This window comes from Amycolatopsis sp. La24 (assembly GCF_029087445.1).
GTDB lineage: Bacteria > Actinomycetota > Actinomycetes > Mycobacteriales > Pseudonocardiaceae > Amycolatopsis > Amycolatopsis nivea.
Genome location: NZ_JARACH010000045.1, coordinates 1 through 56,452 on the forward strand (window position 1 = coordinate 1; position 56,452 = coordinate 56,452).

The following is a 56,452-nucleotide window of genomic DNA, read 5'->3' on the forward strand; positions in this document are numbered from 1 at the left end:
GATGAGCAGCCTCGACCTTGTACTCAGCCGTGTACGACCGGCGCTTGCGAGGAGGCATGAGGACATCCTTTCAGCAGGACGACTGATCCTGCTAACTCGGTGTCCACTACCCGGGGTGAACCTCACAAACCGCTGCGTGCCACCAGCTACGCAAGCCACGGTTAGGTGCTCGCCTTCCGCTTCAGGTTGGCGATAACCATGTCTGCGACCGTTGCTGCGGCATCACACGGATCCTGCCTGCCGACCCTTGAGGCTCCTAGACCAACCGATACATCGACCGTGTACTTATCGGTGCAACTGCGGTCAAGCTTGCGAACCGCACCTTCGTACGACAGTCTCTCCCCTGCGGACACGGCCTCCCCGACGAGACAGTAGCCAAGTCACGGCAGGTTCGGACACGAAAAGAGCCCCACCACCCGATCCGGGCAGTGGGGCTCTTCGACGGAGTGCCGAGAACTCAGCCCTTCAGCAGGGCCCGCGCCATGACGACCTTTTGGATTTGGTTCGTGCCTTCATAAATCTGCGTGATCTTCGCGTCGCGCATCATCCGTTCCACCGGGAAGTCACGCGTGTAGCCTGCCCCGCCGAACAGCTGCACCGCGTCCGTCGTCACTGACATTGCCACGTCGGATGCGTACGCCTTGGCGGCCGATGCCGTGAAGCCAGCGCGTTTGTCGCCTCGTTCGGAGGAGGCTGCGGAGGCGTACACGAGGTGGCGGGCGGCTTCGATTTTCGTTCCCATGTCGGCCAGCATGAACTGGATTCCTTGGAAATCTGCGATTGCCTTGCCGAACTGCTTGCGTTCCTTGACGTACGCGACGGCGGCGTCCAGGGCTCCTTGGGCGATTCCCAGGGCTTGTGCGCCGATCGTCGGGCGGGTGTGGTCTAGGGTGCGCAGGGCGGTTTTCAGGCCGGTGCCCGGTTCGCCGATGATGCGGTCCGCGGGGATGGTGCAGTTTTCGAAGTAGATTTCGCGGGTCGGCGAGCCCTTGATGCCCAGCTTCTTTTCCTTCGGGCCTACCGAGAATCCCGGGTCGTCCTTGTGCACGACGAAGGCGGAAATGCCGTTGGCCTTCTTTTCCGCGTTCGGGTCGGTTACGGCCATCACCGTGTACCAGGACGATTCGCCGGCGTTGGTGATCCAGCACTTGGTTCCGTTGAGGACCCAGTGGTCGCCGTCCAGGCGGGCGCGGGTGCGCATGGACGCGGTGTCCGAACCGGCCTCGCGTTCGGACAGGGCGTACGACGCGGAGGCTTCACCCGAGGCGATCGACGGCAGGACCAGCTTCTTCAGGTCCTCCGAAGCGGACAGGATGATCGGCTGCGTGCCCAGTTTGTTGACCGCCGGGATCAGGGACGCGGACGCGTCGACGCGCGCGACTTCCTCGATCACGATGCACGCGCCGATGGCGTCGGCGCCCTGGCCGTCATATTCCTCGCCGATGTGGACGGCGTTGAAACCCGCCTTGATGAGCGCTTCGTTGGCCTCGACCGGGTAGCGTTCCTGCTCGTCGACCTCCGCCGCGTAGGGCGCGATCTCCTTTTCGGCTAGAGCCCGGACCGCGGCCCGCAGTTCCTCGTGCTCTTCGGCCAGCTGATACAGGCCCTCGGCCACCTTCAGTCACCTCTTCTGCAGCGAAACGGGAGAAAGTCCCTCGATGTTAGCCCGCGTTCACTCCGAACGCGGCAGCTCGCTTCTTGTGTCCTCGGCCTCACCGTTCGTATGGTCAAGCGATGGCTGCCACTGCGTCGACCCCGCCGCCCGGATTGCCCGCTTCCCTTGACTACCCCGAGGTGCCGATCGGTTCGGTACTCGCCGGCGCCGCGACGCGCTACGGCGATCGGGTCGCGTTCGCCATGGACGGCGACCAGCTCACGTTCGCGCAGACCTGGCAGGCCGCCTGCCAATTCGCGCAAGCGCTGCTCGCCCGCGGCATCGGGCGGGGCGACGTGGTCGCCGTGCATCTGCCGAACTGTCTCGCGTATCCGATCGCCTACCACGGCATCCTGCTGGCCGGGGCGACATTCAGTCCGACGAACCCGCTGCTCCCGCCGGACGACCTTGCCTTCCAGCTCACTGACTGCGGGGCCGCCGCGGTCGTGACGTTCGGGCCGGTCTCGGGCACGCTCGCGGCGGTCGCCGACCGGATTCCGGCACGGCTCACGATCGTCGTCGCGCCGACCGGCGAGCTCGGCGAGGGGAACGTGGAGTTCCGCGAGTTCTTCGCTGATCAGCCCGCAACCAGGCCTGACGTGCCGATCGACGTGGACCACGACCTCGCCCATCTCGCCTACACGGGTGGCACGACCGGGCGGTCCAAGGGCGTTGAGCTCACGCATCGCAACGTCGTCACGAATACGCTGCAGCACACCTGCTGGTCGACCGGATCGGTACCGGCGCTTGACGCGAACGGCGACGTGACGATCGACCAGATCGGCAGCCCGGACGAATGGCCGACCCGGCTTGGCACCGGCACCGGCATCAACCTGACGCCGTGGTTCCACGCGATGGGCGTGATCGCGGGGCTCAACGGGCCGTTAATGGGCGGCGGTACGACGGTGCTGCACGCCCGGTTCGACCCAGCCGCGTACGTCGCTGACGCGGAAAGGCTGCAGGTCACGACGATCGGTGGCGCGCCCGCGCTATTCGCGGCGTTGCTGGCCACGCCTGCGTTCCACACTGCTGACCTGTCGTCGGTGCGCAACATCGGCTCCGGTGCGGCGCCGATGAGCCACGAGATGATCCGCGCGCTGCACCAGCGGTTCCCTGGCGTCGTGATCGCCGAGGGATACGGGCTCACCGAGGTGACGATGGGTGCGGTGATCTCGCCGAGTCACCGGTCCGGCGTGCGCAAGGTGGGGTCGGTCGGCAGGCCGATCTTCGACACCGAGGTCAAGCTCGTCGCGGACGGCAGCGAGGAGCCGTTGCCGCCCGGGCAGGAGGGCGAGGTGTGCTTGCGAGGGCCGCAGGTGATGCGCGGGTACCGGAACCGTCCGGAAGAGACCGCTGCCGCGCTGGTCGACGGCTGGTTGCACACCGGCGACATCGGGGTGCTCGACGAGGACGGCTATCTGTCCATTGTGGACCGCAAGAAGGACATGCTGCTGTACAAGGGATACAACGTCTTTCCGCGCGAGCTCGAGGAACTGCTGAGCGCGTCGCCGGGCGTGCTGTCCGCGGCGGTGGTCGGACGGCCGAGTCCGGAGGTCGGCGAACTGCCGGTGGCATTCGTGGTGCGGAAGCCGGACTCCTCAGTGGACGCCGAGCAGCTGATGGCGGCGGTGAACGAGAAGGTGCTGCCGTACAAACGCCTGCGGGAACTGCACTTCGTCGCGGAGATCCCGGTGTCGGCGGCGGGCAAGGTGCTGAAGCGCGAACTGCGCAAGCAGCTGCCCGACCCGGCCTGAGCCAGCGGGATGCGCGGATGCCGGTTCCGGACCAGCATCCGCGTGCCCGGACTTACTTGCCCGCTTTTTCGCGGAGCTTGGCGTCCTTGTCCAGGACCAGCTGCTCCAGGTCCTCCTGGAACTGCGTCAGCTTCGCCTGCAACTGCAGGTCGGCGGCGGCGAGGATGCGGACCGCGAGGAGACCGGCGTTGCGCGCCCCGCCGACGGACACCGTCGCGACCGGGATGCCGGCGGGCATCTGCACGATCGACAGCAGCGAGTCCATGCCGTCCAGGTACTTCAGCGGAACCGGCACGCCGATCACCGGCAGCACGGTCGCCGACGCGACCATGCCCGGCAGGTGCGCGGCACCGCCCGCACCCGCGATGATCGCGCGGATGCCCCGGTCGGCCGCGGACTTCGCGTAGTCCAGCATCCGCTGCGGGGTGCGGTGCGCCGAGTAGACGCCGACCTCGTACTCGACGCCGAACTCGTCCAGCGCTTGTCCCGCGGCCTCCATCACCGGCCAGTCGGAGTCGCTGCCCATGATCACGCCCACCTGCGGCGCCATTGTGTTCCCCTTCAGTGGATCTCGTAGCCGTCGAGCCAGACGGCGTGGGACAGCCAGTGCGCGGACAGCAGCGCGCGATTGCGCAGGTCGTCCATGCGGTCGCCGATGAAGTTGACGTGCCCGAGCTTGCGGCCCGGCCGGTCCTGCTTGCCGTAGAGGTGGATTTTCACCTCGGGGAAGCGCGCGAACAGGTGGTGTACGCGCTCGTCCGGGCTCATCTGCGGCGAGACGTCCGCGCCGAGCACGTTCGCCATCACGCACGCCGGCGCGATCAGGTCGGTGCGGCCGAGGGGGTAGTCCAAGACGCCGCGCAGATGCTGCTCGAACTGCGACGTGCGCGAACCGTCCATGGTCCAGTGGCCGGAGTTGTGCGGACGCATCGCCAGCTCGTTGACCAGCAGGCCGGTCTCGGTCTCGAACAGCTCGACCGCGAGCAGCCCGGTGACGTCGAGCGTCGACGCGATGCGCAGGGCCAGCTCCTGCGCCTCGTGCACACGCGACTCGGACAGCCCCGGCGCCGGGGCGAGGACCTCGGTGTTGATGCCGTTCGTCTGCACGGTCTCGACGACCGGGTACGCCGCGCCCTGGCCGAACGGGGAACGCGCGACCAGCGCGGACAGCTCGCGCTTCATCGCGACCTTTTCCTCGACCAGCAGCTCAGTGCCGGCCTCGAGGAGTTCGGGAACGGTCTCGCGGGCCTGCTGTGCGGTGTCGAGCATCCAGACGCCCCGGCCGTCGTACCCGCCGCGCGACGCCTTCAGCACCACCGGCCAGCTGTGCTCGCCGCCGAACGCGATCACATCGTCCACAGTGGACACTTCGGCGAAGGCGGGGCCGGGCACGCCCAGGCCGGCCATCATTTCGCGCATCACGAGCTTGTTCTGCGCGAACCCGAGCGCGGTGGGCGCGGGGCGGACGACGAAACCCTCGGTGGCGAGGGTGAGCAGGTGCTCGCCGGGCACATGCTCGTGGTCGAAGGTGACCACGTCGACCTGGCGGGCGAAGTCGACGAGCGCGTCGAGGTCGGTGTGGTGGCCGATGACGACGTCGCTCGCCACGAGGGCCGCCGCGTCGCCCTCGTCGGCCGCCAGCACCTTCAGCGACTGGCCGAGGGAAATCGCCGCCTGCTGCGTCATGCGGGCGAGCTGCCCGCCGCCCACCATGCCGACGATGGGAAGACCGGTTCGTTTGTCCATAACGCAGCCCAGGTTACTGGGCGAGAAGTGGCGGACCACGGGCGACCTGCGGCGGAGGGCTGCGGGTGGGGTGTGGTTGGGCTCGGGGCGGCGGGGTGCGGGTTCGCGGCGGTAACTGGCTGCGGCGGGCGGGCCGAGGCGGCGGTCAGTTGGGCTGGGACGGCGGGAGGTTGCGGGAACCGGCTGTGGCGGGCGGGCCAAGGCTGCGGCAGGTGGGGTGCGGTTGGGCCGAGACGACGAGCGGTGCGGGTTTGTGGCGAGAAGGCAAAGGCAGCAGCAGGCAGGGTGCAGTTAGGCCGGGCCTGCGGGGGCGCGGGCCGGTGGCGCGAACCGGCTGCGGCAAGGAGGTCAAGGCGGCAGAGGGCGGGGTGCAGTTAGGCCGAGACGGCGAGCGATACGGGCTGGTGCGGAAACCGGCTGGCGAAGGGAAGGCAGAGACGGCAGCACACGGGGTGCGGGCGGGCCGAGACGGCGAGCGGCGCGGTTTGACGCCGGAAACCGGCTGAGGCGGGAAGGGCAAGGCGACCGCAGACGGGGTGCGGGCGGGCCGGGACAGCGAGGGTTCGCTGGCTGAAATCAGGAACCGATTGCGGCGGCAACCGGCCTTGGCGAGGTCCCGACTGCGGCGGAAACCGGCCTTGGTGAGTTATCGACTGCGGCGGGAACTGGCGATGGCGGCGTACCGGATGCGGCGAAGTACCGCCCGTGGCGAGAACCGGCTCCGGCGCGCACCGGCTATGGCGGCGACCCGGCAGCGGGCAGCAGCTCTGGCGCGCACCGGTCATGGCGGCAACCCGGCAGCGGGCAGCAGCTCCGACGCGCCCCCGGAGAACCCGTCTGACCAAGCACCAGCCGAAGCGAGTTGACGGAAGCAACCACCAAGCACCCAGCCCGCAAGCAGGCAACACCCGCGCGTCAAAGCCCACCCTGGAGCGGCCCGCTGCAGCAGGATGGCTGGATGGACTCTGTCACCCTCCCGCGGCCGGTTCTTTACGCGCTTCGCCAAGCCAGCCTCCCCGGAGTGGCCACTGGGATGCTCACCGGCGCGTCCCGGCCGTTGGCCTTTCCCTCGGGGTTTGGCGAGGTGCTCGCCTGGCTCTGGAGCACCGACTCCAATTCGGCCGTGATCTACCTCGCCGAGTTGATGAAGCAGCTCCGCGAACGGCACCCGCTTGCCAAGACCGTCTCCCCGCCGTTCCGGTTTGACGAGTTGCTCGCCGCCGCGCGCGAATGTCTTCCGGACGACTTCGCGCACGCCGAGTTGCTCATTCAGTACACCCGCACCGCGCTGGGCGACTTCTACGGCGGTTCGGAGAACTGACAAGGGCTCACTATTCGGTTGATCTGTCCACTTAACGCGAGAGCAGAACGAGGGCCGTGCCCGTCCGCGAGCCAGGGCTCCGGACGGCCGCGTAACCACCGCGATTCAGACAGTAACCGTCGCCACCGACAAAAAACGGTCGGCAAGACCCTGAACAGGGCAAAAGGGCTAAGAAGAACCAATACGGTTGCGAGCTCGCCGCTGCAAGCCCCACCGCACAGCCAGGGCTACGGCGAGCACGACTGGCGTGAGGATGTAAGCGTCGCCGAGGATGTTCTGCCACACCTTCCAATGCAGCTCGACATTTCGGCCGTTTGGCAAGATCAGCAATACACAGCTGACGAAGACGAACGCCACTAGGAACGTGCCCAGCCACCGCTTCCAGGCGGTCGCTGGGGTGGTCTTCGGCAGCCTGGACACCAGGAGCACGACCAGCGGTGCGACCCAGACCCAGTGGTGCGACCAGGAAATCGGCGAGATCAGCAGGATCCAGAACGCGGTGACGAGCAGCGCAGCAAGCGCTTGGCCGCGCCGGTGGAAGCGGAACATCAGCCACAGGGCCGGAATGGCGAGCACCAGGCCGATCGCGGTCGCTGCGGTCGAGGCCCACGGGGCGAGGTCCGTGGCGCGGTTCATCAGGGCGTTCAGCGACTGGTTGCCCGCCCAGTGCACCGGGCCGATCCGGCCGGTGTCGGGGAGCGTTTTGGTCCAGTATTTCCACGAATCGTGCGGATTGATCAGGAACAGCAGCGCCTGCATGCCGACGAAGGTCGCCAACCCGCGCAGGGCGTCTTTCCAGCGGCCGGTGACCAGCAGGTGGCCGAGGAACACGATGGGGGTCAGCTTGATCGCCGCCGCGAGGCCCACGAGCACTCCGCCCCAGCGGCTGCCTCGGGCGCCGATGACGAGCATGTCCAGCAGGACCATCGCCATCAGGATCAGATTGATCTGACCGAGGAAGATCGTCCGCCACACCGGTTCGAAACCGAGGAAGACCAGGAAGAACACGATGGTCGACCGGGCGGGCGAGGCCCACCAGCGAGGACCGTCGGCGGCCGGGCGGGGCAGTGCGCCGATCGCGATCCGGATCGACAGGGCTAGCGCGGCCAGCGACGCCACGGTCAGGAAACCCCAGGCCACCTGCACTGGCACGATCGCGAGCGGCGCGAACAGCAGCGCCGCGGTCGGCGGGTAGGTGAACGGGAGCAGCGCCCAGCCCGGTTCGGTGGGCAGCGTGTTCGCGTCGTAGAGGTTGTCGCCGCGCAGCAACTGCAGCGCGCCTGCCCGGTAGACCGCGCTGTCCACGCCGAGGTTCCAGTCGTGCGTCCAGCCCCAGAACCCGACCGCGATCGCCAGCAGCGGGAACACGGCGAGGATGAGCATCGACCGGGGGCGCACGGACAACCGTGCCAAAGATCGGCGCAGAGCCAGCCGGGGTTGCCCGGATCGATTCACCGGAGCTTCGCCGTCAGCAGCGGAGGGTACGGTCCTGGTCACCACACCAGGAAAGCACGAGTGCGGGAATGCTGGTCGGGAAGGGGGACCGGGGCTCAGCTGTGCGCCAATTCCGTCAGCAGCTCGCACGCCCGGTCGTGCGTCCCCGGCAACCGGACAGCGGACACGAGCGGACGGGCGACGTCGCGCAGTTGCGGGTCCACCGAAAGGCGTTCGTTGAGTGCCCTTCGCAGCGCGACCCCGCGTGTGGCCAGGCGTTCGTTCCGTTCGGCCAGCACCGCGACCGCGGACGGGCCGATCGTCGCGTAGCACTCGCCGGTGTCGAACACGGCTTTGACGGCGTCCGCGGCGAGGATCATCGCGGTCAACCGGGGCCAGCCGGACACTGACGTCAGGTCCAGCGACACGGTGAGCAGCACATTCGCCTCGTTGACCCCACCTCGGTAGATCTCTCCGAGCCGGGTCCGCAGGTACGCAGCGGACGGCAGGCCGGTGAGCGGGTCGGTGACCTCGGTGTGCACGAGCTGGTCGGTCGCGACGTCTGCCCAGGCCAGCGCCGTGACACGGAGCAGCCGGGCGGGGGTGGCGTCGACATCCGGCGCGACGAATCCGTCGACGGCGTCCGGGTCGGCGAGCACCGCGTGCAGAGCGGCCAGGTCGGACAGCGTTTCCGACAGCCCCGCTCCCGCCGCGGCCCGCGCCCTGCCGAGCCCGGCCAGCGCGTTCTCCGCGCCCGTCGAACCGTGCCGGACGACGGCCGCGCACACCGCGTCCACTTCGGGCAGTGCCCAATCGCTCGGGAAACGCCAGCCGGCGGCGAGGCTGGCTGTTCGCCAGCGAGCTCGCAATGCCCGCAAATGGCGGTCCCGCTCGAACCGCGCACGCGTCTCGTCCCCCGACGAGTCGCCTGCGGAGCCGAACCGCGCCCCGGTCGCCGGTACGTCCACCGAACCCCCAGCTCCTTCCGGTACCTGTCGATCTTGTTCCCCAATCACGGAGGGGACGCGGCGGTACTCCCCTCGTGACGCGTTTTCCCCGATCTTTTTCGCGTAATCACCAGACGAGGAGGTGAACTTGCTGCGCCTACTGAGGCATCTGCCGGACCACGGCGTGACGAGTGTCGCCGCATCCGTCACACTTGGTGTGCGTTGTAAGGAGCAAGGCGCGTGGAGTCCGCCGCGCGTGGAGCATCGAAGGAGCCCCGTGTCCACCGTTCCCGCCGATCTCTCCGGTAAGAGTGACGCCGAGCTGATCGCAGAGGTGCGCGCGGGAAAGATCGCGTCCTACGGTCCGCTCTACGAGCGGCACAGCGGTGCCGCGCACAACCTCGCCCGCCAGCTCGCGCGGTCCAGTTCCGAGGCCGACGACCTCGTGTCGGAGGCGTTCTCGAAGGTTTTGGACACGCTGCGTGGCGGGAAGGGCCCGGACAGCGCCTTCCGTGCGTACTTGCTTACTGCGCTGCGTCACACCGCGTACGACAAGACGCGCCGTGACCGCCGGATCGACCTCAACGAGGACATGAGCGACGTCGGCGGTGCCGCCGGCGAGGCGCTCACCGTGCAGTTCTCCGACACCGCCGTCGCGGGCCTCGAGCGCACGATGGCCGCGAAGGCGTTCGCAAGGCTCCCGGAACGCTGGCAGGCAGTCCTGTGGCACACCGAAATCGAGCAGCAGAGCCCGGCTGAAGTCGCGCCGCTGCTCGGGCTGACCGCGAACGGCGTGTCCGCGCTCGCGTACCGCGCCCGGGAAGGGCTTCGCCAGGCGTACCTGCAGGTCCACCTGCAGGAAACCGGCGCGGACCGCTGCCGCGCGACCGCCGAGCGGCTCGGTGCGTGGACGCGCGACGGACTGTCCAAGCGCGAGCGCTCGCAGGTCGAGAACCACCTGGACGAATGCGAGCAGTGCCGGGTGCTGGCGGCCGAACTGGCCGACGTCAACGGCAGCCTGCGCGCGATCATCGCCCCGATTGTCCTGGGCGGCGCCGCTCTCGGCTACCTGGCGACGATCGGCGCGGCCAAGGCGAGCGCGGCTACCGCCGGTGCCGCCGCTGTCGGCGCCGGAGCCGCCGCGGCGGGCGGGGCCAAGGCGGGTGCGGCGGCAGCCGCGTCCGCACCGCGGCAGTTCGCCGGGGTCGCCATGTCCGGAGCCGCGATGGTGGCCGCCGTCGCGGTCGCGCTGGCCGCGGGCGGCGGGACGCAGACCATTCCGACTGCTCAGCAAGCCCCCGCGCCACCGGCCGCCGCGCCGGCGCCCGCGCCGAAGCCCGCTCCCGCACCTCCGCCGGCCGCGCCGCCCGCTCCCCCGGCCCCGCCGCCTGCCCAGCCCGCGCCTCCGGCTGTGCCGCCGCCCGCGGCACCCCCGGCCGCTCCGCCGGCGCAGCCGCCTGCCCAGAACCCGCCTGCCGCGCCGCCGCAGCTGTCCGCGTCCATGCCGCCGAGCGGAGTCGAACTCCAGCCGGGCGGCGGACCGGTCGCGCTGCCGATCACCGTGCGCAACAACGGCGGTTCCGTGTCCGAACCGGTCCAGGCGACGCTGAACCTGCCGCCTGGTGTCCGGGCCGTTCAGGCGAACGGCGGCGGCGCGGCCGGTGCGTACTCCAGCGAAGCGGCCGCTCAGTCGGGGCCGATGCAGGTCGCGTGCCCGGGTGGAGAGGGCACGGTCACCTGCAAGACCGGCAGCGGATTGCAGCCTGGGCAATCGGCGGTGCTGATGTTCCGCTTGCAGGCGGACGACAGCGCGAAGGGCGGCGAGGTGACCGGTTCGGTCACTGCGGGTGCTTCGGTCAACGTCAACGTCACCGTGCAGGTGAAGGTCAAGGCCCCGAATGACTCCGTGACGCTGGTGAGTGCTGATACCGACATTCTCGGCAAGCTCCCGTGGAGCCAGCACCCGAGCATCTACGTGGACGTCCAGAACAGCGGCGAGAGCACAAAGCCAGTGACTGTCACGTTCGACCAGAAGCTCCTTAATTGGCTGCCTTTCGGGAAATTCACGTGTCGACCGGCCGGAGACAACGCGGTTTGCACCACCAACTCCGGACTCGAGCCGGGCAACCACGCACACCTCTGGGTCAAGCTGGCTCGCCGGCCCATGCCTTCGAATCCGCTGCACGTGACGGCGGCGCTCGGCAGCTCGCAGGACACCAAGGAGGTCGCGTTCAAGTCATGCGTGCCCGGGATCTGCGACTGGCCCCGCCCGACCAGCACAAGCTCTGAGCCCGCCTCGACATCATCTTCGTCGAAGGAGACGACGTCGAGCACGTCATGGAGCCCGCACCACTCGACGAAGCACAGCGCTACCCCGCCGTCCACCGACGACGAGACCCCGGACCAGACGTCGAGCAGCCCGGCCGCCACCACGAGCGCGCCGCCGAACCCCGGTTCGGACAGCAAGCCGGGCAAACCCGATAACCACGGCAAACGTCCGCCGTCGGTCGAGCCCCGGGGGTTCTTCGGCTGGGTCACGGAGTAGCGTCCACGAGGTGCGCGAACTCCTGGCGAAGCACCGTGAACTGGTCCGCTTCGCCCTGGTCGGCGGGACGAGCTTCGTCATCACGATGACGATCACGTACGCCCTGAAGTTCACCGTGCTGCGGACCCATCCGGTCACGGCGCTGATCGTCGGTGTGCTGATCGCCACGATCTTCTCCTACGTCGCGAATCGCGAATGGTCGTTCCGCACCCGCGGCGGCCGCGAACGTTCCCACGAGGCGGCGCTGTTCTTCCTGCTCAGCGGGGTCGCGCTGGCGCTGAACGCGTTGCCGCAGTGGGTTTCACGCTACGTGCTGCAGTTGCAGGTGCCGCACGTGAGCCTGGTCGGGCAGGAGACGGCCGACTTCGTCAGCGGGATGATCATCGGCACTCTGCTCGGGACGCTGTTCCGCTGGTGGGCCTTCAAGAAGTGGGTGTTCCCTACGGAGGGCGCCCGGACGGAACCAGCGCGGAATGACAATCCGGATATTCCGGACCGTAAGGCCGCCTGAGACCTGCCGTGACCTCGAATTCTCTAGACTGCGTTACGTGACCGTCGTCGAAACCGTGCTCGCCCGCACGCCCGAGCCGTTGCGCTCCGTGCTCGTGAGGCACCGGGAGCTGCTGAAGTTCGCGATCGTGGGCGGCACGACCTTCCTGGTCGACAACGGCGTCTGGTACCTGCTGAAGCTCAGCGTGCTGGAGTCGAAACCGACCACGGCGAAGGCGATCGCGATCATCGTCGCGACGATCGTGTCGTACGTGCTCAACCGCGAATGGTCGTTCCGCACCCGCGGCGGCCGCGAACGCGCCCACGAGGCCACGCTGTTCTTCGTGATCAGCGGGGTCGCGGTGGTGGTGAACCTGATTCCGCTGCTGATCTCGCGCTACTGGCTGCACCTGGAAGTGCCGCACGTGTCGCGGTTCGTGCAGGAGGTCGCGGACTTCGCGAGCGGGTCGATCATCGGCATGCTGCTGGCGATGGTGTTCCGGTTCTGGGGCTTCAAGAAGTGGGTGTTCCCGGACGAGCTCGGGGAACGGCGGAAGGACGGGGTCACCCGGCTTCCCCGGTGACCCGGCTGGCGCTGGTCGATCTGGACGACACGCTGACCGATCTCAGCGGCGCGTTTTCCCGCTGGGCGGCGGAATTCGCCTCCCAGCACCGGCTTCCCGAGGACGCGGCGGCCTGGCTGATCTCGGCGCGGCGCGGCGGGCCGATGGACCGGTTCTTCGCGGAGGTCCAGCAGCGATTCGACCTGGCCGAGCCCGCTGAACAGCTGTGGGCGAGTTACCGCACGAGGATTCCGCAGTTGGTGCAGCTCTACCCCGGCGTGCTGGACGATCTCGGCACCCTGCGCGCCGCGGGATGGCGAATCGGCATCGTCACCAACGGCATGCAGGACAACCAGCTGGCAAAACTCCACCGAACCGGCCTCGCCAACGCAGTCGACGGTTATTGCATTTCCGCCGCTGTCGGCCTGCGCAAGCCCGATCCGCGCATCTTCCAGCTCGCCGCGCAAAACTGCGGAACCACGCTGACCCCCGACGATTGGGTCATCGGCGACAGCCCTGATCTGGACATCGCGGGCGGGCATAACGCCGGACTGCGCACACTCTGGATCAGCCACCACCGCACGTGGCCGCAAGGTCAACCACCGCACCGGATCGCGGCTGACCTGCGGGAAGCTGTCCAGATCCTCAGCGAGGAACCGGCTCCGCGGGCCACCGCAATTCGCCCACCTCGTCCGGGCGCGGCACCTTCAGGAACAGACTGAAAATCGCCGGACGCTTATTCGACAGTTCCAGCCGTCCGCCGTCCGCCTCGACCAGTGCGCGGGCCAGAGCCAAACCCACGCCGGTCGAACCGCCGCCCGAAAAACCGCGTTCGAAAATGTGCGGCGCGATTTCGTCCGGCACTCCGGATCCGGTGTCCGCGACCTCGATCACCACAGTCCCCTCCGCGTCACCGCGGCGGGCGGACAGCGTGACCGTCCCCGCTCCGTGGCGGAGGGCGTTGTCCAGCAGCACGCCGATCACCTCGCGCAGCCGCGCCGGAGTCACGCGCACCATCAAGCCGTCCGCGACCTTCAGACGCAAATTCCGTCCCTCGACGCGCAGCAGCTGACGCCATTCCTCCGCGACAGCGGGCAACGCCACCGGCAGATCGACCGGTTCGGCGTCTACCTCGCGGGCAGCGCGCGCGGCGGCCAGCAGTTCGTCCAGGGCCTGCGCCAGGCGGTCGGCTTGTTCCTGCGCGGCTCGGGACTCCTCGACGACATCCGGGTCCTCGTGGCCGGTCAAGGGCTCCAGCCGCAGCTGCAGCGCGGTCAACCGGCTGCGCAGCTGGTGCGAGACATCCCCGACCAGCTGTCGTTCCCGCTGCACGAGCTGCGCCAAGGCGGACCCCGACGTGTCCAGGGCTTCCGCGACCATGTCCAGCTCGGCCACGCGGTAGCGGCTCGGATCCGGCCGGAAATCGCCGCCGCCCAGGCGGGACGCGCGGTCTGCGACGTGCCGGAGCGGTTTCGCCAGGCGGCGCGCGGTCACTGTCGCCACCACGGTGCCGGTGCCGACCGACAGGACCACCAGCAGCACGACCAGCAGCGTCACCTGCGTCTGTTTCGTGCGGACCGGACCGCTGGGGATCGCCAGCATCACCGTGCCGCTTCGCGCGGTCGGCACCGATTCGACCACGGGGTCCGGGCCGGGGTTCGCGCCGAGGTGTTTTTCGCTGAAGCCCTCGGCGCGCACGATCAGCATGCCGCCCTCGGGAACGCCGACCCGGAACTGCTCCAGGTCGATCTCCTGGCCGTTCGCGACCTGCGTGTCGACCGTCGCGGCGATGTTGCGCGCCCGTTCGGCCAGGCTTTCCCGGTTGAGGTTCTCCACCAGCCGCCACGCGGTGACGCCGAGCGGGATGCCCAGCACGGCCGCGGTGACCAGCACGGCGAGGAGGATCGCCAGCAGGATCCGGCGGCGCATGCTCATCGGCGGCTACTCGACATTGAACCGGAACCCGACGCCGCGCACGGTCGCGATGCGCCGTTCGGCGTCGGAATGCGCGGGCTTCGCCTGCCTGCCCGCCGCCTCGTCGGCGGCGACCGCGAGTTTGCGGCGCAGCCAGGACATGTGCATGTCGAGCGTCTTCGACGTCTTGGACTCGAGGTCGTTCCACACCTCGGCGAGGATCTCGTCGCGGCTGACGACCTGGCCGGCCCGGCTCATCAGCACGCGCAGCAGCTCGAACTCCTTGTTCGCCAGCTGCACCTCGTGCGAGTCCACAGTGACCAGTCGCGCGCCGAGGTCCATCCGGACGCCGCCGGCCTCCAGCACCTCCGGCACCCGGCGGCGCAGCAGCGCGCGGATCCGCGCGAGCAGTTCGGCCAGCCGGAACGGCTTGGCCACGTAATCGTCCGCGCCCGCGTCGAGGCCGACGACGAAATCGACCTCGTCGGTGCGCGCGGTGAGCATCAGCACCGGCAGTTCGGTGCCGCTCGCGCGCAGTCTGCGGCACACCTCCAGCCCGTCCATCCCGGGCAGCCCGAGATCGAGCACGAGCAGGTCGACCCGGTGCGCGGCGGTCGCGGCCAGCACCGCCGGGCCGTCGGTCACGACCTCGATCTCGTACCCCTCCCGGTGCAGCGCGCGGGACAGCGGCTCGGCGATGGCCGGATCGTCTTCGGCAAGTAGGACCATGCTCACCTGGCCAACCTTACGGCGAACGGGCGTGAAACCATCGTGACCGTGCCTGCCTACTCGGATGACCTCGTTCTCGCCACCCGGCTGGCGGACGCCGCCGACGCGCTGACCACTGCCCGTTTCCGTGCGCTCGACCTCGCGGTGTCCGCGAAACCGGACCGCACGCCGGTGACCGACGCCGACACCGCGGTCGAGGACGCGATCCGCGAAATCCTCGCCGCGCAGCGGCCCGGCGACACGGTCGCGGGCGAGGAACGCGGCGGCTCGGCGGGCAGCGAGGGCCGGGCGTGGGTGATCGACCCGATCGACGGGACCAAGAACTTCCTGCGCGGACTCCCGGTGTGGGCGACGCTGATCGCGCTGGTCGAGGACGGCACGCCGGTGGTCGGCATGATCAGCGCGCCGTTGCTGGGCCGGCGCTGGTGGGCGGCTCGCGGCGAGGGCGCGCACCTGCGCGACGCGGCGGGCGAACGGCGCATGTCGGTGTCGAAGGTAGCGACGCTCGGCGACGCCTATCTGTCCACGACGGACTTGAACAGCTGGACCGAGTACCACTCCCGCGAGAAGTACCTGGCGCTCACCGAGGCGTGCTGGGAGTCCCGCGCGTTCGGTGATTTCTGGAGCCACTGCCTCGTCGCCGAAGGCGCGATGGACGTCGCGGCCGAGTGCATCGTGAACCCGTGGGACGTCGCCGCCGCGCAGGTGATCGTCACCGAGGCGGGCGGGCGGTTCACCGATCTTTCCGGTGCGGAGACCTACGAGGGCGGCTCAGCGCTGTCCACGAACGGCCTCCTGCACGACGAAGCGCTGGCCGTGCTCCGCCGTCAGTGAGCGCCGGGCAGCACGCCGACCGCGCCGCGCGCCACCTGTGACCAGGTCAGCCTGCCGAAGAGGTAGTGGCAGGCGACCTGCTCGGAGGTGAACGCGGCCCAGTCGTAGCGGTTGCCCTGCTCGCGCCAGAACACTTCCCAGCCGCCGTCCGCGGTCGGCAGCAGGCACCACGTGTTGTCCGCTTCCCGGCCGATCGACACGACTTCCCCGGGCACTCCGATGACGTCCAGCCATTTGCGAATCGACTGGGTGTTCATCGTGCCTCCCGCGTGACGTCGACCAGGAATCCCAGCGTGACCAGTTCGTCCGCGGAGAGCACCGCACGGTAGCGGATTCCGCCGCCTGGCCCGTCGAACCACTCCGCCGACGTGGTTTGCCACACCGGCATCGGCTTCAGCACGCGATACCGGCGGTAGCCCGACCGCAGCGCGGCGGGCGGCAGCGCGCGTTCCGCGAACGGCGTGCCGTCCGGCGCGAACACGCGGCCGTGGTCGCTGCCGAAACGGTCCAGCAGCGTGTTTTCCGGCAGTACCACCGGATTCGGCTCTTCGACGCCGCCCTCCGCGGGCGGCCACACGTACTCGGCGCCGACCACGAACCGGCTCTCCCACTCGGGACCCTCCGGCGCGACATAGCCTTCGACGACCGCCTCGGGCGGCTCCGGGTCCACCGGCGGCGCGGGCGAACGCCGGAAGCCCTGCTTGACGTATCCGAGCACCGCGGAGTCGTCCAGCAACGCCGATTCCGGATGGTCGAACAACGGACGCCGCGCGCCCTCGGCGCCCGCGTCCGCGGGCAGCGGCAACTGCCGGTCCGGACGGTCCGCCGCCACCGGCAAATGCCCGAGCGGGAACATGTGGACGGCGAACAGCGCCAGCACGCTTTCCCGGTCGGTGCGCGGAGAACCGACCGGCGGACGGCTGTGCGCGGGCAGCACGCCGGTGCCCGAAGGCGGGGTGGGCACCTCGTCGAAGCCGCGGTGCAGCAGCCCGCCGTATTGGGCGGGCACGCGCACCGGGCCGGTGGCGACGTCGGTGTCTGCCGGTTCGGGCTGGTCGGACACTGGCACCCTCTTCTCGGTCGTGCCGGCACCGGGTCGGACGCTCGCGCGCACCGGGAGGTTCCGGGCGAGCGGGAAACCCACCTTATCGGGCGATCGCGATGCGCCGCCGCACCAACGCGCGGGCCGCGCCGCGCTTCTCGACCACCTCGAACTCCGCGTCGGCGAACATGCCGGCAGTGCCGTGATAGAGGTCCGAGGAGGTCGACCGAGGACCGACCTCCACCGGATACCCCTCGACACTTTCCGCGCCCTGTTCGGCGGCGTAGTCCACGGCAGCCCGCAGCAACGCCGACGCCAGCCCGCGCCGACGGCCGCGACGGTGGATGTAGAAGCAGGTCACCGACCAGACCGCACCGGGTTCGTCCGACGCCATCACGCGTGACCGAGCCAGCCGTGGATTGTCCTTCCGCGGCGACACGGCCACCCAGCCCAGCGGCTCGCCGTCGACGATGCCCAAGAGCCCCAACGGTTTCCCGTCCTGCGCCTCGCCTCGGACGTGCTCCTTGCGACCATCGCGACCGGCGGCCTTGTAGTCCGGACCGCTGAGCCGGAAGAACGTGCACCAGCAGCCGCCCTGTACCCCGCCGGGGCCGAAGAGCCGCTCGAACAACGGCCACGTCTCCGCGCTGAGCGGAACGAATTCGGGAGCGCTATCCGGCAAGCGCGTTCACGACCCGCGACGGCGACGGACGGCCGAGCTGCCCTGCCATCCACACGCTGGTCTCCACCAGCTTGCCGAGATCGACGCCGTGCTCCACGCCCAGCCCTTCCAGCAGCCAGACCAGATCCTCGGTCGCCAGGTTGCCGGTCGCCGACTCGGCGTACGGGCAGCCGCCGAGGCCGCCGGCCGACGAGTCCACAGTGGACACACCGGCGCGGAGCGCGGCCTCGGTGTTGGCCAGCGCCTGGCCGTAGGTGTCGTGGAAGTGCACGGCGAGTGCCGAGGTGTCCCCGAACGCCTCGATCAGCCGGGTGACCTGGTTCGTGGTCGCGACGCCGATGGTGTCGCCGAGCGACAGCTGCGAGCAGCCGAAGTCGAGCAGCCGCTTGCCCGCGCGCACGACCTGCTCCACGTCGACCACGCCCTCCCACGGGTCGCCGAAGCACATCGACAGGTACCCGCGGACTTCGAGGCCCTCCTTGCGGGCCCGCGTGACGACCGGTTCGAACATGCCGAACTGGTCGTCGAAGGTCGAGTTCAGGTTGCGCTGGGCGAAGGTCTCGGTGGCGCTGGCGAAGATCGCGATGTGGTCGACTCCCGCGTCGAGCGCGCGGTTGAGGCCGCGGTCGTTCGGGACCAGCACCGGGTAACGGACGCCGTCGTGGCGGTCGAGCCCGGCGAGCAGCTGTTCGGCGTCGGCGAGCTGCGGCACCCACTTCGGGTGCACGAAGCTGGTCGCCTCGAGGGTGGTCAGCCCGGCGCCGGCGAGCCGGTCCAGGAATTCGAGCTTGACCTCGACCGGCACGACCGAGCTCTCGTTCTGCAGCCCGTCGCGCGCCCCGACCTCCCAGATCTCGACCCGCGGCGGCAACCCGCCCGCGGGGACCCGTTCCGGCAGGCCGACCTCTCGAGCACCCACGTCAGCGTCTCCTTCCGCGCGGTTCCCGGCCGCGCGGGGGCAGAGGTTCGGTGTCCTGCGGACCGGGCGCGCCGTGGTAGTCGTCGTAGGGATTGTCGTTGACTTCGCGGTAAATGACCGTGTGCACGTGCTCGACGTGGGGAATGTCATCGAAGCGCAGCGGCTCGTCCGAGGCCGATTCGATGATGAGCGTGCCGCAGCCGAAGATCCGGTCGAGCAGGCCGTGCTCGAACTGCACGCTGTTGATCCGCGACAGCGGGATGTCGATGCCGGTGCGCTTGAGCACGCCCTCGCGCGCGATCAGCCGGTCGGTCGTCACGATGAAGTGCGTCGTGCGCCAGCGGACGAGCGGCGCGAGGAACAGCCACACCACCAGGACGAGCGCCACCACCGCGATCGCGATCATCGACACGTTGTTCCACGGACCGGCGAGGTCCCGCGTGACCACGAGCAGCCACACCGCGGCGCCGACGGTGATCACGAACGCCAGGAACGGGAAGATCAGCATCTTGAAATGCGGGTGGCTGTGCACCACCACGCGTTCGTTCTGGCTGAGCAAATCGTCCGGATAGGCCACGGCGGGCGCTCCCCTGCGAATGTGTGCCGATGTGGTGGATCCACCGTACCGGCGCGGGCCTCGCGCGGGCGCGCCCGTTCCGGTCAAGCAGGGCGGACGTGCACCACATCACCGGCGAAGACGGTCAGCCGCCGTCCGTCGGGAACGTCGACCTGCAATTGGCCGGACGCGTCCAGGTCCGCGGCGCGGCCGGTGAGCGTCGACCCGTCCGGAAGCTGCACCCGGACGTCCTGGCCGAGCGTCGCGCAGCGGGCGCGGTAGTCGCCGAGCAGACCGGCCTCGGTGAGGTCGCCGCCCGCCGTCCGCCAGCGGCGTTCGAGGTCGTCGAACCTGGTCAGCAGGCCGAGCGCGATCTCGGTGCGGTCGGTGGTCGTCGCGCCCTGCTCGGCGAGCGAGGTCGCGGGAAGACCGCCCGGACCGGCCGGGACGTCGTCGCCGAGCGGCAGGACGTTCAGCCCGATGCCGAGCACCACGGCCGCGTCGTCGGCGCCGACGGCCTCGGCGAGGATGCCCGCGCACTTGGCCCGGTCCGGCCCGGCGAGCACGTCGTTAGGCCATTTGAGGGCGACGTCGACGCCCAGATCGGTGGCGAGCGCGTGCACCGCGAGCCCGGCGACCACGGACAGTGAACCAAGCGCGGAGAACGGCACGCCCGCCGGGCGCAGCGCGATGCTCAGGTAGAGCCCGGCACCCTTCGGCGAACTCCACGAACGAGCCCGCCGTCCGACCCCGGCCGTCTGGTGTTCGGCCAGCAAAACGGTCCGGTCCGCCGCTCCCGCGACGAGCGCTTCCCGCAGGTCAGCATTGGTGGAACCGGTCGTCTCCACGACGTCGAGGCGGGCGTAGCGGCCGCCGAGTCCGTCCCGCAGCCGCGCCGCGTCGAGTTCAGCCATGTGCCCACAATATGAGAGTCCCCCTAACGTGCAAGCCGTTCGCTCGTTACCCAGAGGTGCGCTCTTCTAGATTGGACGCCGTGACGCCGGAGACCCCCACCGCCGACGCGCCGCCGAAGCCCGCTTGGGCTCGCGGCGCGCTGTATCGCGGACTCGTGGCGTTGCCGCTGGTCGCCGGCCTCGCCACCGCGGGCTGGCTGGTTGCCGGACGCGACCAGCCCGCTCCCGTTCCGGCGCAGGCCGCGCTCACCGCGCCGGTGCCCACGCAGACCGTCAGCGGTCCGTCGGTGCTGCAGGCGAGCGCTCCGGTGCAAGCGCAGGAACCGGCGCAGGGCGCGGCAGGCGGAGGCGGTGGTCCGGCCCCGCTGCAGAAGTGGGCGGATTCGCTCGCCGGGCCGCTGGACATCCCGGCCCCCGTTTTGCTCGGGTACGCCAACGGCGAGCTGACCATGCGCAAGGAACGCCCGGACTGCCACCTGTCGTGGGTCACGCTGGCGGGCCTCGGCGTCGCCGGCAACAACCACGGCCGCGGCGACGGCGAGCCGATGGGGCTTTCGACGCAGCAGTGGAAGAAGTACGGCGCGCAGATCCCCGGCATCGCGAACCCGGCGCTGTCCGACCCGTCGGCCGCGTCCGTCGCGGCGGGACGCGCACTGTGCGCGAGCGGCGTCGACCTGTCCGCGGGCAACGGCTGGTGGAAGGCCGTCGCCGGTTACGAGAACGGCAGCGGCATGGAGCTGTTCCGGCAGCGCGTGCTCGGCTACGCCCAGCTGTACGCGACGCTTTCCCTGGACCCGGCGAAGGCGAACGCCCCGTCGGTGCGCGCCACGCGATTCGCGCTCGGACAGCTCGGCCTGCCGTACGTGTGGGGCGGCAACGGCCCCGACGCGGGCGCGGCCGGCTTCGACTGCTCGGGTCTCACCAAGGCTTCCTACGACAGCGCCGGGGTTTCCTTGCCGCGCACGGCGGACAGCCAGTTCCGCTCGATGCCGCCGGTTCCGGCCGGGCAGGAACCGCAGCTGGGCGACCTCGTCTTCTACGGCAGCCAAGCACACATCCACCACGTGGGGCTGTACCTGGGGAACGGCCTGATGATCAACGCGCCGACCGAGGGCCAGGCGATCCAGATCCACACGTTCCACCGGCCCGGCGACGACTACGCCGGGGCGGGGCATCCGGCGAACTGACGTCGAACCTCAGGATCAGCGGCAACTTTCCCGTTTCCGCACGCAGCGCCCGTCTGTCGCTTATGCTCCGGAGCATTCTTCCTGACGGGAAAGGCACGCCATGTCCGCTCGTATGCTCCCCTTTCTCGCCGTGGGCGCTGCCCTCCTGATCAGCAGTTGCTCCGGCGAAAGCGGCGGCACCGCGGCTCCCGCTCCCTCCGCGCCCTCGATCGCACCCACGTCGTCCTCTGCCGCGCAGCCGTCGCCGTCGACCTCGGCGGCACCGGCGACGTCCTCCGCGGCGGAGTCGACCGGCGGCGACGCGGTCGATCGGTACGAAGCCTTCATGCACGCGGCGGGCAGGCAGGACCTCGCGACGGTGTGCGAGATCGCCGGTCCGGCCGCCAAGCAGGCGGAAGACCAGGGCATGGGACCGTGCGAGAAGACCATGCCGATGGCGTTCCAGCTGATCTCCCCGGCGCAGAAGAAGGCCCTGCAGACGGCCACGGTCGACCGGTCCAAGATCAAGGAAGGGGCCAAGCGGGTCGAGATCCCGGCGCGCGCGGTGAAGGCTTCCGTCAAGTTCACCGACAGCGACCTCGGCGACGCGGTTATGGAGAATCGCGGCGGGAAATGGTACGTAGTCGACTGACCCAGTGCGCGGCACCCGCGCGGCGGGCCACTTCGGCGGCCTTGCGGTAGTGCTCGCCGGGCGGCAATCCCAGCCGGACAGCCAGTTCGCCCAGGTAGTAGGCGACCGGGCCGAGCGTCACCACGCCGGAACCGGCGCCGGCCAGTTCGTTCTCCGCGGGAGCCAGTCGCGCATACAGCTCGCGTGCGTCGCCGGTCGAGACGGTGAGGCATGCCCGCAGTTCCAGGAACAGGTCCGGGCGATCCGGCGGCAGTGTGAAGTCCACTGTGGACTCCAGGCCGTGCTGGACGTAAAGGCAATGCCGGGCCAGCGGCAGCAGTCCGCGGTCCACTCCGGACATTCCGCTGCCGGACAACCGGGCCGCGGCGCTGCGGTAAGCGGCTTCCGCGGCGGCGACCGGACCGGTGACGGCCAGGCGGAGCGCGCGGTACCAGTCGGTGAACACGCTGACGAGCGGGAGGTCGTACTGTTCCCCCAGCCGGTCCGCCGCGGTCGCGTGGGTGTCGGCGGCGGCGAAGTCGGCCAGCGCTGAACGGGCCTGCATCAGCACCAGGTGACCGAGCACCTCGAACGTCACCAACCGGTGCCGGGCGGCCAGTTCGACCAGTTCCTCGCCGATCCGGGCGCGTTCCGGGGCGAGACCGGCGCGGGTGAAGGTCTGCGTCCAGCGTGCGTTCAACGCCAACGCCAGCAGCGCAGGATCCTCGGCGGACCGCGCCAGTTTCTCCGCCTCGACAGCCGCGTCGTGGGCGCGTTGACCGCCTTCGTTGCGCAGTTCCAACGCGATGGTCGCCAGCAGCCGGGCACGTACGAGCGGATCGGTGGCGTGCACGCGTTCGGCGGCGTCGGCGATGCGACGGGCCAGCACGGGATCGTCGTTCTCGGTCCAGATTCCCGGGACGTCGAAGGCGGTCAAAACCCGGATGGTCAACGCGGAATCGTCGCTGGCGAGGTCCAGTGCCTCGGCGCGGTAGCGGCGCGCGGCGGCCAAGGAGCCGGTGAACGCGGACGTCCGGGCGAGGCCCATCAGCAATTCCACCGTACGCGGGCCTTGCGCCAAAGTGGCTTGCCAGAGCCGAAGTGCTTCGTGCGGCGCAAAATCTCGTTCGGCGCGTTCCGCGGCTGCTTGCGCATAGGCGGTGCCGCGGTCGTCTCCGGCAAGCAAGAAATGGTGCGCCAGCAGGGAAATCGCGGAGGGACGACGGCTCGCCAACGCCTCGCCGACTTCGCGATGCAGCTGTGCGCGTCGAGCGAGCGAAAGGTCATCGTAGACAGCGTCGCGGACGAGCGCGTGCGCGAACCGGAACGCCCTCGGTCCGCTTTCGACCAGAAACCCTGCCTGCACAGCGGTTTCCAGCTCGTCGAGGACGTCACCGAGCAGGCCGAGGTCGACGTCCGCGCCGATCACCGCGGCCTTCCCCAGCACCGCGCGTACGTGGTCGGGCAACGCGGCGATCCGGTTCCGGACGACGTCGCGCACTCCGTCCGGCAGGTCGCCTTCGGCATCCAGCGCGCGGGCAAGTTCCTTGACGAAGAACGGGTTTCCGCCAGAACGCCGGTGAATCACCGCGGCTGACTCGGGACCGACCAATTCGGCGACCGCCTCGACCGAAAGCCCGCCCAGATACAGCCGAACCGGATCGGCTCGCGCGAGTCTGCCCAACGCCGCGGTCAGTTCTGCGGAGACTTCAGTGGTCCGGTACGTCGCGACCAGCAGCACCGGAGCCGCGGTCATCGACGTCAGCAGTGCCAGGGTTTCCTCGCCAGCCCACTGCAAATCGTCCAGAACGAGCAGCAGCGGACCCCGGCGAGCTACCTCGGAAATCCGTGCCGCCATTGCCTGATGCCACTCGAAGCGCGCGACCGCCGGATCGCCGCCGGTCGCCCGCGGCGGGACCGGTTCGCCCAATGCAGCAAGAATCCGTGTCCACGGCCAGGCGGGCGGTACTCCGGCGCCGTCCGGATTGAGGCCCCACGCTGTGGTCCAGCCGAGCCGCGCGGCGAATTCCTCGACCAGCGCCGTCTTGCCCGCGCCCGCCTCGCCGGACACCAGCACGAGCCGGAATCGCTTGCGGTCAGCTACTTCCGCCGCGACCTCGGCGAGCCGCGCCAGCTCCGGATCGCGGCCCGCCAGCCTGCCGGGGGCAGCCGGTGCCAGCTGCGGAGCCTGCGCCAGGATGTCCTGCTCCACCTGCCGCAACGCCGGTCCAGGATCGACCCCCAGCTCCGCCGCCAGCCCAGCCCGCGCCCGACGCAAGGCAGCAAGCGCGTCCCCCTGACGGCCAGCGCGGTACAACGCGAGTGCCAGCAGCCGCCACGCTTCCTCGCGCAGCGGATGAGCGTCCACAAGGGACTCCAGGTCCGGCACGGCTTCGGCAGCACGGCCGAGATCCAGCAGACCAGCCGCCCGCCGTTCCAGCGCGAGCAGCCGCAGTTCGTCCAGCCGAGCTCGTTCGGCCCGCGCCCACGGCTCGTCCGCGAACTCCGCGTACGGCTCGCCCCGCCACCAGCCGAGCGCCTCGTCCAGCTGCGCGACCGACGGCGTCCCGCGCAGCAACGCCTCGAACCGCCACGCGTCGACCTGCTCCGGTTCCGCCCGCAGCGCATACCCCGGCCCGGCGGTGACCAGCAGTTTCGCGGGCGTCCGCGGCGGACGGTCCGGTTCGAGCGAACGCCGCAGCGCGGCGACGAACGTCTGCACCGCACCGACCGCACCCGCGCGCGGCTCGGTCCACAACGCGTCGACCAGCGCGTCCGTCGACACCACCTGCCCGCGAGCGACGAGCAGACGCGCGAGCACCGCGCGATGCCGCGGCCCGGGCAACGCCACCGGCCCGCGTGCGTCGCAGGCCGTCAGGGGGCCGAGCACCGAGAACGAGATGGTCATCAGTTCCGTACTGTAATCAGCTCGGTCGTTGCTGATCGGTTGCTGATCGGCCCGGCGCACGCTGGGTCGCATGAACTTCGACTACCAGCGGGTGCCCGTCGCCGACGGCGTGTCCCTCAACGTGGCGGTCGCGGGCTCCGGCTCGCCCGTCGTCCTGCTGCACGGCTTCCCGCAGACCCACCTGATGTGGCGGCACGTCGCCGCCGACCTCGCCGCCGACCACACCGTGCTGTGCCCTGACCTGCGCGGATACGGCGACAGCGACAAGCCGGCCGACGACGGCGAGACCTACTCGAAGCGCACGATGGCCGCCGACGTCGTAGCCCTCGCGCGCGCCTTCGGCCACGAAAAGTTCGCGCTCGCCGGGCACGACCGCGGCGCGCTCGTCGCGATCCGCGCCGGCCTCGACCACCCGGACCACGTGTCCCACCTGGCCATCCTCGACGTGCTGCCGACGCTGGACATGTGGGAGGTGCTGCACGGCGTCAGCGCGTCCGTCGCCTTCCACCTCTACCTGATGGCGCAGCCGCCCGGCCTGCCCGAGCAGTTGATCAGCGGCGCGCCGGACGCGTTCTTCAGCTACTTCCTCGACCAGTGGGGCGCCGACCCGGAGTCCATCCCGGCCGACATCCGCGCCCGCTATCTCGAAGCGAGCCGCAACGCCGTCCCGTCGATCGTCGCCGACTACCGCGCCTCCGCGGGCATCGACATCGAACACGACCGCGCCGACCGCGACGCGGGCAACCAGCTGAAGATGCCGACTACGGTGCTGCAGCAGGGCTGGGGCGACGCGCTGGGCTTCGACGCGACCGCGCTCTGGCGCGCGTGGGCACCGGACCTTGTGCACGAAACCGTGCACAGTGGACATTTCATGGCCGAGACTTCCCCTGCCAGCGTTACGAAATCGCTGCGGGACCTGCTCGCGCGCTGACCCGCCGAAAGTCGTGCTCCGGACGAGTGGTCGCCAGTTATTCACCCACCGGCCGCTCTCCGGGACGCCTTCGCCGTGGCACGGTCTATGCCGCTCCCACCTGAGCGCATTTCCCGGCCGATCTTGGAGGACCTGTGTTCCGCAAGCGGATCGTGGCCGCCGTCGCGACGGCGATTCTCGGTGCGGCGACCGCCGCCCAACCCGCCTCAGCAGCGGCGTCCGTGCCCACCTTCGACCACATCGTGCTCGTGATGTTCGAGAACGAATCGTCGACGTCGATCGACTCGACCACCGCGCCCTACTTCGCCTCGCTCGCCGCGCAGGGCGCGAACTTCACTGACTCCCACGCGATCACGCACCCGAGCCAGCCGAACTACGTCGCACTGTTCTCTGGCGACACCCAGGGCGTCACCGACGACACCTGCCCGCAAAACCTCGGCGCGAAGGACAACCTCGGTTCGCAGCTCGCCGGCGCGGGGAAGAGCTTCACCGGCTACTCGGAGTCCATGCCGTCCGACGGCTACACCGGCTGCTCGTCCGGCGAGTACCGGCGCAAGCACAACAGCTGGGTCGACTTCTCGAACGTGCCCGCGTCGAGCAACCTGCGCTACTCCCGGTTCCCGACGGACTACTCGCAGCTGCCCAGCGTCGCGTTCGTGACCCCGAACATGTGCAACGACATGCACGACTGTTCGGTCAGCACCGGCGACACCTGGCTGAAGAACAACCTCGACGGCTACGCACAGTGGGCCAAGACGCACAACAGCCTGCTGATCGTGACGTTCGACGAGGACGAAGGCACCTCGACCAACCAGATCTACACGTCGTTCACCGGCGCGCATGTGAAGCAGGGCGACTACGCGGAGACGATCAACCACTACACCGTCCTGCGCACCATGGAGGCCGCCAACGGTCTCCCCGGCCTCGGCAACGCGGCTGGCGAGACGCCGATCACCGACGCCTGGCAGTGACGCGCACCGGTCGCGGCCGCCTCGCCGTGGCCGCGGCCGGGGTGCGCCCCGCTGTGCCGAACTGGAATGTCAGACTGGTCCGACCAGCGGATCTGACAACCAGGGAGAGCGATGGGCGACGGGCAATCTGCCGCCGAGGTGCTCTCCGCGGAACTGGCCGCGCTGCGCGCGCGGGCCGGGAATCCGTCGTTCCGCAAGATGGCCGACCGCTCCGGGCAGATCTCGCACACCACGCTGCACGAGGCGGTCCGCGGCACCCGGTTCCCGTCGTGGGACACCACGCGCGAGTTCGTCCGGGCGTGCGACGCGGACGAACAACAGTGGCGGCGACGCTGGGAAGAGCTGAAGGGCGTCCCTCCGGAGCCCGCGGTTCTTGTCGTCGAAGCGACCGAGGCCGACATCGTCAAAACGGCGGCGGAGCCAGTGCTGATCAGCGCGGAACCAGCCGTCCCGGAGAAGCCCCGGCGGCGTCGTAAGTACGCGCTGGCCGCGGTCGCCTCCGTCGTCGTGCTTGTCGCCGCGGTCGGCGCGATCGTGGTGCCGAAGCTGAAGAGCGGCAGCCTGGTCGACGTCGGTGCGCGCGTCGCCGGCGACAACTCGAAGTTCGTCGGCGACGTGACCGTGCCCGACGGCACCGTGATCCACGTCGGCGAGACCGTCCAGAAGGTGTGGGAGCTGCAGAACACCGGCTCGGTCGCCTGGCATCAGCGCTACCTGCAGCGGATGGACCTGCCGCCGAGCCCGGGAAGCTGCCGCACCCCGGACCGGGTGCTCATCGGCGACACCCCGCCGGGCGATCACGTGATGGTGAGCGTTCCGCTGACCGCTTCGCCCGCGCCGGGGCGCTGCTGGATCGGCTGGAAGATGGTCGACGCGAACGGCAAGGAGTTCTTCTCCACCCGCCGTCCGGTGTACGTACTGGTGACGGTCGTCTCCTGACGCGTGTCAGATTCTGTAAGACCTGGTCACCGGGGTACCGAACACCCTGGTCCGCTCGCAAGGATGAGTGCCGCTGGGGGTCGGTCCGTGGCAGCCCGCGAACAGCGCTGCCACGGACCGCCGCGTTCAGGCCGGACGCCGGAAGGTGGTCCGGTACGCGCTCGGCGACACCCCGAGCGCGGCCTGCAGGTGCTGGCGCAGCGACGCCGCCGTCCCGAACCCGCACGCCGCGGCGACCCGGTCGACCGGCAGCTCCGATTCCTCCAGCAACTGCCGCGCACGCTCCACCCGCTGCTGGGTCAGCCACTGCAGCGCGGACATCCCGACCTCGTCCCGGAACCGCCGGGTGAACGTCCGCGTGCTCATCGACTCGCGCACCGCGAGGTCGCGCAGCGTGATCGGCTGGTCGAGATGCTCCAGCGCCCATGCCCGCGCGGCCGAGGTGGACGACGACCGCGGCTCCGGCACCGGACGGCGGATGAACTGGGCCTGCCCGCCCTCGCGATGCGGCGAAACGACCGTGCCGCGAGCGACCTCGTTGGCGACCGCCGCGCCGAAATCGCGCCGGATCAGGTGCAGGCAGAGGTCGATGCCGGACGCGACGCCCGCCGAGGTGAAGACGTTGCCGTCCTCGGTGTAGAGCACGTCCGGGTCGAGCTGCACGCGCGGGTATTCGAGCTGGAACTCGCACGCCGAACGCCAGTGCGTGGTGGCGCGGCGTCCGTCGAGCAGGCCCATCGCGGCGAGCACGTACGCGCCGGTGCAGATCGAGGCGATCCGGCTGTCCGGGCACACCAGGCTCATCGCGTGCTTGAGCTGCGGGGTCAGCTGCCGTCCGGTGGGCTCGTACTCGAGCGACGACGCGGGGACGATCACCGTGTCCGCCTCGGCCACGGCCTCCGGGCCCTGCGCGACCGGGATGGTGAAGTCCGAATCGGTGCGGATGTCGCCGGGCTCCGGCGTGCAGGTGACGACCTCGTACAACCGCTCGCCGTCCGCGGATCTGGCCTGGCCGAACAGCCGGTGGACGATGCCGAGTTCCATCACGAGCATGCCGTGCCGCACCAGCACGGCGACCTTGTGCCGCTCCGGATGCCGAAAAACAGCCATGGCCCGATTCTTGCACAAGGTGGCCATCGGGCCACTGTTTTGGCCGTTTCGCCGGTTGCACCCTGGCCTCATGAACGTCTTGTGGATCTACGCCCACCCCGACCCCGCCTCGCTCAACGGGGCGCTTCGCGACGAGGGCGTCACGACCCTGCGCGGCCTTGGCCACGACGTCCGCGAATCCGATCTCTACGCGATGCGCTGGAACCCGATCGTCGACGAGATCGCGACCGTGCCCGAGGACGTCCGGATCGAGCACGAAAAACTCGACTGGGCGGACACGGTCGTCGTCCAGTTCCCGCTCTGGTGGGCGGACACCCCGGCCATCCTGAAAGGCTGGTTCGACCGCGTTTTCGTGCAGGGATACGGCTACGACTACCGCGACGAAACCGGCCACACCCTGCGCTACGGCAACGGCGTCCTGGCCGGGAAACGCGCGATGGTCATCGTCACCGCCGGCGCGCACGAGGACAGCCTCGGCCCGCGCGGCGCGCACGGTTCGCTGGACGATCTGCTGTTCAACGTCCAGCACGCCACGCTCTTCTACACCGGCATGACGGTCCTGCCGCCGCTCAAGGTGACCGGCACGAACCGGATGACGCCGGAGAAGTTCGACTGCGTCGTCGAGCAGTTGCGCAAACGTTTGCACTCCCTGGAAACGACCGATCCGCTGCCGTACCGCACGCAGGACGGCGGCGACTACGACCGGCGGCTCGTCCTGCTTCCCGAAGTCGCCCCAGGTCAGACCGGGTACGGCGCGCATCTGACCGCTTGACCCGTATATACCTCCATGGTTATATACGGGCATGGCGATCCTGCGAACCACTCCTGGCGGACGACCGAGCGTCACCCTCGAACGGACCCTGGCCCATCCGCCGGAGAAGGTGTGGCGCGCGGTCACCTCGCCGGAAGAGCTGGCGCACTGGTTCCCCGCCGCGGTCACGCTGCCGGACGCCCCGGCGCCGGGCGGGAAGATCACGTTCACCTTCACCGAAACCGGGGACGTCAGCGAGGGCGAGATCGTCGGCTACCAGCCGCCAGAGGTCTTCGAGTTCACCTGGAACTCGGACCTGATCCGGATCGAGGTTTCGGCTGACGGCACGGGCAGCAAGCTCGCCTTCACCCACGTCTTCAACCGCGGCGAACCCGACATCGCTCTGCTCGGCGCGGGACGGCACGTCACCGGCTGGGTCGCCTGCCTCGATGCCCTCGAAGCCACGCTGGACGGCCGGACGCCGGAGATGCCGGCCGACTGGCACGCGCGGATGGTGCACCACATCGAGGAATTCGGCCTGGAGGACGGCGAGGTCCTGGACGGCGGGACGATTCGGTTCCGCCGGGACCTGGTCTGGCCGCCTGCCGAGGACGTCTGGAAGCGGCTGCCCCAGCCGGAAGCCGGGGCGGAGGTGCTGGAGTCGCGGTCGCCGGAGGTGCTGGCCTACACGTGGCTGCACGACGGGAAACCGGCCGGGGAGGTCCGGTGGGAAGTCACGGCGGACCCGCTGGACGGGGTGCGGGTGGAGCTGACCCAGACCGTTCCGGCGGAGCTGAAGGAGCAACTGCCGGATCTGCTGACCGCACGGCATGAGCAGCTGAACGCGTTGTTCGCCGGGACGTTCAAGGTGGAACTGGAGCCGTGGTCGGCCGAGCGGAAGGCCGAGGTTCGGAAGCGGTACAGCTAGCCGAGCGCGGTGTTGTACGGCGAAAACCGCACCTCGGCCGGTCCCGGCAGCGCTTTTCCGTGGAGCACCAGCCGTGGCGCGGGACCGTGCACCGCCAGCCCGCGCGCCTCGCACCACGCCGACAGCTCCGGAAACCGATGGTCCACCGCCAGCCGGAGATCACCCGACGTGGTGCGGGCGATGCCGCGGATCAGCGCACGAGCCTGGTCCTCGTCCGCGGCCACCACCGGACCGATCACCACCACCCCGCCTTGCGCGGTGCCGAGCGCGTAACCGTCGTCGGTCACGTGTACGTGCTCAGCCTCGAACAGCATGCGGTTCAACAACTCCCGCCGCGCGAAGCCTTGGGACGCACTGTCCAATTCGTACACTCGCGCCACATCCGCCGGACCGATCGGCCGCGACGCCGGACCGCCGTCGTCAGCGAAGCGGCCGCGATGGTCATTGCAGCCGCCGTCGAACTCGAAGCCCATCGATTCGTACAGCGGACGCGCGTTTTCCGTGGTGTGCAAGGACACCACCGCGTCACCAGCCGCGTCGAGCGCCTCCGCCATCACCCGACGGCCGAGTCCCTGCCGCGCGAACCGCTCCGCCACGACCACCATCGACACTGACGCGGTCGGCCCGGTCCGGGTCAGCACCGCCGCCGCGGCGAGACCGCCATCCGGGGCGTCAATGCCGAATCCGCGGCCGACGTCCAGCAGCATCGCCCATTTCCGTTCCTCGCGCGGCCACCCGCGATCGGTTCCGAGGTCGAGGCAAGCGGACAGGTCGGCAGGCCCGAGCGAGCGGACCGAGGCGTCGGCGAGCAGCACGTTGCCCACCCTAGGCCCGGCAGCGGCCGCAGTGGTCGGCTCGACGCCGAAAATTCAACTGACGCCCGGCATAGGCTTCGCTGGTGACCGACTCCGAAATGCTGACCGTCCAGCAGGTTCTCGGCGGCGGCCGATTCGCCGAAGTCGGCGAGGTGCGGCTGACCGAGACCAATTCCCGCACGGGTTATGTGGCCGTCGGGGGTTCGCTGGGACGTCCGCTGTGGGCCGGGCACAGCGTGTCGGATTCGTCCGAGCCGACCGCCTGGCACCGCGTCGGGGTCTATCGCGGCGACACGCTCGAATGCGTTCACCTCGTGCGCCTGCATTGGCCGGTCAACGCTTTGGCGTTCCATCCGGAGCTGCCGATCCTGGCCATCGGCTCCGGGTCGTACGACGGCGGCTATTTCTACGAAGGCGAGCTGACGGTCCTCGACCTCGAAACCGGCCGCGCGACCTCTTTGCTGCGCGAACGCCGTGAGGTCACCGAACTTCGCTGGCGCGATCACCAGACTCTCGAAGCGAAAGTGTCCGTGTTCGACGAGAACGAGGAAGAAGAGCGCGGCTTCTCCACAATGGCCGTTGCCATCGCCGTGCCGGACTGGCGAGCCGTGGAGGCCCGTTCGCTGGAGGTCGACGGGCCCGCGACCGAACCCGCCGAACCGCTCGCCGCGGTTGCCGGCGGAAACCACCGACGACAGGTGTGGGCAGTCGCCGCACTGAACGACGGACGGATTCTCGCCAGCCTTGAACATGTCGCCGTGGAGTGCTGGTCGGCCACCGGCGAACGCGAATGGTCCGTGCCCACGTCGGGCGTCGGCTGCCAGCTTTACGTCGACCCCGACGAGAGCACCGCCGTCTTCACCAACTCGTGGGCGGGCTGGACCCGCTCCGGCTCGACGATCGAACGCGTCCAGCTCGCCGACGGATACTCCGAAGCGCTCCGGACCTTCGACCACCCCGCCGTGCTCAGCACCGACGAAACCGGGCGGCTCGCCATCCGTCCGCGTTCCGGGCCGACCGAGGTGCTGCCGTCGGAAAGCCGCGTCGACCTCGGTGGCTACGACCTGATCAACCACTTCTTCGACATCCGCCGCGCACCCGCGCTGCTGTTCCTGCAAGGCATGGGCCCGCGAGCGCACGAGGACAAATGGATCGTCGCCTTCAATCCCCGGCGGCGGCGCACCGAGCGCTTGTTTCCCCTCGAATGGGACGCGGCCCAAGGCAGGCACCTTTTCGGCGGCCCCGGCGTGTTCGTCGACGGCTCGCTCGTCCACGCGACCGCGATCCACCACGGAGCCGGACTCCTGCCGGGCAACTCCTGCGTCGTCCGCCGCTCCTATCCCGATGGAAAAGCCGAGTGGGTCCACACCGGCGACCACCAGGTCACCGCTATGGACACCATCGGGTACACCGTCTACGTCGCCGACAACTCCGGCGAGATCGTCGCGCTCGACGCCACCGACGGCCGCGAACTCGGACGGCAACACCTGCAGGTCAACGGCCATCCAGTCGTCCCGCTCTCGCTGAGCGCCCGAGCCCCGGACCGGCTCGTCGTCGGCACGCTCGACGGCCGCGTGCTCGTCTGCGACACGGCGCGGAGGGAGTCCTACGCCACACGCGCGGCAACCGCGCAGTAGCTAAGCTCCGCCACATGAGCAGTGCGACGCAGCCGCTCGGGACGCCGCCCGAGGGAGAACCGGACATCCACACGACGGCCGGCAAGCTCGCGGATCTCTACCGCCGCTACGACGAGGCCGTGCACGCCGGTTCGGCGCGCGCGATCGAGAAACAGCACGCCAAGGGCAAGAAAACCGCCCGCGAGCGGATCGATCTGCTGCTCGACGAGGGCTCGTTCGTCGAGCTGGACGAGCTGGCGCGGCACCGCTCCACGAACTTCGGGCTGGAGAAGAACCGCCCGTACGGCGACGGCGTCGTCACCGGCTACGGCACCGTCGACGGACGTCCGGTGTGCGTGTTCAGCCAGGACGTGACGGTGTTCGGCGGCGCGCTCGGCGAGGTCTACGGCGAGAAGATCGTCAAAGTGATGGACCTGGCGATCAAGACCGGCCGTCCGATCATCGGCATCAACGAGGGCGGCGGCGCGCGGATCCAGGAGGGCGTCGTCTCGCTCGGCCTGTACGGCGAGATCTTCCGCCGCAACACCATGGCCTCCGGCGTGATCCCGCAGATCTCGCTGATCATGGGCGCGAACGCGGGCGGGCACGTCTACTCCCCCGCGCTCACCGACTTCGTCGTGATGGTGGACGAGACGTCGCAGATGTTCATCACCGGACCGGACGTCGTGAAGACGGTGACCGGCGAGGACGTCACCTTCGAGGAACTCGGCGGCGGGCGCACGCACAACACCAAGTCGGGCGTCGCGCACTACCTCGGTTCCGACGACGAGGACGCCATCGCCTACGTCAAGGAACTGCTCTCCTACCTGCCGCAGAACAACCTGTCCGAGCCGCCGGAGTTCGACGCGAACCAGCCGCCCGCCGGCTTCTTCGAGAACGTCACCGACACCGACCGCGAGCTCGACACGCTCATCCCGGACTCGCCGAACACGCCGTACGACATGCACGAGGTCGTCACCCGCGTGCTCGACGACGGCGAATTCCTCGAGGTGCACGAGCTGTTCGCGCCCAACATCCTGGTCGGCTTCGGCCGGGTCGACGGGCAGAGCGTCGGCGTCGTGGCGAACCAGCCGACGCAGTTCGCCGGCTGCCTCGACATCGACGCGTCCGAGAAGGCCGCCCGGTTCGTGCGGACCTGCGACGCGTTCAACATCCCGGTGCTGACCTTTGTGGACGTTCCCGGCTTCCTTCCCGGCACCGACCAGGAGTGGAACGGCATCATCCGCCGCGGCGCGAAGCTGATCTACGCGTACGCGGAGGCGACCGTCCCGCTGATCACGGTGATCACGCGCAAGGCGTACGGCGGCGCGTACGACGTGATGGGCTCCAAGCACCTCGGCGCGGACGTCAACCTGGCCTGGCCCACCGCGCAGGTCGCGGTGATGGGCGCGCAGGGCGCGGCGAACATCGTGCACCGCAAGACGCTGGCCAACGCGGCGGCGGAGGGTCGCGATGTTGACGCGTTGCGCGCGGACCTGATCCAGGAGTACGAGGACACGCTGCTGAACCCGTACGCGGCGGCCGAACGCGGCTACGTCGACTCGGTGATCGTGCCCGCGCACACCCGCGGCCATGTCGCCAAGGCGCTGAGCCTGCTGCGCACCAAGCGCGAATCGCTGCCGCCCAAGAAGCACGGCAACATCCCCCTGTGAGGCCGCGATGACGGACACTCCCCTGCTCCGCGTAGTCCGCGGCAACCCGGACGACGCCGAACTCGCCGCGCTCACCGCGGTGGTCGCCACTGCCGCGGCCGCGTCGGCACCCGCTCCCCCACGGCGTCGCACGTCGTGGTGGGGCGACCGGGCTGCCGCGGTGCACGCGCCGATCGCCGCTGGTGACGGGGCCTGGCGCGCCTCGTCGTTGCCTCGCTGAAGTCCCCTGTTGATCCCGGTTCGAGAGCCGGGATCAACTTTTTGCCCACCTGCTAGACTCATTTTCTAAAGTTGGACAATGAGTCAAAGGCGGCGGCGTGGACGAGCACCTCATCCGGGAAACCGAGAAGATCGCCGTCGCGATCGGCCGGATGTTCCCCGGTCTGTGCGAGGTCGTGCTGCACGACCTGCGGGATCCGGACCACGCGATCCGCGCGATCGAGAACAACCTGTCCGGCCGCGCGGTCGGCGATCCGGCCACCGAACTGGGGTTGCGGCGGATCAGCGACCCGGACTACCCGAGCGTCCTGCAGAACTACGCGAACCAGTTCCCGGACGGACGGCCGGTCAAGAGCACGTCGATCGGCATCACGAACGCCGACGGCGAGTACATCGCCGCGCTGTGCCTGAACCTCGACGTCTCGGTGCTTTCGCCGCTCACGCACACGCTGACCAGCCTGGTCGCCGCCGACGCCGCGCAGCCCGGCGTCGTCGAAGACCTGCGTTCCCGTACGTCGCGTGAACTGCGGGAACGGATCGAACGTGCGGCAGGCGGCGGCCCGCGTTCCCTTTCCCGCGAAGCCAAACGCGACCTGGTCCGCCGGCTGCGCGACGAGGGGTACTTCGAATCCCGCGACGCCGCCCAGACCATCGCCGACCTGCTCGGCGTATCCCGGGCGACTGTCTACAACTACGCGAAATGAGCACGTCGATGACCGAAATCGTCCTGCGCGACAGCCCTGAACTGTCCGCGCCCGGCGGGCATTACTCGCACACCGCGCAGTACGGCGGGATGGCGTTCGTCTCCGGGCAGCTGCCCATCACCAGCGACGGGACCCGGCTGGTGGACGAGACATTTTCCGTACAGGCCAAGCAAGTTCTGGCCAACCTTGACGCGTGCCTCGCCACTGCGGGCACGAGCCGCGATCGGCTGTTGTCGGTCACCGTCTACGTGACCGACATGGGCGACTGGCCGGAGTTCGACCGGATTTACCGTGCCTGGCTTGGCGACCACCGCCCGGCGCGCGCGGTCGCCGGGTCCAGCACCCTCCACTTTGGAGCGAAGGTCGAGGTGCAGGCAATTGCCGCCGTCTGAGGAAACCCTGGCTGACCCGGACACTCCGTTCGCCGTCGTCGAGCTTTCGCGCGCGCGGCGGAACGCCGAACGGCTCGCTCAGCGGATGCGCGCACTCGGCGTTTCCCTGCGCCCCCATACGAAAACGGCGAAGGCATTACCCGCGACCGCGTTGATGCACGGTGGAAAGCCAGGTCCGATCACAGTGTCGACGCTGGCCGAGGCAGAAGCCTTCGCCGACGGCGGCTACACCGACATCACGTACGCCGTCGGCATCGATCCGCACAAGCTCCCGCGCGTGCTTGCGTTGCTGCGACGGGGAATCACCGTGCGCGTGCTGCTGGACAGCGTCGCGCAAGCCTCTGCGATAAGCGCTGCGGCGCGCGAAGCCGGCGTACGGATTCCGTCGCTGATCGAGGTCGACTGCGACGGTCACCGTGGCGGCGTACTTCCCGAAGACCCCCGCGTTGCTCACCATCGGACGACAGTTGCACGACTGTCTCGACGGTGTCCTCGTACACGCCGGCGAGTCCTACTTCGCGACAACCCCTGCAGCGCAACGCGAAGCCGCCGCACACGAACGTGAGGTCGCTGTCGCTGCAGCACAACGCCTTCGCGACGAAGGCCTGTACGCAGGCACAGTCAGCGTCGGCTCGACTCCCACCGCACACGCTGCCGACGACCTCACCGGCGTCACCGAAGTCCGCGCTGGCAACTACGTTTTCTTCGACTTGGTGATGGCCGGACTGGGCGTATGCCGCACCGAAGACCTTGCGCTGTCCGTAGTTGTCACCGTGATCGGACACCGCCCCGAGCACGGCTGGATCCTCACGGACGGCGGCTGGATGGCGTTGTCGCGCGACCGAGGCACCGCGAACCAAGCTGTCGACCAGGGATACGGCCTGGTCGCCGACCTCGACGGCGCCCTGGCGCCGGGTCTCGTGGTGACCGGCGCGAGCCAGGAACACGGAATCCTCACCGCCCGCGAGGGACATCCGCTGCCTGACCTGCCGATCGGCACCCGCCTGCGCATCCTGCCGAACCACGCCTGCGCCACCGCCGCACAGCACAGCGGCTACCGAATCCTGGAGAACGGCCGCCTCGTCGACACCTGGCAGCGGATCAGCGGCTGGTGAATCAACGCCCGCGCTGAGCCCAGTCCGGCGCGTCGGCGCCCGCGTGCGCCAACAGCTCTTCCCGGGTGATCGATCCGAGCGGCCCGACGCCCCGCAGCAGCAGGTAGTCGCCCGCGTCTGCCTGATCGTGCTCGATCTCGACGTCCTCGGCGTGGTAGCTGTCCGTCCAGACGATCCGGACCTGGCAGCCGCCGTTCTGGGTGAGCGCGTGGACCTGCTGGACGGTCGCGAGCCGCGCCATCGGTTCCGATTCCCACTGCTGCTGCAGGAATCGCCACCGCGAGGCCTGTTCAGCCGCCCGCAATCGCTGGTCGAGCCCGCCGGCCCGGTCCCGGAAAACCCAGGCGATCCCGGCCACGACCGCGGCGGCGACAGCCAGCCCGACCAGCCACAAGACCGTTCCCATGTCTGCAGGAGCCTACCCGGGCGGATGCTCCCGGAGGAATCGCTCGACCAGGCCATTTGTGAACTCCGGCGGCACTGGCGCGCCGGTGACCAGCACGCGGTAGTGGATCGGCCCGACGAGGTGCTCGACCGCGCTGTCCAGGTCGATCTCTGACGACAACTCGCCGCGCGCGACGGCACGTTCGAGCGGCAACCGGTCGCGCGCATGCTGGGCACGGAGGTGCACCTCGCGCAGATGTCGCGCCAGGTCCGGGTCGTGCTGGGCCTGGCCGAGCAGCGTGCGGAACACCGCACCAGCGTCCGCGGTGGTCAGGAAAGACGCGATCGCGGCGAGGTGCGCGCAAAGGTCCTTGCGCAGCTCGCCGGAATCGGGCGGGGAGAGTTCCTCGACGAGGTCGTCGCCGAGCGCCTCGAGCAGAATGTCCACTTTGGACGGCCACCAGCGGTAGACGGTCTGCTTCCCGACCCCGGCCCGTGCCGCGATGCCCTCCATCGTGAGCCGGGCGAACCCGACCTCCACCAGCAGATCGTCGACCGCGTGCAGAACCGCGCGGCGCGCGTTCTCGCTGCGGCCGTACCGATTCCCGTGATGCCGGCGCTCGCCGGGCTGAGTGACGTCGCCCACGTGCCGGAGTCTAGCCAAGACGCAACGTCTCGTCTAGCGTTACGAGCACCAGCTCACTAGGGGGTTCTCAGTCATGTGTTCCGCGTGCGGGGTGCCGACGCACCAACCCGAATCCGGGGTCGCCGCAGCCCCGCGCAAATTCGCGGCGCTGTACAACAAGGATTGCCGTCCGTATCTGATCGGCACTGGCCTGGCGATGATGGCCGACAACATCGAGCACGTCATCACCTATTGGGTGCTGTGGGAGAAGTTCCAGTCGCCCGCGCTGACCGGGTTCGAGGTGATCAGCCACTGGGTGCCGTTCCTGCTGTTCTCGGTGTACTTCGGCGGACTGGCCGACCGGCACGACTGCCGCCGGATCATCCAGGCCGCGCAGGTGCTGTTCATGGCGGTGTCCGCGGCCTGGGGCGTGCTGATCCTGACCGACACGCTCGAGGTGTGGAGTGCCTGCGTACTGCTGATTTTGCACGGCTGCGCGGGCGCGATCTGGGGTCCGGGCGAGCAGTTGATGCTGCACGATTTCGTCGGCCCCGCCGAATTGCCGAGCGCGGTCCGGCTCAACGCCACCTTCCGCAGCCTGGGCATCCTCTTCGGCCCGGTCGTCGGTTCGGCGCTGCTGCTCGGGCTCGGTCCGGTGGCGGGCATTTTCGTGAACGTCGCGTTCTACCTGCCGCTGACCGTGTTCCTGTTCCGTACCAAGTTCACCGGACACACGCGAGACGGCGGAATCATCCGTCGGCCACGGGTCGGGCTGATGGATTCGGTGCGGATCCTCAAGGAAATCAGCGGGAATCCGACGATGGTCGGGATGATCATCCTCGCCGGGCTCGGCGCGTTCTTCGTCGGAGCCTCGATGCAGAGTTCGATGCCGATCTTCGCGCAGGACCTCGGCGCGGGCAGCGCCGGAACCGCGTACGGCGTGCTGCTGTTCGCCAACGGCGCGGGCGGCGTGATCGGCGGGATCCTGCTGGAAGCGACCGGAAAGATCAAGCCGAACGTACCCGCGGCGGTGATCAGCACGGCGATCTACGGGCTCTCGAGCCTGTTCTTCGCGATGACCGCCAGCTATCCGATCGCGGTGGCACTGCTGGTGATCGGCGGCGTGGCGAACCTGGCGTCGATGTCGATCGGCCAGACCGTCGTGCAGCTGCTGGCGAAACCGGAGGAACGCGGCCGGGTGATCGGCGTGTACAGCGTGTCCGCCAACGGTCTCCGCGCGGGCAGCGGATTCACCGTGGGGCTGCTCGGTTCCGCGGTCGGGGTGCACTGGTCGCTGGGCATCAGCGCGGCCGCGCTCACCGTCGGCACCGGGATCGCCGGGTGGTACTCGCTGGGCAGCCGCCGGGCCCGGAAGCTGCACCAGGTCACCGACTGAGCCGGTCTACCTCGTCCGCGGCCATCCCGGCGCGGACGAGGTAGTCGCGGACGTCGAAGCCGTCGAGGGTCGCCAGGACGGCTTCCCGGACGGTGGTTTGGCGGCGGGCCAAAGCTGCTTCGAGCAGGGCGGTTTGGTCTTCGACGCCTAACGCCCGGTACAGCGGGAGGACGGCTTCGGTGGAGAGGGCGTAATCGGCGGCGATGGTTTCCGGGTCGACGTCGGCGAGGGCGAGCAGGAGGAGCGAGATGAGGCCGGTGCGGTCTCGGCCGGAAGTGCAGTGGAAGAGCACGCCGCTTTCGGCCCGGGCCAGCGCTTTCAGGACTGTTGCGCAGCGTTCTGCTTTGCGGTCAAGGAAAACGCGGTAATACAGCGGGGTGCCGTCGAGTTGCTCGTCGGCGATGTATTGCCAGAACTCGGTGTCTTCGACGTCGTCCAGCGGAACTTCGAGACGCGTCATCCCGGCTGGCACGGTGACGGCGCAGGTACTGATCTCGGCGGGGTTGCGCAGGTCGATGATGGTGCGGAGGCCGGATTCTCGCGCCTGAGCCCAGCCGGTGCCGGTGACGAACCGGAGACTGGCGGACCGATAGAACCGCGCGGATCGGGTGACGCCGCCGGAGCGGGTCGGGAGACCGCCGAGGTCTCGGGTGTTGAAGAAGCCTTCCCATCCCACTGCCCGGTTCTCGCCCATCAGCCGATCCTGGCCCGGCTCTCTCGCTGCGGGCAACCAGTCAGTTGTCGACGCAGTCCGTCTGCGGAGGACGCAGTGCGCGTGCTGCCGTGCGCAATGCTCCGACGAGCGCCGAGGTGTCGGCGGCCCGGGTGCACAGGGAGATCGGGCAGGGTTCGGCGTCGGTGATCGGGACGAACGCGACGTGCGGGTGGCGATAGCCGTCGGCGACGAAGCTGCCGGTGATCACGATGGCCTGCCCTCCGGCGACGGCCTCGAGCATCTCGTCCATGGTGCGGACCGACGGGCCGTAGCGGACGGGAATGCCGCTGGGGCGGGGATCGCAGGCCCACCAGCGCACCCAGGCGGGGTCGGCGTCGTCGTCGGTGAGGTGGATTTCGCCGTCGAGGTCGGCGAGTTCGACCGCGTCCCGCGAGGCGAGGCGATGGGTGACCGGCAGCGCCACGACCCGGGGTTCATGGTGCACGACATCGAGGCGGAGACCCGTAGCGTCGGCAATGGGAGGCCGGACCAAAGCGGCGTCGACTTCACCGTCGCGCACCGTCGTGGCCTGCTGCGACCACGGCAGCTCCACCATCCGGATCGACAGTCCGGGCTCCTCGCGCCGTGCCGTGTCGACGATGTTCCGGACAAGCGGGCCCGCCGAGGCGCTCATGAAGCCGACCCGCAGCGTGGCGGCGAGTTCCCGGCGGTGGGCCTCGACGGCGGCGACGGCACGGTCGGCCGCGGCCAGTGCTTGCCGTGCCTCGTCGAGGAAACGGCGGCCGACCGGGGTGGGACGGACGGGGTGGGCGGAACGGTCCAGCAGTTCGGCGCCGAGCGTGCGTTCCAGTTTGCGGATCTGCTGGCTCAACGCCGGGGCGCTGACGTAGAGCTTGTCCGCCGCGCGGCCGAAGTGCCCCTCGTCGACGACCGCGACCAGGTAGCGCACGAGATGGAGGTTGAGGTCCACGCCGACTCCTCGGGACGGTGACCTGCGAGGTTAACCGATGAGTTCACGGGAGGCGACAGGCTTGTCATGGACCTTCCCGTACGGCGCGCCCAGGGTTGGGGCTACCCCGAACCGACTCGACGAGGAGCAACGGTGAGCCGTTACGAGCACGACTTCCAGAACATGTTCGCAAGCCTGGAGAAGCAGATCGCGGAAACCGACAACCCGCGCCACCGCGCGATCCTGAAGAACTACCGCTTGCACGCGCTGCTGGAGGTGTCGGGACGCTACGAGGAGTTGCTGGCGCCGACCATGACCGTGGAGCACCCGCACTACCGCATCCACGAGTCCGGCACCTCGCTGATTCTGGACGGGATGGCCGAGGTCAAGGCGTTCTACCAGTCTCTGATCGAGGCGAACGCACTGGTCATGTGGGTCAGCAACCAGGACATCGCGGTCAACGACCGCGGATTCTCCGGCGAGCTGGAGTTCTTCGAGTTCGTGCCCGGCGCGATGCTCGGCGACACCGTCTTCGGTTCGGTGCGGGCCGGGGACGATCCCGGGGACATGCACCTGCTCAAGCGCACGCTCGCGTTCCACTGGCCCTATGACGAAAACTGCAGGCTGATCGGCGAGCACGTCTACGAGGACACCGCCTCGCGGGAGATCATCCCGCTCGAACCGGCCGACATCATCACCGCGGCGCGGGCCGCCGAACTGCTCGCCCCGGAGATCGAGAAGGTCCTGCCGTGAGCGTCGCACTGGTCACCGGGGCCGCGGGCGGTCTCGGCGCCGCCATCGCCGCCCGGCTGGTCGAGGAGCATGCGGTCCTGCTCACCGACATCGATTCCGGCCGTCTCGCCGAGACCGCGGCGAAGCTGGCCGCCGACGGTGCCAGGGTCGCCCACGCCGTTTGCGACGTCAGTGACCACTCGTCGGTGCGAGCCGCGTTCTCCCTTGCCGAAGAACAACTCGGCGAGGTCACCGCGCTGGCCAACGTCGCGGGCGTCGGCGGCGTGCTGACCCCGTTCACCGAGCTGACCGTGCGGCAATGGGATCGCACGTTCGCGATCAACACTCGCGGGACTTTCCTGACGTGCCAGGAACTTCTCCGCCGCCGCGCCGGCCGCCCCGGCGCGATCGTCAACGTCGCTTCGATCGGCGCCCGCCTCGGAATGGAGACGATCGCCGACTACGGCGCGTCCAAGGCCGCGGTCCTCGAAATGACGCACGCGGTGGCCCGGGCCGGCGCTCCGACCGGGCTGCGGGCCAACGCGGTCATGCCCGGTCTGATCTGGACTGACATGTGGCGGAGCGCCACCGAGCAGATGGTCGCGAACGATCCCGCCGCGGCCGGCGCCACTCCGGAACAGCTCTTCGCCGGGTTCGTCGACCGGATGGTCCCGATGAAACGCCCGCAGACCCCGGCCGACATCGCCGAGACGGTCGGGTTCCTGCTCTCGGACAAGGCAGCCAACATCACCGGTCAGACCATCGCGGTCGACGGCGGTGCGGTCATGTCCTGAACCACAACAGCAAACAGGGAGCGGCGGGCCGCGGCGTCAGGAGAGGACGCCGCGGCCCGCCGCTTTGGTCGTGCCGCCGAGGTCTGCGGTGAACGCGGATCGGCGGCGTTCGATCAGGTTCCGCGACGGGTCGGAAAACGGCGGTCGAACAGGCGATCGCCGGTTTTTGTCGGTGGTCGTGGTTACGCTCGCCCCATCACGCACCACCCGTCACCGTCAGCGACAAGCTGCTCACCAGCGCGGATCACACTGGACCGCAGTTTGCTCCACACCGTATAGTCCACGTGGAATAACCCACGTTGGGTCACTCGATTGGATCTTCTGGAGGAACCGTCATGGTCGCGGCCAAGCTCACGGCACTGGGCGTCGCCGTGCTCGAGCTGCTGCACGAGCGGCCGATGCACCCGTACGAAATGGCCCAGCTGATGCGGGAACGGCACGTCGAAAACCGCGTGAAGCTCAAGGCCGGTTCGCTCTACCACACGGTAGATCGGTTGCAGCGCAACGGTTTCGTCGATGTGGTCGAAACCCAGCGGGACGGCAAACGGCCGGAGCGCACGGTGTATGCCATGACGGCCGCGGGCAAAGACGCCTTCCAGGAACGTGCCCGGCAAATGCTGGGCGACGTGGTGCCGGACTACAGCGACGTGCTCAGCGGGCTCGCCGTGATCGACGACCTCGGACGCGACGTCGCGCTGCTCGAACTAGAGCACCGGATCACCCGGCTGCGCGCGGGCGTGGCCGCTGACCAGGTGATCCTCGAGCGGCTGGAATCCGACGGCACCCCCGAAATCTACTGGCTCGACTTCCGGTTCAGCGCAGCGCAGCGGAAGTTCGAGCTCGCGTGGATCGAGCAGCTGTTCGCGGACCTCGACAGCGGCCGGATCCCTTTCCAGGACAAGAAACTCAAGCTCAAGGAAAACCATGAACGCAAGACCGGTTAACCCGTGGGCCGCGCTCAGCGCGCTCTGCATCGGGTTCTTCATGATCCTGCTGGACACCACGATCGTGTCCATCGCGGTGCCCGCCATGCTGCAGCACCTCGACGCCGGGCTGAACTCGGTGGTGTGGGTGATCAGCGTCTACCTGCTCACCTACGCCGTGCCGATGCTGTTCACCAGCCGCCTCGGCGACCGCTTCGGCCCGAAGCGCGTGTTCGTCGCCGGACTCGTGGTGTTCACCGCTTCGTCGCTGTGGTGCGGTCTCTCCGGCAACGTCGAGATGCTGATCGCCGCCCGTGCCGTGCAAGGCCTTGGCGCCGCACTGATGACGCCGCAGACGCTGGCGTTCATCAGCCACCTGTTCCCGCCCGCGAAGCGCGGCGCGGCGATGGGCGCGTGGGGCGGTGTCGCCGGCCTGGCCACGATCACCGGCCCGCTGCTGGGCGGCGTGCTGGTGCAGCACCTCGGCTGGGAGTGGATCTTCTACGTGAACGTGCCGATCGGCGTCGTCGCGATCGCGCTGACGCTGTGGCTGGTGCCGGACTGGCAGCCGAAGCACTCGCATTCGTTCGACCTGATCGGCATCCTGCTGTCCGCGGCCGGACTGTTCTGCGTCGTCTTCGGTGTCCAAAATGGACAGCAGTACGACTGGGGCACGGTGTTCGGCGGCATCACAGTCTTCGAAATCATCGGCGCCGGCGTGGTCCTTCTGATCGCCTTCGTGCTGTGGCAGCACTACAACCGCCGCGAACCGCTGGTCCCGCTGCAGGTGTTCGCGAACCGCAACTTCTCCGCGGGCACGCTCACCGCGACCACTGTCGGCTTCACGATGACCGGCATGTTCCTGCCGCTGATCATCTACATCCAGACGGTCCTCGGCCTCTCCCCCACCATGGCGGGCCTGCTCACCGCGCCAATGTCGCTGCTGTCCGGCGTGATCGCGCCCTTCGTCGGCCGAGCTTCGGACAAAATCAACGGCAAGTACCTGGTGATGGGCGGCCTGGCCCTGCTGGCCGCGGGCGTCGGCATCATCGCGCTGCAAGCACGACCGGACACGAGCCCGTGGGCACTGATCCCGGCCCTGCTGGTGTGCGGCCTCGGCGTCGGCTGCATCTTCTCCCCCATGAGCAACCTGACGATGGCGTCGGTAGAACCGCGGCTCACCGGCACCGCCTCGGGCATCTTCAACACCGCCCGCCAGGTAGGCGGCGTCCTGGGCAGCGCCGCGATCGGCGTGCTCCTGCAAGCGAGGATCAGCGCGTCGATCACGAGCGAGGCCGCCACCGCGGCCGCGAAACTGCCGGAGCAGTACCGCGCCCCCTTCACCGAAGGCATCGCCCACGCCGCGGCGTCCACCGGCGAATTCGGCTCCTCCGGTGGCCCCGCCTCCATCCCGGGCCTCCCGGCGGACATCGCCGCCCAAGCGGGCCGCCTCGCCAGCGAGGTTGTCCACAATGGACTCACCGACGCCGCCCGCGCGACACTGATCCTGCCGATCGCGGTGCTGATACTGGGAGTTTTGTCAGCAGCGGCTTTGCGCCGGGTGTCCCCTAGGCCGCACACCCCCGCGCCGACCGCCCCGACCCCAGAACCAGCCCGATGACGAGCTGACCCTCGGGCCCGGCTGGACCCCACTCCAGCCGGGGCCTGGGAGGCGGCGAAGGACAATCCACGCGACTCTCGTCCTACAGCAGCGTTGTTGGCTCCCGACGCGATTCCTCGCGCAGCGGCGAGGTCTGCCGAAGCACGGAAAGCCCGGGCGTGCCAGGCACGTTCCTCTCCCAGCAACCACCAGCTCGGCATCCCTGCGCACGCCCCGCCGGGATCCTGGCTCAATGCCAGACCTCGCGCCCGGCTCGCGACCCGGTGCCACGACGCCCGCCCCCGCGAATCCGGCCACGAAACCCTCGGCACCAAATCACCGCCCCCCACCCGGGCCACACCCCCAACCCGTCCCCGTCGAGGTAGCGTTCGCCTGTGCGTCTAGTCCTCGCCTCCCAGTCCCCCGCCCGCCTCGCCGTCCTGCGCAGTGCCGGTCTCGACCCGGCCGTTGTCGTGTCCGGTGTCGACGAGGATGCCGTCGCGGCGGCGCTCACCGATCCCGAACCCGCCGAACTCGTCCTGGCCCTCGCGAAGGCCAAGGCCAACGCCGTAGTCGAGATGGTCTCCGAGCCCGACGCCGTGATCGTCGCTTGCGATTCCATGCTTTCCATCGGCGGCGAGATGGTCGGCAAGCCCGCGACCGCCGAGGTCGCGAAGCAGCGGTGGGCTCGGATGGCGGGCGGCTCCGGCGTCCTGCTCACCGGGCATGCCGTGGTCCGGCTCGACGGCGGGCAGCGCACCAAGGAAGCCTCCGGCACCCGGTCCACCACCGTGCACTTCGCCAACCCCAGTCAGGCCGAGATCGACGCCTACGTCGCCACTGGCGAACCGCTGCACGTCGCGGGGGCGTTCACGCTCGACGCGCTCGGCGGATGGTTTGTCGAGGGGGTCGAAGGAGACCCGTCGAGTGTGATCGGGATCAGTCTTCCGCTGCTGCGCCAGCTGCTCGCCGAGGTCGGCGTCAGCGTGACCGAAATGTGGAACTAGTTCACATATTGGGACGATGTGTCACTCGGTCGAGTGATCAGGGAAAGTCGATTCCGGCCCGCACCCGGGCCAGCGGAAACTCTCGACCTCTCTGGGGTGGCACATGTCCTTCGCAAGGACGTACACAAAGCCGCGCGTGTTCGCCGCGGCCGTGCTCGGTTCGCTTGTCGTGGGCGCCGGACTCGGCGTGCTCGCGCGGACGACTGAAGCCGGCTGGCTGACCGACACCCTCGACCACATCGGCACGATCTTCACGACCCTGCTGCAGATCGCGGTGATCCCGCTGGTCTTCACCGCGATCGTGGTCGGCATCAACAGCCTCCGCGGCCTCGGCGGCGGCCGCACCGCCGCGCGGCTCGGCGGCAAGACCGTGCTGTGGTTCGCGATCACGTCGTTCATCGCCTCGCTGATCGGGATCGCGATCGGCAAGCTGTTCAACCCCGGCTCCGGCGGGCTCGGCGAGGGCGTCGCGGCCACCGCGAAGAACGCCGACAAGGCCGCGAAGAGCATGAGCCACTGGGGTTCCTGGGACGCCTTCATCAAGGGCCTGCTGCCGGAGAACTTCTTCTCCGCCTTCGCCGAGGGCAGCACGCTCCAGGTGCTGTTCCTCGCCGTCGTGATCGGTGCCGCCGCCTACAGCCTCGGCGACAAGGCGAAGCCGTTCGTCGACTTCACCACGAGCGTCTTCGAAATCGTCCAGCGTTACCTTGGCTGGATCGTGCGCCTCGCGCCCATCGGCATCATCGGCCTGATCGGCGCCGCCGTCTCCAACTACGGCGACGCGCTGTTCCGTCCGCTGCTGTCGACCACGATCGCGGTGTACGTCGGCTGCCTGCTGATCCTGTTCGTCGTCTACCCGATCCTGCTGCAGTTCGTCGCGAAGGTGAACCCGCTGACGTTCTTCGCCAAGGCGGGCACCGCGATCCAGTTCGCGTTCGCGTCGCAGTCGAGTTCGGCCACGCTGCCGCTGACCCGGCAGTCCGCGGTGAACCTCGGCGTCGACCCCGGATACGCCGCCTTCGCCACCCCGCTCGCCAGCGCGACCAAAATGGACGGTTGCGCCGCGGTGTTCCCGGCGATCGGCGCGATCTTCATCGCCAACCTCGCCGGGGTGCCGCTGAGCTTCGGCCAGTACGTCGGCATCGTGGTCGTCGCCGTGGTCGGCGCGCTGGCCACCGCGGGCACCACCGGCTGGCTGACCGCGCTCACCCTGACCACCGCGTTCATCGGACTCGACGCCAAGCAGGTCGCGCTCGGCATCGCGCTGATCTACTCGGTGAACCCGATCATGGACATGATGCGCACCGCCACGAATGTCGCGGGCCAGATCGTGGTCCCGACGATCGTCGCGCGCAGCGAGGGCCTGCTCGACGACGAAATCCTCAACACCCAGACCGCTCGCCCGAACCACCGCGACGAGGGCGGCGCCGCCCGGCCCGCCACCGCCTGAGTCTCAGGAGTTGCCGGAACAGCGCCGCAGCTGCGTTTTCTTCAGCTCGACGTCCGGCCAGCCGCGGAAATCCGACGGCGAGGTGACGGTGCTCGTGCAGCCCATCACCTCGCCGTCGAGTTCGTATACCTCCGCGACCACCGGAGCCGCCTGGCAGCGTGGCGTGCCGGACACCGCCTTCGGGCATTCGTGCCGGACGACGATCACGTCCGCCCGGCCGTCCTGGCTCACGTCGTAGAGCGACAGCGAGCCGGCGTCAGAGAAATACGGCTTGCCGTAGTCGCGCCACACGCCGCCGGACTCGGTCAGCAATTCGCCGTACGAACCGCCTGCCGCGTCGCCGCGGATCAGGCACGCGGCGGTCGATCCGTCGATACAGCGCAGGGAAGTCGCGGTCAGCTTCGCGCCCAGGTTCGTGATCGCCAGTTCGAACGGCTGCTGTCCGACCTGGACCCGGCCCGATCCTCCCGAGGCATCCGCCTGCAACACGACCGGGGTACCGCCGACGCTTACCGCCGCCAGCTGCTTGCACGGACCGTTTCCGCAGGTCGAGGACGGTGCTTCGACCGGAGCCGCGGCGGGCTCGCTCGGCGCCATGGTCTCCGCGCCGTCCGGCTTCGGGCGCATCGTGACGACCACGACGAGCGCCGCCGCCGTGACCACCGCCGCGAGAACGGCGGTGAGCAGCGCGGATCGCGGGACGCGCTTCGGCCAAGTCCGCATATCCGAGACTGTAAGCGACCTTGCGCACCGTGTCCGTCTATGTTGTCGGAGTGACGAACCCCAATTTGCCCCCGGCCCTTTACCTGCCGACCGGCCCCACCGGCCCGACCACCGACGGCCAGACCGGAGCCAACGTCGAACTGCGCCGCACCCCCGACGGCCGCACCGCGCTGGTCGCCTTCACCGCGCTCGACCGGCTCGTCGACTGCTGCGGCGAGCACCAGCCGTGGATCCTGGTCAACACCGAAAACCTGGCGCTCGTGCACCAGGTCAACCCCTACGACGTCATCGTGCTCGACTCCGAACTACCGGCCGAACTGCGGCATCAGGCCCCTGCCGGACGGGTATAAACAGGACCGAACTGGGTGGTCCACCTCTCAATCCAGGCCCGGTCCTGGTCCGTAGACTCCCGGTTGACCAGCAGCTCGGCGACGGGGCACGGGAGGTATGTGGTGAGCGAGCAGGACACCGCGAGCACAGGCGGTCCGGTGACCAAGGTCCTGGTCGCGAACCGGGGCGAGATCGCGGTTCGCGTGATCCGGGCCGCGAAGGACGCCGGCCTGCAGAGCGTGGCCGTGTACGCGGACCCGGACCGCGACGCTCCGCACGTGCGCCTCGCCGACGAGGCGTTCGCCCTCGGCGGGAACACCGCGGCCGAGAGTTACCTCGCGATCGACAAGATCCTCGACGCCGCCAAGCGGTCCGGCGCCGATTCGGTCCACCCCGGTTACGGCTTCCTTTCCGAGAACGCCGAGTTCGCCCAGGCCGTCCTCGACGCGGGCCTGACCTGGATCGGGCCGAGCCCCCAGTCGATCCGCGACCTCGGCGACAAGGTGACCGCGCGGCACATCGCGATGCGCGCGGGCGCGCCGCTGGTGCCCGGCACCAAGGAGCCGGTGAAGGACGCCGACGAGATCATCGCGTTCGCCGACGAGCACGGCCTTCCGGTCGCGATCAAGGCGGCGTTCGGCGGCGGCGGCCGCGGCCTGAAGGTCGCCCGCACCCGTGAGGAAATCCCCGAGCTGTTCGAGTCCGCGACACGCGAGGCGGTGGCCGCGTTCGGTCGCGGCGAATGCTTCGTGGAGCGCTACCTGGACAAGCCGCGGCACGTCGAGGCGCAGGTGCTGGCCGACCAGCACGGCAACGCGATCGTCGTCGGCACCCGCGACTGCTCGCTGCAGCGCCGCCACCAGAAGCTGGTGGAAGAGGCCCCCGCGCCGTACCTGTCCGACGACCAGCGCGCCCGGATCCACGAGTCCGCCAAGGCCATCTGCAAGGAGGCCGGCTACTACGGCGCGGGCACCGTCGAATACCTCGTCGCGGTCGACGGCACCATTTCGTTCCTCGAGGTGAACACCCGCCTGCAGGTCGAGCACCCGGTTTCGGAGGAAACCACCGGCATCGACCTGGTCCGCGAGATGTTCCGGATCGCCCGCGGCGAGAAGCTGCGGATCACCGAGGACCCGACGCCGCGCGGCCACTCGATCGAGTTCCGCATCAACGGCGAGGACGCCGGCCGCGGCTTCCTGCCCGCGCCGGGCACCGTCACCAAGTTCGTCGCCCCGTCCGGTCCGGGCGTGCGCGTCGATTCCGGCGTCGAATCCGGCAGCGTGATCGGCGGCCAGTTCGACTCGATGCTCGCCAAGCTCATCGTCACCGGTTCGGACCGGCAGAACGCGCTCGAGCGCAGCCGCCGCGCGCTGGCCGAGTTCGAGGTCGAGGGCATGGCCACGGTGCTGCCGTTCGACCGCGTGATCGTGAACGACCCGGCGTTCATCGGCGACGAAAACGGCTTCAGCGTGCACACCCGCTGGATCGAGACCGAGTTCGACAACCAGATCGAGCCGTTCGTCGCGCCGGACGTCGAGGCCGAGGAAGAGGCGCCGCGGCAGAACGTCGTGGTCGAGGTCGGCGGACGCCGGCTCGAGGTGTCGCTGCCGGGCGGGTTCGCCCTGGAAGGCGGCGGCGCGCCCGCGGCGACGAAAGCCAAGCCGCGCAAGCGGGCAGGCGGCGCGAAGGCAGCGGTGAGTGGCGACGCGGTCACCGCGCCGATGCAGGGCACCATCGTGAAGATCGCGGTCGAGGAAGGCCAGCACGTCGAAGCGGGCGAGCTGATCGTGGTGCTCGAGGCGATGAAGATGGAAAACCCGGTAACCGCGCACAAAGCGGGCACCGTCACCGGGCTTTCGGTCGAGATCGGCTCCGCGGTCACGCAGGGAACGCAACTCTTGGAGCTCAAGGACTGAAGTTGTGCTGAATGTCGTGGGTGCCGCGCGCTCGCGCGGCCTACCATCGACTACGTGACTGAGGTTCCGTCTCCGCAGCTGCGGATCAGCGACCAGGAGCGAGAGTCCGCGCTGCATGCGCTCGGTGAGCACATGAGTGCGGGACGGATCGACATCGACGAGTTCGGCGAACGATCCGCCCGGATCACCGCGGCTAAAACCCGGGGCGAACTGGGTGAACTGTTCACCGATCTTCCGGTGCCGCATCCGGTGTTCGGCGCGGGCGCGACCGCCGCGCCGGAACCGGCCGCGGTGCCGCCGCCGATGCCCGTGCCGCAGCCCGCGGCGTCCGGCGAGGTGGCCGCGCGGCAGCCGGAGTGGTCGGCAGGGCAACGCGCCGTCGCCGCTTTGGTTCCGCTGGTGTGGATCGCGGCGATCGCCCTGATCGCCACCGGCACCGCGGGATGGCCGGTGATCTTCGCGCCGATCGCGCTCACCGCGGTCGGACGGGCGCTCTGGGGCAAGGGTTTCGAGCACCATGACCAGCACCACCACGACCGGCATCGGGAACGCCGCGAGGAGTTCCGCGCGATGCGCGACGAGCACCGGCGGCAGCGCCGGCTGGACCGCTGAGGCGGACCATGGCTGACCTGCGGCTGAGCGACGCCGAACGCCAGGACGCGCTCGATGTCCTCTCCGAGCACGTCCGCACCGGCCGCCTCGACATCGACGAGTACGGCAACCGCTCGGCGAAGGTCACGTCAGCCAAGCTGGTCAGCGAACTCGTGCCGTTGTTCGACGACCTGCCCTCGCCGCGGCCGAGCGCGCTGCTGGCCACGGCCCGGCCGGAACCGGTCGTGCCCGCGGGCAACGGCAAGCTGAGCGCGTTCGTGTGGCGGTATTCGGTGCCGCTTTCGATCGCACTGGCGGTCGTCGTGCTCATCGTGACGCGCGGACGGTTGCTGATCGTCTTCGCGTTGCCGTTGCTGCTGATCCTGTTCAGCGGATGGCGGCGGCGCTGAGCCCGCCGGAACGCACGCGGCCGAGTCCGATGATCGGGCTGCGGCCGGGCTCGGTCGATCCGAAGGCCGAGCGATGGGCAGGCCCGCTGTTCGCCGGGATCGGGATTCTGGCGCTCGCGGTGTGCACGATCATCGCCGCCGGGCAGCCGCACGGTGATCCCGCGCAATGGCGCACCACGCTGCTTCTCGCCGCGGCGAGCGGACTGTGGTTGCTGGTGCTGATCCCGGTTTTTCCGAGGCGCACGCGGAAACCGTGGCTGGCCATCGGGTTTTTCATCGTGCTGCTGGCTGGCGCGACCCTGCTCACCTCGCGAGTGGATCCGTTCACCGCCTTCGCTTCAATCGGTTACCCGATCGCGTTCGTGTTGTTCCCGACCCGCTGGAGCATCTTCGCCGCGGCCGCGACGGCGGTGGTTCCGTTGCTGGCCAAGGGAATTTGGGAACCTTCGCCGCCATGGATCACCGCGGTGTCGATCGTCGGGCCGATTCTGTACGTGGCGTGGTTCGTCGGCGCGGAGAACGAACAACGCCGTCGCACCAACGAAAAACTCGCCCAGTCGAACGCGCAGCTGGAAACGGCCCTGACAGAAAACGCGGCGCTGCACGCACAACTGCTCACCCAAGCCCGCGAGGCCGGGGTGTTCGACGAACGACAGCGCATGGCTCGCGAAATCCACGACACTGTCGCCCAGGGATTGACCGGCATCGTCACCCAGTTGCAGGCCGCCGACCGGGCCACCGAAGCCGCGGATCGGCAGCGGCATCTCGACCACGTGCACACGCTGGCGAAGGACAGTCTCACCGAGGCACGCCGAGCGGTTCAAGCGTTGCGACCGGAACCGTTAGCGGACTCGCACCTGCCGGAAGCGTTGGCAGGATTGGCAAATCGAGTGTCCGGCACTTCCGGTGCCAAGGTGACCGCCGAGGTAGCAGGCGATGCCCAGCCGTTGCTGCCGGAGCTGGAGGTCACGCTGTACCGGGTGGCGCAGGAAGCGTTGGCCAACGCGGAAAAACACGCACACGCCACCCGGATCGGCCTCACGCTCACCTACACGAGCGACCTGGTCATGCTCGACGTCCGGGACGACGGAAGAGGTTTCGCCCCTGGCGACCGCGGCGACGGCACCGGCTTCGGCCTGGAAGCCATGCGCCAGCGGGTGCAACGGGTGGCGGGTTCGCTGACTATCGAATCCGCGCGCGGGGAAGGGACCGTCGTGCACGCGGAGCTCCCGGCGATCCCTTCGCCCGCTCAAGCCAGCTGACCGCCCGCGGCGCTGTCGCGACACCTGCCATGTCCGTTGTGCGGCAACGCTTCCAGCCAGCGCGCGATGTCGTTTCCCCGCCTCGCTGACCGCGGCTGCCCGCTCTTCGGGCGACCTGGCCGTGACGCGGCACGCAGCCACTTCCCACCTTCGGACGGTTAGGCTCGTGTCGTGGAACCCGTGGAAATCAACGCGGGCGCGTACTACCTGCGCCAGCTGCGCGCGGACCGGCATCTCGACGACCGGCCCGCGCTGATGGAGGCGTTCGCGGACCCGCAGCATCGGCGGTACGTGCTGAACTACCGGTTGCGCACCCCCGACGAGGCCACCGAGTACGTGACGCTGCGCGCCGCTCAGTGGGCGTGCGACGAGCGCTGCTCGTGGGCCGTGGCCGAGCCGAAGAGCGGCCGCCTGCTCGGCGAGGTCGGGCTGCGCGATCTGGACCTCGCCTTCGGCACCGCCGAGGCGTCGGTGTGGACGCATCCGGCCGAACGAGGCAAAGGCATTGCGGCCGTAGGGCTTTCGGCCGCGATCCAGTTCGGGTTCGCCCGGCTGGGCCTGCACGAGATCGCTTATCGGCACGACGAAAGCAACACCGCGTCCGAGATCGTGGCGCGGCGGGCCGGGTTCAGCCGGGTCGGGCCCGAAGACCGGCCCTCGCCCAGCGGGGAAACGCTCATCCGCTGGGTGCTCAAGCCCTCGTGAGTGCCGGTTCTGCCCGGCACTCACGAGGAAAGCTCAGCTGACCGGCTCGATCAGCCCCGCGCGAGCCTCCGGCGCGGCCGCCCGCAACGCGTCCGCCGACTCGTCCGTCGGCTGCAGCTGCGAATCCCGCTCCGCCTCGACCCGCGCCCGGTAGACCTCGACCTCGCGCTTGGTCTCCTCTTCCGACCAGCCCAGCACGCCCGCCACCAGCTGCGCGACCTGCTCGGCGCAGTCGACGCCGCGGTGGGCGTACTCGATGGAGATCCGCGTGCGCCGGGCGAGGACGTCCTCCAGGTGCAGCGCACCCTCGTGGCTGGCCGCGTACACGACCTCCACGCCGAGGTAATCCGGCGCCGACTCGATCGGCTTGAGCAGCTCCGGCCGGTCCGCCGCGAGCGCCAGCACCTCGTGCACCAGCGAGCCGTAGCGGTCGAGCAGGTGCCGCACGCGGTACGGGTGCAGCCCGTGCTCCGCGGCCAGGTGGTCGGCCTGGTTGACCAGCGCGTGGTAGCCGTCCGCGCCGAGCAGCGGGACCTTGTCGGTGATGGACGACGGCGGGCGGCCCGGCAGGTCGACCACCGCGGCGTCGACGGCGTCGGCCGCCATCACCCGGTACGTCGTGTACTTGCCGCCCGCGATCGCCACCAGACCCGGCGCGACCCGCGCGACCGCGTGCTCGCGCGACAGCTTCGACGTCTCTTCGCTCTCGCCGGCCAGCAGCGGACGCAGGCCCGCGTACACGCCTTCGATGTCGTCGTGCGTCAGCGGCGTCGCGAGCACCGAGTTCACGTGTTCGAGCAGGTAGTCGATGTCGTGCTTGGTGGCTGCCGGGTGCGCCAGGTCGAGGTTCCAGTCGGTGTCGGTGGTGCCGACGATCCAGTGGTTGCGCCACGGGATGACGAACAGCACCGACTTCTCGGTGCGCAGGATCATTCCCGACTCCGACACGATCCGGTCGCGCGGAACCACGATGTGCACGCCCTTGCTGGCGCGCACGCGGAACCGGCCGCGGCCGCCGGACAGCCGCTGCAGTTCGTCGGTCCACACGCCGGTGCAGTTGACCACGGCGCCGGCCTGGATCTCGGTCTCGCGGCCGTCCTCGACGTCGCGCACGCGCACGCCGGAAATCCGGTCCGCCTCGCGCAGGAAGCCGACGACCTGGGTGGAGGTCCGGACCACCGCGCCGTAATGCGCGGCGGTGCGCGCGACGGTCATCGTGTGCCGGGCGTCGTCCGACTGCGCGTCGTAGTACCGGATGCCGCCGATCAGCGCCGACCGCTTGAGCGCGGGGACCATTCGGAGGGCACCCGCGCGGGTGAGATGTTTCTGGCCCGGCACCGACCGGGCGCCGCCCATCGTGTCGTACATCAGCAGCCCGGCGGCGGTGTACGGACGCTCCCAGATCCGGTGCGTCAGCGGGTACAGGAAGCTCACCGGCTTGACCAGGTGCGGCGCGATCTTCGTCAGCATCAGCTCGCGCTCGTGCAGCGCCTCGCGCACCAGGCCGAACTCGAGCTGTTCGAGATAACGCAGGCCGCCGTGGAAGAGCTTGCTCGACCGGCTGGACGTGCCGGACGCCAGGTCGCGGGCCTCGACGAGAGCCACCCGCAGGCCGCGGGTCGCCGCGTCGAGCGCGGTGCCCGCGCCGACGACACCGCCGCCGATCACGACCAGGTCGAAGGTCTCGTCGCCGAAACGCCGCCAGGATTCCTCCCGGCCCGCCGGACCCAGCTGGGCCGGGTCGCTGCCGTTGCGCGGATTCGTCACCACTCGTTCCTCCTCGTGCTCCACCTTCCCCAGCATCGCACGCTTGCGTGATCGTCTGCTGACCCCGAGGTGACACGTGTGGCGGAACCCATGACGATCATGGTCACATTGGTTCGCCCGGCTTATGGATTGCACGCGTACGCGACGGTAACGTGCCGCGGACTGGGGTCGGCGACGAGGCTGTGGCCGGACGTGATCGGCCCTGCACAGACTGTCCAGTGTGGAGGTGCGGAGAGCGTGAGTCCGGGTGCGATCATCGTCTGGGAACTGTTGGGCACGGCAGTGCTCCTGTTGCTGGGCAACGGCGTTGTGGCCAACGTCGTGCTGCGAAAGAACAACGGCTTTCAAGCCGGAACCCTGTTCATCACCTTCGGGTGGGCCTTCGGCGTGTTCGCCGGCGCCAGCCTCGCCGCGCCGACCGGCGCGCACCTGAACCCGGCGGTCACCCTCGGGCTGGCCATTTCGGGCAAGGTTTCGTGGGCGGACGTGCCGTTCTACCTGATCGGCGAAATGCTCGGCGCGATTCTCGGCGCCGTGCTGTGCTGGCTGACCTACAAACTGCAGTTCGACGACCATCCGAATCCGGAGGAGACGCTCGGCATTTTCTCCACCGCCCCGCAGATCCGGAACAAGGCGTGGAACCTGGTGACCGAGGTCATCGGCACCTTCGTGCTGGTCGGCTGGATCCTGCTGACGCCGGCGTTCAAGACCGCCTCGGACGGGACGCCGACCTTCGGCAACACCGCGCTCGGCTACGCCGGGGTGTCGTTCGTCGTGCTGGTGATCGGTATTTCACTCGGCGGGCCGACCGGCTACGCCATCAACCCGGCCCGCGACCTCGGCCCGCGGATCGCGTACGCGTTCCTGCTGCCGATCAAGGGCAAGCGCGACCCGGACTGGAACTACTCGTGGGTGCCGGTCCTCGGTCCGCTCCTCGGCGCCGCGCTGGCGGCGCTGGTGTACCTGGCCGTGCACAACCTGACCTGATCCAGCTTTCCGGAGGGAATCCATGACTTCGTATGTCGCCGCGATCGACCAGGGCACCACGTCGACGCGTTGCATGATCTTCGACCACTCCGGCCGTGTCGTCGCGGTCGACCAGCGCGAGCACGAGCAGATCTTCCCGAAGGCGGGCTGGGTCGAGCACAACGCCGAGGAGATCTGGGAAAACACCCGGGCGGTCGCGGCGGGCGCGCTCGCCAAGGCCGACCTGCGGCCGACCGACATCGCCGCGGTGGGCATCACGAACCAGCGCGAGACGGCGCTCGTGTGGGACCGCAAGACCGGGAAGCCGGTGTAC

General features: G+C 69.3%; 58 protein-coding genes (1 of these 58 cut by a window edge). 35 read left to right on the forward strand and 23 right to left on the reverse strand.

Translation table 11 applies throughout. The features are described from left to right. Positions 1-457: 457 nt before the first annotated feature. Positions 458-1,615, reverse strand: coding sequence for an acyl-CoA dehydrogenase family protein (locus PUT80_RS32115; RefSeq protein ID WP_106961293.1), 1,158 nt, complete (start codon positions 1,613-1,615; stop codon positions 458-460). A 119-nt stretch (positions 1,616-1,734) separates the two neighbouring features. Here PUT80_RS32115 and PUT80_RS32120 point away from each other — a divergent pair, with 119 nt between their 5' ends. Then, the gene (locus PUT80_RS32120) at positions 1,735-3,408 is read left to right on the forward strand and encodes an AMP-binding protein (RefSeq protein WP_275294409.1); all 1,674 of its coding nucleotides are present in this window, start codon (positions 1,735-1,737) and stop codon (positions 3,406-3,408) included. Positions 3,409-3,460: 52 nt separating this feature from the next. Here PUT80_RS32120 and purE read toward each other — a convergent pair whose 3' ends face one another. Both purE and PUT80_RS32130 read right to left on the reverse strand, forming a co-directional pair. Then, positions 3,461-3,958 (reverse strand): 5-(carboxyamino)imidazole ribonucleotide mutase, encoded by a 498-nt coding sequence (gene purE / locus PUT80_RS32125; protein WP_037815998.1) that lies wholly within the window; start codon positions 3,956-3,958, stop codon positions 3,461-3,463. Between the two features lie 11 nt (positions 3,959-3,969). Continuing rightward, on the reverse strand, positions 3,970-5,154 hold the full coding sequence (locus PUT80_RS32130) for a 5-(carboxyamino)imidazole ribonucleotide synthase (protein WP_275294410.1): 1,185 nt from the start codon (positions 5,152-5,154) through the stop codon (positions 3,970-3,972). Positions 5,155-6,112: 958 nt separating this feature from the next. Here PUT80_RS32130 and PUT80_RS32135 point away from each other — a divergent pair. Then, positions 6,113-6,475, forward strand: a complete 363-nt coding sequence (locus tag PUT80_RS32135; protein ID WP_275294411.1) for a hypothetical protein — start codon at positions 6,113-6,115, stop codon at positions 6,473-6,475. Positions 6,476-6,643: 168 nt separating this feature from the next. On the opposite strand, the gene PUT80_RS32140 is transcribed toward PUT80_RS32135, so the two are convergent. Continuing rightward, positions 6,644-7,972 (reverse strand): glycosyltransferase 87 family protein, encoded by a 1,329-nt coding sequence (locus tag PUT80_RS32140; protein WP_275294412.1) that lies wholly within the window; start codon positions 7,970-7,972, stop codon positions 6,644-6,646. A gap of 53 nt (positions 7,973-8,025) precedes the next feature. Then, complete coding sequence (locus PUT80_RS32145; RefSeq protein ID WP_037816002.1) at positions 8,026-8,877, reverse strand: hypothetical protein; 852 nt, start codon at positions 8,875-8,877, stop codon at positions 8,026-8,028. A 256-nt stretch (positions 8,878-9,133) separates the two neighbouring features. Here PUT80_RS32145 and PUT80_RS32150 point away from each other — a divergent pair, with 256 nt between their 5' ends. Genes PUT80_RS32150 through PUT80_RS32165 form a run of 4 tightly spaced genes read left to right on the forward strand, consistent with a single transcriptional unit; the run spans position 9,134 to position 13,175 of the window. Next, positions 9,134-11,401, forward strand: coding sequence for a sigma-70 family RNA polymerase sigma factor (locus tag PUT80_RS32150; RefSeq protein WP_275294413.1), 2,268 nt, complete (start codon positions 9,134-9,136; stop codon positions 11,399-11,401). 10 nt (positions 11,402-11,411) lie between these two features. After that, positions 11,412-11,912, forward strand: coding sequence for a GtrA family protein (locus PUT80_RS32155; protein WP_037816005.1), 501 nt, complete (start codon positions 11,412-11,414; stop codon positions 11,910-11,912). A 37-nt stretch (positions 11,913-11,949) separates the two neighbouring features. Then, positions 11,950-12,474: a GtrA family protein gene (locus PUT80_RS32160; RefSeq protein WP_037816006.1), complete on the forward strand. Its 525-nt coding sequence runs from the start codon at positions 11,950-11,952 to the stop codon at positions 12,472-12,474. Further along, the gene (locus PUT80_RS32165) at positions 12,471-13,175 is read left to right on the forward strand and encodes an HAD family hydrolase (RefSeq protein ID WP_167756714.1); all 705 of its coding nucleotides are present in this window, start codon (positions 12,471-12,473) and stop codon (positions 13,173-13,175) included. The genes PUT80_RS32160 and PUT80_RS32165 overlap by 4 nt, the downstream gene beginning before the upstream one ends. On the opposite strand, the gene PUT80_RS32170 is transcribed toward PUT80_RS32165, so the two are convergent. Together PUT80_RS32170 and PUT80_RS32175 are read right to left on the reverse strand one after the other, a co-directional pair. Further along, positions 13,099-14,382 (reverse strand): ATP-binding protein, encoded by a 1,284-nt coding sequence (locus PUT80_RS32170; protein ID WP_037816408.1) that lies wholly within the window; start codon positions 14,380-14,382, stop codon positions 13,099-13,101. The genes PUT80_RS32165 and PUT80_RS32170 overlap by 77 nt on opposite strands. A 12-nt stretch (positions 14,383-14,394) precedes the next feature. After that, positions 14,395-15,096, reverse strand: a complete 702-nt coding sequence (locus PUT80_RS32175; RefSeq protein ID WP_009072764.1) for a response regulator transcription factor — start codon at positions 15,094-15,096, stop codon at positions 14,395-14,397. Positions 15,097-15,138: 42 nt separating this feature from the next. Between PUT80_RS32175 and hisN the strand changes: the two genes are divergently transcribed. Next, the gene (hisN, locus tag PUT80_RS32180) at positions 15,139-15,930 is read left to right on the forward strand and encodes a histidinol-phosphatase (protein WP_037816009.1); all 792 of its coding nucleotides are present in this window, start codon (positions 15,139-15,141) and stop codon (positions 15,928-15,930) included. On the opposite strand, the gene PUT80_RS32185 is transcribed toward hisN, so the two are convergent. The 6 genes from PUT80_RS32185 to PUT80_RS32210 all read right to left on the reverse strand — a co-directional run bounded on the left by PUT80_RS32185 (position 15,924) and on the right by PUT80_RS32210 (position 20,043). After that, a complete protein-coding gene (locus PUT80_RS32185; RefSeq protein ID WP_037816012.1) occupies positions 15,924-16,187 on the reverse strand; it encodes a hypothetical protein in 264 nt (87 codons plus the stop codon). The genes hisN and PUT80_RS32185 overlap by 7 nt on opposite strands. Next, complete coding sequence (locus PUT80_RS32190) at positions 16,184-16,993, reverse strand: TNT domain-containing protein (protein ID WP_238608550.1); 810 nt, start codon at positions 16,991-16,993, stop codon at positions 16,184-16,186. The genes PUT80_RS32185 and PUT80_RS32190 overlap by 4 nt, the downstream gene beginning before the upstream one ends. 82 nt (positions 16,994-17,075) lie before the next feature. Continuing rightward, complete coding sequence (locus PUT80_RS32195; protein ID WP_275294414.1) at positions 17,076-17,654, reverse strand: GNAT family N-acetyltransferase; 579 nt, start codon at positions 17,652-17,654, stop codon at positions 17,076-17,078. Further along, on the reverse strand, positions 17,644-18,573 hold the full coding sequence (locus PUT80_RS32200) for a hydroxymethylglutaryl-CoA lyase (protein ID WP_037816016.1): 930 nt from the start codon (positions 18,571-18,573) through the stop codon (positions 17,644-17,646). Before PUT80_RS32200 ends, PUT80_RS32195 begins: the two co-directional genes overlap by 11 nt. 1 nt (position 18,574) lies before the next feature. Next, positions 18,575-19,150, reverse strand: a complete 576-nt coding sequence (locus tag PUT80_RS32205; RefSeq protein ID WP_037816017.1) for a PH domain-containing protein — start codon at positions 19,148-19,150, stop codon at positions 18,575-18,577. A gap of 83 nt (positions 19,151-19,233) precedes the next feature. Next, positions 19,234-20,043, reverse strand: coding sequence for a biotin--[acetyl-CoA-carboxylase] ligase (locus PUT80_RS32210; protein ID WP_275294415.1), 810 nt, complete (start codon positions 20,041-20,043; stop codon positions 19,234-19,236). A gap of 80 nt (positions 20,044-20,123) precedes the next feature. Here PUT80_RS32210 and PUT80_RS32215 point away from each other — a divergent pair, with 80 nt between their 5' ends. Both PUT80_RS32215 and PUT80_RS32220 read left to right on the forward strand, forming a co-directional pair. Continuing rightward, complete coding sequence (locus PUT80_RS32215) at positions 20,124-21,230, forward strand: C40 family peptidase (protein WP_037816020.1); 1,107 nt, start codon at positions 20,124-20,126, stop codon at positions 21,228-21,230. 130 nt (positions 21,231-21,360) lie between these two features. Next, positions 21,361-21,861, forward strand: coding sequence for a hypothetical protein (locus tag PUT80_RS32220; RefSeq protein ID WP_275294416.1), 501 nt, complete (start codon positions 21,361-21,363; stop codon positions 21,859-21,861). On the opposite strand, the gene PUT80_RS32225 is transcribed toward PUT80_RS32220, so the two are convergent. Then, positions 21,821-24,748, reverse strand: a complete 2,928-nt coding sequence (locus tag PUT80_RS32225) for a BTAD domain-containing putative transcriptional regulator (RefSeq protein WP_275294417.1) — start codon at positions 24,746-24,748, stop codon at positions 21,821-21,823. The two genes, PUT80_RS32220 and PUT80_RS32225, sit on opposite strands and share 41 nt — an antisense overlap. 70 nt (positions 24,749-24,818) lie before the next feature. Here PUT80_RS32225 and PUT80_RS32230 point away from each other — a divergent pair, with 70 nt between their 5' ends. From PUT80_RS32230 to PUT80_RS32240, 3 genes are all read left to right on the forward strand, one after another. Continuing rightward, positions 24,819-25,679 (forward strand): alpha/beta hydrolase, encoded by an 861-nt coding sequence (locus tag PUT80_RS32230; RefSeq protein ID WP_275294418.1) that lies wholly within the window; start codon positions 24,819-24,821, stop codon positions 25,677-25,679. Between the two features lie 134 nt (positions 25,680-25,813). Continuing rightward, a complete protein-coding gene (locus PUT80_RS32235; RefSeq protein ID WP_275294419.1) occupies positions 25,814-26,650 on the forward strand; it encodes an alkaline phosphatase family protein in 837 nt (278 codons plus the stop codon). Between the two features lie 111 nt (positions 26,651-26,761). Further along, positions 26,762-27,589, forward strand: a complete 828-nt coding sequence (locus PUT80_RS32240; protein ID WP_275294420.1) for an NBR1-Ig-like domain-containing protein — start codon at positions 26,762-26,764, stop codon at positions 27,587-27,589. A 126-nt stretch (positions 27,590-27,715) separates the two neighbouring features. Here PUT80_RS32240 and PUT80_RS32245 read toward each other — a convergent pair whose 3' ends face one another. Further along, entirely contained in the window at positions 27,716-28,699 is a 984-nt protein-coding gene (locus tag PUT80_RS32245; protein ID WP_106961292.1) for a helix-turn-helix domain-containing protein, read from the reverse strand. Between the two features lie 70 nt (positions 28,700-28,769). Here PUT80_RS32245 and PUT80_RS32250 point away from each other — a divergent pair, with 70 nt between their 5' ends. After that, entirely contained in the window at positions 28,770-29,471 is a 702-nt protein-coding gene (locus PUT80_RS32250; RefSeq protein ID WP_275294421.1) for an NAD(P)H-dependent oxidoreductase, read from the forward strand. Positions 29,472-29,502: 31 nt separating this feature from the next. After that, positions 29,503-30,378, forward strand: a complete 876-nt coding sequence (locus PUT80_RS32255; protein ID WP_275294422.1) for an SRPBCC family protein — start codon at positions 29,503-29,505, stop codon at positions 30,376-30,378. Here PUT80_RS32255 and PUT80_RS32260 read toward each other — a convergent pair. Next, positions 30,375-31,193 (reverse strand): GNAT family N-acetyltransferase, encoded by an 819-nt coding sequence (locus PUT80_RS32260; protein WP_275294423.1) that lies wholly within the window; start codon positions 31,191-31,193, stop codon positions 30,375-30,377. The two genes, PUT80_RS32255 and PUT80_RS32260, sit on opposite strands and share 4 nt — an antisense overlap. An 83-nt stretch (positions 31,194-31,276) precedes the next feature. On the opposite strand from PUT80_RS32260, the gene PUT80_RS32265 reads away from it, so the two are divergent. The 5 genes from PUT80_RS32265 to PUT80_RS32285 all read left to right on the forward strand — a co-directional run bounded on the left by PUT80_RS32265 (position 31,277) and on the right by PUT80_RS32285 (position 35,797). Beyond that, positions 31,277-32,830, forward strand: a complete 1,554-nt coding sequence (locus tag PUT80_RS32265) for a hypothetical protein (protein WP_275294424.1) — start codon at positions 31,277-31,279, stop codon at positions 32,828-32,830. Positions 32,831-32,844: 14 nt separating this feature from the next. Beyond that, positions 32,845-34,482, forward strand: a complete 1,638-nt coding sequence (locus PUT80_RS32270) for an acyl-CoA carboxylase subunit beta (protein WP_043831873.1) — start codon at positions 32,845-32,847, stop codon at positions 34,480-34,482. Between the two features lie 7 nt (positions 34,483-34,489). Further along, a complete protein-coding gene (locus PUT80_RS32275) occupies positions 34,490-34,702 on the forward strand; it encodes an acyl-CoA carboxylase epsilon subunit (RefSeq protein ID WP_134669344.1) in 213 nt (70 codons plus the stop codon). 97 nt (positions 34,703-34,799) lie between these two features. Next, positions 34,800-35,405 (forward strand): PAS domain-containing protein, encoded by a 606-nt coding sequence (locus PUT80_RS32280; protein WP_275294425.1) that lies wholly within the window; start codon positions 34,800-34,802, stop codon positions 35,403-35,405. Between the two features lie 8 nt (positions 35,406-35,413). Continuing rightward, positions 35,414-35,797, forward strand: a complete 384-nt coding sequence (locus PUT80_RS32285; RefSeq protein WP_275294426.1) for a RidA family protein — start codon at positions 35,414-35,416, stop codon at positions 35,795-35,797. Between the two features lie 136 nt (positions 35,798-35,933). Here the strand turns inward: PUT80_RS32285 and PUT80_RS32290 are convergent, their stop codons facing one another. Beyond that, complete coding sequence (locus PUT80_RS32290; protein WP_275294427.1) at positions 35,934-36,212, reverse strand: hypothetical protein; 279 nt, start codon at positions 36,210-36,212, stop codon at positions 35,934-35,936. 1 nt (position 36,213) lies between these two features. Here PUT80_RS32290 and PUT80_RS32295 point away from each other — a divergent pair, with 1 nt between their 5' ends. Further along, complete coding sequence (locus tag PUT80_RS32295) at positions 36,214-36,912, forward strand: hypothetical protein (RefSeq protein WP_275294428.1); 699 nt, start codon at positions 36,214-36,216, stop codon at positions 36,910-36,912. A 1-nt stretch (position 36,913) separates the two neighbouring features. Here PUT80_RS32295 and PUT80_RS32300 read toward each other — a convergent pair whose 3' ends face one another. Both PUT80_RS32300 and PUT80_RS32305 read right to left on the reverse strand, forming a co-directional pair. Then, positions 36,914-37,318, reverse strand: a complete 405-nt coding sequence (locus PUT80_RS32300) for a hypothetical protein (RefSeq protein WP_037816039.1) — start codon at positions 37,316-37,318, stop codon at positions 36,914-36,916. A gap of 12 nt (positions 37,319-37,330) precedes the next feature. Then, on the reverse strand, positions 37,331-37,942 hold the full coding sequence (locus PUT80_RS32305) for a TetR/AcrR family transcriptional regulator (protein WP_238608561.1): 612 nt from the start codon (positions 37,940-37,942) through the stop codon (positions 37,331-37,333). 91 nt (positions 37,943-38,033) lie between these two features. Here PUT80_RS32305 and PUT80_RS32310 point away from each other — a divergent pair, with 91 nt between their 5' ends. Next, positions 38,034-39,317 (forward strand): MFS transporter, encoded by a 1,284-nt coding sequence (locus PUT80_RS32310; protein WP_275294429.1) that lies wholly within the window; start codon positions 38,034-38,036, stop codon positions 39,315-39,317. On the opposite strand, the gene PUT80_RS32315 is transcribed toward PUT80_RS32310, so the two are convergent. Together PUT80_RS32315 and PUT80_RS32320 are read right to left on the reverse strand one after the other, a co-directional pair. Then, the gene (locus PUT80_RS32315) at positions 39,307-40,011 is read right to left on the reverse strand and encodes a tyrosine-protein phosphatase (RefSeq protein ID WP_275294430.1); all 705 of its coding nucleotides are present in this window, start codon (positions 40,009-40,011) and stop codon (positions 39,307-39,309) included. The two genes, PUT80_RS32310 and PUT80_RS32315, sit on opposite strands and share 11 nt — an antisense overlap. A 40-nt stretch (positions 40,012-40,051) precedes the next feature. Further along, positions 40,052-40,963, reverse strand: a complete 912-nt coding sequence (locus PUT80_RS32320; RefSeq protein ID WP_275294431.1) for a LysR family transcriptional regulator — start codon at positions 40,961-40,963, stop codon at positions 40,052-40,054. Between the two features lie 132 nt (positions 40,964-41,095). Here PUT80_RS32320 and PUT80_RS32325 point away from each other — a divergent pair, with 132 nt between their 5' ends. From PUT80_RS32325 to PUT80_RS32350, 6 genes are all read left to right on the forward strand, one after another. After that, a complete protein-coding gene (locus tag PUT80_RS32325; protein ID WP_037816047.1) occupies positions 41,096-41,695 on the forward strand; it encodes a hypothetical protein in 600 nt (199 codons plus the stop codon). After that, positions 41,692-42,468, forward strand: a complete 777-nt coding sequence (locus PUT80_RS32330) for an SDR family NAD(P)-dependent oxidoreductase (RefSeq protein WP_275294432.1) — start codon at positions 41,692-41,694, stop codon at positions 42,466-42,468. The genes PUT80_RS32325 and PUT80_RS32330 overlap by 4 nt, the downstream gene beginning before the upstream one ends. Before the next feature lie 335 nt (positions 42,469-42,803). Beyond that, a complete protein-coding gene (locus PUT80_RS32335; protein ID WP_275294433.1) occupies positions 42,804-43,412 on the forward strand; it encodes a PadR family transcriptional regulator in 609 nt (202 codons plus the stop codon). Continuing rightward, complete coding sequence (locus PUT80_RS32340; RefSeq protein ID WP_275294434.1) at positions 43,393-45,012, forward strand: DHA2 family efflux MFS transporter permease subunit; 1,620 nt, start codon at positions 43,393-43,395, stop codon at positions 45,010-45,012. Before PUT80_RS32335 ends, PUT80_RS32340 begins: the two co-directional genes overlap by 20 nt. Positions 45,013-45,386: 374 nt before the next feature. Further along, positions 45,387-45,998 (forward strand): nucleoside triphosphate pyrophosphatase, encoded by a 612-nt coding sequence (locus tag PUT80_RS32345; protein WP_037816053.1) that lies wholly within the window; start codon positions 45,387-45,389, stop codon positions 45,996-45,998. A gap of 103 nt (positions 45,999-46,101) precedes the next feature. After that, on the forward strand, positions 46,102-47,448 hold the full coding sequence (locus PUT80_RS32350; protein ID WP_167754313.1) for a dicarboxylate/amino acid:cation symporter: 1,347 nt from the start codon (positions 46,102-46,104) through the stop codon (positions 47,446-47,448). A 3-nt stretch (positions 47,449-47,451) separates the two neighbouring features. Here the strand turns inward: PUT80_RS32350 and PUT80_RS32355 are convergent, their stop codons facing one another. Further along, entirely contained in the window at positions 47,452-48,171 is a 720-nt protein-coding gene (locus PUT80_RS32355) for a hypothetical protein (RefSeq protein WP_037816055.1), read from the reverse strand. 29 nt (positions 48,172-48,200) lie between these two features. Here PUT80_RS32355 and PUT80_RS32360 point away from each other — a divergent pair, with 29 nt between their 5' ends. The 6 genes from PUT80_RS32360 to PUT80_RS32385 all read left to right on the forward strand — a co-directional run bounded on the left by PUT80_RS32360 (position 48,201) and on the right by PUT80_RS32385 (position 53,385). Then, on the forward strand, positions 48,201-48,521 hold the full coding sequence (locus PUT80_RS32360; RefSeq protein WP_106961290.1) for an SAV_915 family protein: 321 nt from the start codon (positions 48,201-48,203) through the stop codon (positions 48,519-48,521). Between the two features lie 102 nt (positions 48,522-48,623). Further along, positions 48,624-50,417, forward strand: coding sequence for an acetyl/propionyl/methylcrotonyl-CoA carboxylase subunit alpha (locus tag PUT80_RS32365; RefSeq protein ID WP_037816057.1), 1,794 nt, complete (start codon positions 48,624-48,626; stop codon positions 50,415-50,417). A 54-nt stretch (positions 50,418-50,471) separates the two neighbouring features. Next, positions 50,472-51,029, forward strand: coding sequence for a DUF1707 domain-containing protein (locus PUT80_RS32370; protein ID WP_275294435.1), 558 nt, complete (start codon positions 50,472-50,474; stop codon positions 51,027-51,029). A gap of 8 nt (positions 51,030-51,037) precedes the next feature. After that, entirely contained in the window at positions 51,038-51,418 is a 381-nt protein-coding gene (locus PUT80_RS32375; RefSeq protein WP_275294436.1) for a DUF1707 domain-containing protein, read from the forward strand. After that, the gene (locus PUT80_RS32380; RefSeq protein ID WP_275294437.1) at positions 51,403-52,680 is read left to right on the forward strand and encodes a sensor histidine kinase; all 1,278 of its coding nucleotides are present in this window, start codon (positions 51,403-51,405) and stop codon (positions 52,678-52,680) included. The genes PUT80_RS32375 and PUT80_RS32380 overlap by 16 nt, the downstream gene beginning before the upstream one ends. Positions 52,681-52,851: 171 nt before the next feature. After that, the gene (locus tag PUT80_RS32385) at positions 52,852-53,385 is read left to right on the forward strand and encodes a GNAT family N-acetyltransferase (protein ID WP_275294438.1); all 534 of its coding nucleotides are present in this window, start codon (positions 52,852-52,854) and stop codon (positions 53,383-53,385) included. Positions 53,386-53,418: 33 nt separating this feature from the next. Here PUT80_RS32385 and PUT80_RS32390 read toward each other — a convergent pair whose 3' ends face one another. Further along, the gene (locus PUT80_RS32390; RefSeq protein WP_106961289.1) at positions 53,419-55,188 is read right to left on the reverse strand and encodes a glycerol-3-phosphate dehydrogenase/oxidase; all 1,770 of its coding nucleotides are present in this window, start codon (positions 55,186-55,188) and stop codon (positions 53,419-53,421) included. Between the two features lie 201 nt (positions 55,189-55,389). Between PUT80_RS32390 and PUT80_RS32395 the strand changes: the two genes are divergently transcribed. Together PUT80_RS32395 and glpK are read left to right on the forward strand one after the other, a co-directional pair. Next, positions 55,390-56,139, forward strand: coding sequence for an MIP/aquaporin family protein (locus tag PUT80_RS32395; RefSeq protein ID WP_037816065.1), 750 nt, complete (start codon positions 55,390-55,392; stop codon positions 56,137-56,139). 22 nt (positions 56,140-56,161) lie between these two features. Next, positions 56,162-56,452, forward strand: the 5' end (the start) of a protein-coding gene (gene glpK / locus PUT80_RS32400; RefSeq protein WP_037816066.1) for a glycerol kinase GlpK. Its footprint extends 1,218 nt past the window's final position; the window shows 291 of its 1,509 coding nt (coding positions 1-291); it begins with the start codon at positions 56,162-56,164; its stop codon lies off the right edge, out of view.

Excerpts from the sequence above, each read along its gene's own strand:
- PUT80_RS32130 (WP_275294410.1), bottom strand. The coding sequence starts at position 5,154 with ATGGACAAACGAACCGGTCTTCCCATCGTCGGCATGGTGGGCGGCGGG.
- PUT80_RS32390 (WP_106961289.1), bottom strand. The coding sequence starts at position 55,188 with ATGCTGGGGAAGGTGGAGCACGAGGAGGAACGAGTGGTGACGAATCCG.
- PUT80_RS32255 (WP_275294422.1), top strand. The coding sequence starts at position 29,503 with ATGGCGATCCTGCGAACCACTCCTGGCGGACGACCGAGCGTCACCCTC.
- PUT80_RS32350 (WP_167754313.1), top strand. The coding sequence starts at position 46,102 with ATGTCCTTCGCAAGGACGTACACAAAGCCGCGCGTGTTCGCCGCGGCC.
- PUT80_RS32185 (WP_037816012.1), bottom strand. The coding sequence starts at position 16,187 with ATGAACACCCAGTCGATTCGCAAATGGCTGGACGTCATCGGAGTGCCC.
- purE (WP_037815998.1), bottom strand. The coding sequence starts at position 3,958 with ATGGCGCCGCAGGTGGGCGTGATCATGGGCAGCGACTCCGACTGGCCG.
- PUT80_RS32135 (WP_275294411.1), top strand. The coding sequence starts at position 6,113 with ATGGACTCTGTCACCCTCCCGCGGCCGGTTCTTTACGCGCTTCGCCAA.
- PUT80_RS32335 (WP_275294433.1), top strand. The coding sequence starts at position 42,804 with ATGGTCGCGGCCAAGCTCACGGCACTGGGCGTCGCCGTGCTCGAGCTG.
- PUT80_RS32275 (WP_134669344.1), top strand. The coding sequence starts at position 34,490 with ATGACGGACACTCCCCTGCTCCGCGTAGTCCGCGGCAACCCGGACGAC.
- PUT80_RS32340 (WP_275294434.1), top strand. The coding sequence starts at position 43,393 with ATGAACGCAAGACCGGTTAACCCGTGGGCCGCGCTCAGCGCGCTCTGC.
- PUT80_RS32300 (WP_037816039.1), bottom strand. The coding sequence starts at position 37,318 with ATGGGAACGGTCTTGTGGCTGGTCGGGCTGGCTGTCGCCGCCGCGGTC.
- PUT80_RS32240 (WP_275294420.1), top strand. The coding sequence starts at position 26,762 with ATGGGCGACGGGCAATCTGCCGCCGAGGTGCTCTCCGCGGAACTGGCC.
- PUT80_RS32375 (WP_275294436.1), top strand. The coding sequence starts at position 51,038 with ATGGCTGACCTGCGGCTGAGCGACGCCGAACGCCAGGACGCGCTCGAT.
- PUT80_RS32285 (WP_275294426.1), top strand. The coding sequence starts at position 35,414 with ATGACCGAAATCGTCCTGCGCGACAGCCCTGAACTGTCCGCGCCCGGC.
- PUT80_RS32270 (WP_043831873.1), top strand. The coding sequence starts at position 32,845 with ATGAGCAGTGCGACGCAGCCGCTCGGGACGCCGCCCGAGGGAGAACCG.
- PUT80_RS32210 (WP_275294415.1), bottom strand. The coding sequence starts at position 20,043 with ATGGCTGAACTCGACGCGGCGCGGCTGCGGGACGGACTCGGCGGCCGC.
- PUT80_RS32225 (WP_275294417.1), bottom strand. The coding sequence starts at position 24,748 with ATGACCATCTCGTTCTCGGTGCTCGGCCCCCTGACGGCCTGCGACGCA.
- PUT80_RS32245 (WP_106961292.1), bottom strand. The coding sequence starts at position 28,699 with ATGGCTGTTTTTCGGCATCCGGAGCGGCACAAGGTCGCCGTGCTGGTG.
- PUT80_RS32380 (WP_275294437.1), top strand. The coding sequence starts at position 51,403 with ATGGCGGCGGCGCTGAGCCCGCCGGAACGCACGCGGCCGAGTCCGATG.
- PUT80_RS32230 (WP_275294418.1), top strand. The coding sequence starts at position 24,819 with ATGAACTTCGACTACCAGCGGGTGCCCGTCGCCGACGGCGTGTCCCTC.
- PUT80_RS32175 (WP_009072764.1), bottom strand. The coding sequence starts at position 15,096 with ATGGTCCTACTTGCCGAAGACGATCCGGCCATCGCCGAGCCGCTGTCC.
- PUT80_RS32250 (WP_275294421.1), top strand. The coding sequence starts at position 28,770 with ATGAACGTCTTGTGGATCTACGCCCACCCCGACCCCGCCTCGCTCAAC.
- PUT80_RS32355 (WP_037816055.1), bottom strand. The coding sequence starts at position 48,171 with ATGCGGACTTGGCCGAAGCGCGTCCCGCGATCCGCGCTGCTCACCGCC.
- PUT80_RS32170 (WP_037816408.1), bottom strand. The coding sequence starts at position 14,382 with ATGCGCCGCCGGATCCTGCTGGCGATCCTCCTCGCCGTGCTGGTCACC.
- PUT80_RS32315 (WP_275294430.1), bottom strand. The coding sequence starts at position 40,011 with ATGGGCGAGAACCGGGCAGTGGGATGGGAAGGCTTCTTCAACACCCGA.
- PUT80_RS32120 (WP_275294409.1), top strand. The coding sequence starts at position 1,735 with ATGGCTGCCACTGCGTCGACCCCGCCGCCCGGATTGCCCGCTTCCCTT.